The organism is Chitinophaga sp. RAB17, from assembly GCF_052114225.1.
Taxonomy (GTDB): domain Bacteria; phylum Bacteroidota; class Bacteroidia; order Chitinophagales; family Chitinophagaceae; genus Chitinophaga.
Genome location: NZ_JBFREI010000002.1, coordinates 1,095,484 through 1,153,154 on the forward strand (window position 1 = coordinate 1,095,484; position 57,671 = coordinate 1,153,154).

45 protein-coding genes (2 of these 45 only partly in view) are annotated in these 57,671 nt (G+C 44.7%); 26 read left to right on the forward strand and 19 right to left on the reverse strand.

Features of this window, described 5'->3' with window-relative positions:
- Both rsmG and AB4Z08_RS10510 read right to left on the reverse strand, forming a co-directional pair.
- Nucleotides 1-315 carry the 5' portion of a 16S rRNA (guanine(527)-N(7))-methyltransferase RsmG gene (gene rsmG / locus AB4Z08_RS10505; protein WP_441573682.1) on the reverse strand. It extends 315 nt beyond the left edge of the window, so 315 of the gene's 630 nt are visible here — the first part of the coding sequence; its start codon is at nucleotides 313-315; the stop codon falls past the left edge of the window.
- Nucleotides 316-889: 574 nt separating this feature from the next.
- Nucleotides 890-2,029, reverse strand: a complete 1,140-nt coding sequence (locus AB4Z08_RS10510; protein ID WP_441573683.1) for a glycosyltransferase — start codon at nucleotides 2,027-2,029, stop codon at nucleotides 890-892.
- A gap of 218 nt (nucleotides 2,030-2,247) precedes the next feature.
- On the opposite strand from AB4Z08_RS10510, the gene tgt reads away from it, so the two are divergent.
- The 15 genes from tgt (at nucleotide 2,248) to AB4Z08_RS10585 (ending at nucleotide 23,336) form a co-directional block, all read left to right on the forward strand.
- Entirely contained in the window at nucleotides 2,248-3,378 is a 1,131-nt protein-coding gene (gene tgt, locus AB4Z08_RS10515; RefSeq protein ID WP_441573684.1) for a tRNA guanosine(34) transglycosylase Tgt, read from the forward strand.
- 38 nt (nucleotides 3,379-3,416) lie between these two features.
- The gene (locus tag AB4Z08_RS10520; protein WP_441573685.1) at nucleotides 3,417-4,496 is read left to right on the forward strand and encodes an LptF/LptG family permease; all 1,080 of its coding nucleotides are present in this window, start codon (nucleotides 3,417-3,419) and stop codon (nucleotides 4,494-4,496) included.
- Between the two features lie 366 nt (nucleotides 4,497-4,862).
- Complete coding sequence (locus AB4Z08_RS10525; RefSeq protein ID WP_441573686.1) at nucleotides 4,863-6,188, forward strand: citrate (Si)-synthase, eukaryotic; 1,326 nt, start codon at nucleotides 4,863-4,865, stop codon at nucleotides 6,186-6,188.
- A 106-nt stretch (nucleotides 6,189-6,294) separates the two neighbouring features.
- Entirely contained in the window at nucleotides 6,295-8,388 is a 2,094-nt protein-coding gene (recG, locus tag AB4Z08_RS10530; protein ID WP_441573956.1) for an ATP-dependent DNA helicase RecG, read from the forward strand.
- A gap of 194 nt (nucleotides 8,389-8,582) precedes the next feature.
- Nucleotides 8,583-12,281 carry a DUF7948 domain-containing protein gene (locus tag AB4Z08_RS10535; protein WP_441573687.1) on the forward strand — a complete coding sequence of 1,233 codons (3,699 nt, stop codon included), beginning with the start codon at nucleotides 8,583-8,585 and terminating at the stop codon, nucleotides 12,279-12,281.
- Nucleotides 12,282-12,287: 6 nt separating this feature from the next.
- Nucleotides 12,288-13,310: a PorP/SprF family type IX secretion system membrane protein gene (locus AB4Z08_RS10540; protein ID WP_441573688.1), complete on the forward strand. Its 1,023-nt coding sequence runs from the start codon at nucleotides 12,288-12,290 to the stop codon at nucleotides 13,308-13,310.
- A 47-nt stretch (nucleotides 13,311-13,357) separates the two neighbouring features.
- Complete coding sequence (locus AB4Z08_RS10545; RefSeq protein ID WP_441573689.1) at nucleotides 13,358-14,767, forward strand: FAD-binding oxidoreductase; 1,410 nt, start codon at nucleotides 13,358-13,360, stop codon at nucleotides 14,765-14,767.
- A gap of 41 nt (nucleotides 14,768-14,808) precedes the next feature.
- Nucleotides 14,809-15,402 (forward strand): hypothetical protein, encoded by a 594-nt coding sequence (locus AB4Z08_RS10550; RefSeq protein WP_441573690.1) that lies wholly within the window; start codon nucleotides 14,809-14,811, stop codon nucleotides 15,400-15,402.
- 198 nt (nucleotides 15,403-15,600) lie between these two features.
- On the forward strand, nucleotides 15,601-16,278 hold the full coding sequence (locus tag AB4Z08_RS10555; protein ID WP_441573691.1) for a phosphonatase-like hydrolase: 678 nt from the start codon (nucleotides 15,601-15,603) through the stop codon (nucleotides 16,276-16,278).
- Between the two features lie 20 nt (nucleotides 16,279-16,298).
- Nucleotides 16,299-17,426, forward strand: coding sequence for a TIGR03364 family FAD-dependent oxidoreductase (locus tag AB4Z08_RS10560; RefSeq protein WP_441573692.1), 1,128 nt, complete (start codon nucleotides 16,299-16,301; stop codon nucleotides 17,424-17,426).
- A 457-nt stretch (nucleotides 17,427-17,883) separates the two neighbouring features.
- Nucleotides 17,884-18,582 (forward strand): TIGR00730 family Rossman fold protein, encoded by a 699-nt coding sequence (locus AB4Z08_RS10565; protein ID WP_441573693.1) that lies wholly within the window; start codon nucleotides 17,884-17,886, stop codon nucleotides 18,580-18,582.
- A gap of 250 nt (nucleotides 18,583-18,832) precedes the next feature.
- Nucleotides 18,833-19,474 carry an O-methyltransferase gene (locus tag AB4Z08_RS10570; RefSeq protein WP_441573694.1) on the forward strand — a complete coding sequence of 214 codons (642 nt, stop codon included), beginning with the start codon at nucleotides 18,833-18,835 and terminating at the stop codon, nucleotides 19,472-19,474.
- 24 nt (nucleotides 19,475-19,498) lie between these two features.
- Complete coding sequence (locus AB4Z08_RS10575) at nucleotides 19,499-20,947, forward strand: glucosaminidase domain-containing protein (protein ID WP_441573695.1); 1,449 nt, start codon at nucleotides 19,499-19,501, stop codon at nucleotides 20,945-20,947.
- Between the two features lie 52 nt (nucleotides 20,948-20,999).
- Nucleotides 21,000-21,545, forward strand: coding sequence for a hypoxanthine phosphoribosyltransferase (gene hpt, locus AB4Z08_RS10580; protein ID WP_441573696.1), 546 nt, complete (start codon nucleotides 21,000-21,002; stop codon nucleotides 21,543-21,545).
- Between the two features lie 45 nt (nucleotides 21,546-21,590).
- Nucleotides 21,591-23,336 (forward strand): YfbK domain-containing protein, encoded by a 1,746-nt coding sequence (locus AB4Z08_RS10585; protein ID WP_441573697.1) that lies wholly within the window; start codon nucleotides 21,591-21,593, stop codon nucleotides 23,334-23,336.
- Between the two features lie 4 nt (nucleotides 23,337-23,340).
- Here AB4Z08_RS10585 and AB4Z08_RS10590 read toward each other — a convergent pair whose 3' ends face one another.
- The 3 genes from AB4Z08_RS10590 to AB4Z08_RS10600 all read right to left on the reverse strand — a co-directional run bounded on the left by AB4Z08_RS10590 (nucleotide 23,341) and on the right by AB4Z08_RS10600 (nucleotide 26,212).
- Nucleotides 23,341-24,282, reverse strand: coding sequence for a class I SAM-dependent methyltransferase (locus AB4Z08_RS10590; protein WP_441573698.1), 942 nt, complete (start codon nucleotides 24,280-24,282; stop codon nucleotides 23,341-23,343).
- A gap of 71 nt (nucleotides 24,283-24,353) precedes the next feature.
- Nucleotides 24,354-25,526: a molecular chaperone DnaJ gene (gene dnaJ / locus AB4Z08_RS10595; protein ID WP_441573699.1), complete on the reverse strand. Its 1,173-nt coding sequence runs from the start codon at nucleotides 25,524-25,526 to the stop codon at nucleotides 24,354-24,356.
- A 110-nt stretch (nucleotides 25,527-25,636) separates the two neighbouring features.
- Nucleotides 25,637-26,212 (reverse strand): nucleotide exchange factor GrpE, encoded by a 576-nt coding sequence (locus AB4Z08_RS10600; protein WP_441573700.1) that lies wholly within the window; start codon nucleotides 26,210-26,212, stop codon nucleotides 25,637-25,639.
- A gap of 128 nt (nucleotides 26,213-26,340) precedes the next feature.
- Between AB4Z08_RS10600 and AB4Z08_RS10605 the strand changes: the two genes are divergently transcribed.
- Entirely contained in the window at nucleotides 26,341-27,513 is a 1,173-nt protein-coding gene (locus tag AB4Z08_RS10605) for a class I SAM-dependent rRNA methyltransferase (protein WP_441573701.1), read from the forward strand.
- 84 nt (nucleotides 27,514-27,597) lie between these two features.
- Here the strand turns inward: AB4Z08_RS10605 and AB4Z08_RS10610 are convergent, their stop codons facing one another.
- From AB4Z08_RS10610 to AB4Z08_RS10625, 4 genes are all read right to left on the reverse strand, one after another.
- Nucleotides 27,598-27,852, reverse strand: a complete 255-nt coding sequence (locus AB4Z08_RS10610; protein ID WP_441573702.1) for a T9SS type A sorting domain-containing protein — start codon at nucleotides 27,850-27,852, stop codon at nucleotides 27,598-27,600.
- Between the two features lie 298 nt (nucleotides 27,853-28,150).
- Nucleotides 28,151-29,182: a PorP/SprF family type IX secretion system membrane protein gene (locus AB4Z08_RS10615; protein WP_441573703.1), complete on the reverse strand. Its 1,032-nt coding sequence runs from the start codon at nucleotides 29,180-29,182 to the stop codon at nucleotides 28,151-28,153.
- An 18-nt stretch (nucleotides 29,183-29,200) separates the two neighbouring features.
- Nucleotides 29,201-32,053: a PKD domain-containing protein gene (locus AB4Z08_RS10620; RefSeq protein ID WP_441573704.1), complete on the reverse strand. Its 2,853-nt coding sequence runs from the start codon at nucleotides 32,051-32,053 to the stop codon at nucleotides 29,201-29,203.
- Nucleotides 32,054-32,213: 160 nt separating this feature from the next.
- Nucleotides 32,214-37,088, reverse strand: coding sequence for a PKD domain-containing protein (locus tag AB4Z08_RS10625; RefSeq protein ID WP_441573705.1), 4,875 nt, complete (start codon nucleotides 37,086-37,088; stop codon nucleotides 32,214-32,216).
- A 128-nt stretch (nucleotides 37,089-37,216) separates the two neighbouring features.
- Between AB4Z08_RS10625 and AB4Z08_RS10630 the strand changes: the two genes are divergently transcribed.
- Both AB4Z08_RS10630 and AB4Z08_RS10635 read left to right on the forward strand, forming a co-directional pair.
- A complete protein-coding gene (locus tag AB4Z08_RS10630; protein ID WP_441573706.1) occupies nucleotides 37,217-37,816 on the forward strand; it encodes a methyltransferase in 600 nt (199 codons plus the stop codon).
- Entirely contained in the window at nucleotides 37,798-38,490 is a 693-nt protein-coding gene (locus AB4Z08_RS10635) for a rhodanese-like domain-containing protein (protein ID WP_441573707.1), read from the forward strand. The genes AB4Z08_RS10630 and AB4Z08_RS10635 overlap by 19 nt, the downstream gene beginning before the upstream one ends.
- Nucleotides 38,491-38,565: 75 nt before the next feature.
- Here AB4Z08_RS10635 and AB4Z08_RS10640 read toward each other — a convergent pair whose 3' ends face one another.
- Nucleotides 38,566-40,086, reverse strand: coding sequence for a carboxypeptidase M32 (locus tag AB4Z08_RS10640; RefSeq protein WP_441573708.1), 1,521 nt, complete (start codon nucleotides 40,084-40,086; stop codon nucleotides 38,566-38,568).
- Nucleotides 40,087-40,146: 60 nt separating this feature from the next.
- Between AB4Z08_RS10640 and AB4Z08_RS10645 the strand changes: the two genes are divergently transcribed.
- The 5 genes from AB4Z08_RS10645 (at nucleotide 40,147) to AB4Z08_RS10665 (ending at nucleotide 46,519) form a co-directional block, all read left to right on the forward strand.
- Entirely contained in the window at nucleotides 40,147-41,241 is a 1,095-nt protein-coding gene (locus AB4Z08_RS10645) for a Nif3-like dinuclear metal center hexameric protein (protein WP_441573709.1), read from the forward strand.
- A gap of 3 nt (nucleotides 41,242-41,244) precedes the next feature.
- The gene (locus tag AB4Z08_RS10650; protein ID WP_079469314.1) at nucleotides 41,245-41,997 is read left to right on the forward strand and encodes a zinc ribbon domain-containing protein; all 753 of its coding nucleotides are present in this window, start codon (nucleotides 41,245-41,247) and stop codon (nucleotides 41,995-41,997) included.
- Nucleotides 41,998-42,278: 281 nt separating this feature from the next.
- The gene (locus tag AB4Z08_RS10655; RefSeq protein ID WP_441573710.1) at nucleotides 42,279-43,766 is read left to right on the forward strand and encodes a tetratricopeptide repeat protein; all 1,488 of its coding nucleotides are present in this window, start codon (nucleotides 42,279-42,281) and stop codon (nucleotides 43,764-43,766) included.
- Between the two features lie 32 nt (nucleotides 43,767-43,798).
- Entirely contained in the window at nucleotides 43,799-45,457 is a 1,659-nt protein-coding gene (gene recN, locus AB4Z08_RS10660) for a DNA repair protein RecN (RefSeq protein ID WP_441573711.1), read from the forward strand.
- A 249-nt stretch (nucleotides 45,458-45,706) separates the two neighbouring features.
- The gene (locus tag AB4Z08_RS10665) at nucleotides 45,707-46,519 is read left to right on the forward strand and encodes an enoyl-ACP reductase FabI (RefSeq protein ID WP_089893210.1); all 813 of its coding nucleotides are present in this window, start codon (nucleotides 45,707-45,709) and stop codon (nucleotides 46,517-46,519) included.
- Between the two features lie 205 nt (nucleotides 46,520-46,724).
- Here AB4Z08_RS10665 and AB4Z08_RS10670 read toward each other — a convergent pair whose 3' ends face one another.
- Nucleotides 46,725-46,946 carry a DUF2795 domain-containing protein gene (locus AB4Z08_RS10670; protein ID WP_012794455.1) on the reverse strand — a complete coding sequence of 74 codons (222 nt, stop codon included), beginning with the start codon at nucleotides 46,944-46,946 and terminating at the stop codon, nucleotides 46,725-46,727.
- A 100-nt stretch (nucleotides 46,947-47,046) separates the two neighbouring features.
- Between AB4Z08_RS10670 and AB4Z08_RS10675 the strand changes: the two genes are divergently transcribed.
- Nucleotides 47,047-47,697: an ABC transporter ATP-binding protein gene (locus AB4Z08_RS10675; RefSeq protein WP_441573712.1), complete on the forward strand. Its 651-nt coding sequence runs from the start codon at nucleotides 47,047-47,049 to the stop codon at nucleotides 47,695-47,697.
- 35 nt (nucleotides 47,698-47,732) lie between these two features.
- Here the strand turns inward: AB4Z08_RS10675 and AB4Z08_RS10680 are convergent, their stop codons facing one another.
- From AB4Z08_RS10680 to AB4Z08_RS10690, 3 genes are all read right to left on the reverse strand, one after another.
- Complete coding sequence (locus AB4Z08_RS10680; RefSeq protein WP_441573713.1) at nucleotides 47,733-48,635, reverse strand: histone deacetylase family protein; 903 nt, start codon at nucleotides 48,633-48,635, stop codon at nucleotides 47,733-47,735.
- Nucleotides 48,636-48,766: 131 nt separating this feature from the next.
- Nucleotides 48,767-49,414, reverse strand: a complete 648-nt coding sequence (gene pdeM, locus AB4Z08_RS10685) for a ligase-associated DNA damage response endonuclease PdeM (protein ID WP_441573714.1) — start codon at nucleotides 49,412-49,414, stop codon at nucleotides 48,767-48,769.
- Between the two features lie 41 nt (nucleotides 49,415-49,455).
- Nucleotides 49,456-51,906 carry a ligase-associated DNA damage response DEXH box helicase gene (locus AB4Z08_RS10690; protein ID WP_441573715.1) on the reverse strand — a complete coding sequence of 817 codons (2,451 nt, stop codon included), beginning with the start codon at nucleotides 51,904-51,906 and terminating at the stop codon, nucleotides 49,456-49,458.
- 52 nt (nucleotides 51,907-51,958) lie between these two features.
- Between AB4Z08_RS10690 and AB4Z08_RS10695 the strand changes: the two genes are divergently transcribed.
- Nucleotides 51,959-53,284, forward strand: coding sequence for an NCS2 family permease (locus AB4Z08_RS10695; RefSeq protein ID WP_441573716.1), 1,326 nt, complete (start codon nucleotides 51,959-51,961; stop codon nucleotides 53,282-53,284).
- On the opposite strand, the gene AB4Z08_RS10700 is transcribed toward AB4Z08_RS10695, so the two are convergent.
- The 4 genes from AB4Z08_RS10700 to AB4Z08_RS10715 all read right to left on the reverse strand — a co-directional run bounded on the left by AB4Z08_RS10700 (nucleotide 53,285) and on the right by AB4Z08_RS10715 (nucleotide 56,332).
- Nucleotides 53,285-54,316, reverse strand: coding sequence for a S66 peptidase family protein (locus AB4Z08_RS10700; protein ID WP_441573717.1), 1,032 nt, complete (start codon nucleotides 54,314-54,316; stop codon nucleotides 53,285-53,287).
- A 28-nt stretch (nucleotides 54,317-54,344) separates the two neighbouring features.
- The gene (locus tag AB4Z08_RS10705; RefSeq protein ID WP_441573718.1) at nucleotides 54,345-54,743 is read right to left on the reverse strand and encodes an ester cyclase; all 399 of its coding nucleotides are present in this window, start codon (nucleotides 54,741-54,743) and stop codon (nucleotides 54,345-54,347) included.
- A 62-nt stretch (nucleotides 54,744-54,805) separates the two neighbouring features.
- Nucleotides 54,806-55,663 carry a helix-turn-helix domain-containing protein gene (locus AB4Z08_RS10710; RefSeq protein ID WP_441573719.1) on the reverse strand — a complete coding sequence of 286 codons (858 nt, stop codon included), beginning with the start codon at nucleotides 55,661-55,663 and terminating at the stop codon, nucleotides 54,806-54,808.
- 99 nt (nucleotides 55,664-55,762) lie between these two features.
- On the reverse strand, nucleotides 55,763-56,332 hold the full coding sequence (locus AB4Z08_RS10715) for a porin family protein (protein WP_441573720.1): 570 nt from the start codon (nucleotides 56,330-56,332) through the stop codon (nucleotides 55,763-55,765).
- A 197-nt stretch (nucleotides 56,333-56,529) separates the two neighbouring features.
- Here AB4Z08_RS10715 and AB4Z08_RS10720 point away from each other — a divergent pair, with 197 nt between their 5' ends.
- Nucleotides 56,530-57,114 (forward strand): hypothetical protein, encoded by a 585-nt coding sequence (locus AB4Z08_RS10720; RefSeq protein WP_441573721.1) that lies wholly within the window; start codon nucleotides 56,530-56,532, stop codon nucleotides 57,112-57,114.
- A 19-nt stretch (nucleotides 57,115-57,133) separates the two neighbouring features.
- On the opposite strand, the gene AB4Z08_RS10725 is transcribed toward AB4Z08_RS10720, so the two are convergent.
- On the reverse strand, nucleotides 57,134-57,671 hold the 3' portion of the coding sequence (locus AB4Z08_RS10725; protein WP_441573722.1) for a hypothetical protein. The gene runs 110 nt beyond the window's last position; 538 of the gene's 648 nt are visible here — the last part of the coding sequence; the start codon falls outside the window, past its right edge; it ends in the stop codon at nucleotides 57,134-57,136.

Sequence of the window (57,671 nt, forward strand, 5' to 3'; positions counted from 1 at the left end):
GCCCTGTACTACTTTGATCTTTTTGCCAATGGAATCTACCAGGTGGAACTGTACTTCCGGAAAGAAGATGGCCAGCGGAATACCAGGAAATCCACCACCTGTGCCGAGATCCAGGATTTGTGTGCCTGGCTGAAAATCCGCAATAGCGGCTATACTAAGAGAATGTAATACGTGTTTTTCATATAAGGCCTCAATATCTTTACGGGATATCACATTGATCTTTTCATTCCACTCTTCATACAATCCCTTCAGGGCCTCAAACTGCGACAACTGCTCTGGTGTAAAGTCGCTGAAATATTTTAAAATAATTTCCATTGCGCAAAAGTAGGGAGGATTAGCCTGTTTTTTGATGATTAACGCGATTTTTTGTCTTTTCCAGGATTATACTGATTTAGGGATCAAGTTGAAAACCTGGGGAATAGTGTAAATTTTAAGCATAAATTTTAGTCCATCTATAAAGGAAGAATGCTATAGATCCAAACCTGCGCCATCTGCCCGAAAGCCTGCATCACGGATATTTTTAGTAGGAATTTTATCTTCGTTGTCTCTAAATACGCTTTTAAGATATAGTGCATTAAGAACCCCCATCATTATGGTCAACATGACCTCTTCATTATGGTGATGCTGCCGATGCTATGCTTAGCACCCGCTAAGTACCTATAGAAGCACTGCACCAGAGGTGGACTTGATGTGGACTTGAGGTGGACTTGATGCGGGGGTGAGTTAACCAGAATCGGCCATAGTAGCGCTGCTATAGCAGGCTATGCCAAAGCGGCACGATGCTGGGTGGGTAGCAGTCGAAAGTAACCTAACCCGGGGAAGTTTTTTCCCGGGTAGATTGAAAATCATCTAAATCAGTATAATCCTGGAAAAAGACAAAAAATCGCGCTTACCACTTATTGGCCTTCGCCTTGAATAACAGCGCCGGTGTAAAGATGATATAATACAGCACCATAAAAATATCCATCAGCCAGCTGAACTTAAACAAATCACTTTCATCCAATCTGCGCATGGCGGCAAAGGTGATAATGGATTGTACCAGCACTTTCAGACCAAAGATGCCCAGCACGTACCAGAGTACCGGTGGTGGGAAAAACAGTCCAATGATAAAGGCGGGGTAGAAAAGGAAATGTGTCAGTGAAAATAATCCCAGGACAAACTTGTGGCCGAAGCGGTAATGCTTGCCGGTAGACATGTGCCGGGTTTTTTGTCTGAACCAGCTTTTCCAGTTCTGTTTGGGCTCTGAATAGGTAAACGCTTGTTTATCAATAACTACACCTACATTTTTTCTGTTGGCGGCAGTGTTTACAAACAGGTCATCATCGCCACTGGCAATGTGTTGGTGGCTGGTAAAGCCTTTATGTTTGAAAAACAGTTCTCTTTTATAAGCCAGGTTGCGGCCCACGCCCATATAGGGCATGCCGCTCATGGCAAAGGACAGGTGTTGCAGGGCGCTGAAAAAGGTTTCATACCGGATGATCTTATTCAGGAAGCCTGGCTTTTTATAGTAAGCACCATATCCAAGTACAATTTCTTTTTCTCCGGTGAATCCCTGGCTCATGAAAGAAAGCCAGTAAGTGCTGCCGGGTTTGCAGTCAGCATCCGTTAGCAATACCGTTTCATACTGGGCGCCTTTCAGGCCAATAGATAAAGGATATTTTTTGCCGGGAATGAATTTTGCCGCCTGTTTAATTTCTATGTGGCGATAATGTGGATAACCCGGCTCAATAGAACGCAGGTAATATTTGGTATCGTCTTCGGAGTTATCGTTGACCACAATCACCTCATATTCAGGTTTCATGTGATGGTGATACCGTTGTTGGAGTACTCCCGGAAGGTTTTTCTGTAAGTTTAACTCTTCATCCTTTGCGCAGATGATGACTGAAAAGGGCCCGTCCGGTGCGTGGTCCAGGTCAAATTTACGGTTATAAAAAGCAACCCGGGAAAAGACAAAAAGGAAATAAATGATCTGTATCCCCGCAACGGCAGCAAAAAAGTATAAGGCAATTTCACTTAGATGTTCCAGCATAATGCTGGCAAAAATATAATATTTTTATTATCTGTAAAAGAATTGTTTGGGGGAAGCAGAAAGCATAAAGGAGAAAGCAAAAAGCTATCGAAGCGAATGATTGAAGCGTACCCTCGGTATTTGCGGGTAAATTTATCCGTTCGGGTCATTCGTTTCGGGAGCTTTTTGCTTTCTCCTTTATGCTTTCTGCTTATCTTCGCGCCTCAAATACAGGATGAGTGAATTTTGAACTGATAACTACAGATAGTGGCAGTAATGCCAGGGCCGGGAAAATCACCACTGCCCACGGGGAAATAGAAACGCCCATTTTTATGCCGGTTGGTACTGTTGGCAGCGTAAAGGCTGTTACACAGGAGCAATTGAAAGAAGCCGTACAGGCGCAGATTATCCTTGGCAATACCTATCATTTATATTTAAGGCCGGGTCTGGAGGTATTATCTCTGGCAGGTGGATTACATAAATTTAATGGCTGGGATCGTCCTATTCTGACTGATAGTGGCGGGTACCAGGTATTTTCCCTGGCGGCCAACCGCAAGATTAAAGAAGAAGGGGTGGTATTCCAATCACATATTGATGGCTCCCGTCACCTTTTCACACCGGAAAATGTGATGGATATTCAGCGCACTATCGGGGCCGATATTATTATGGCCTTTGATGAATGCCCGCCATACCCGTCTGATTACCGTTATGCGCGTAAGTCAATGGACCTCACTCACCGTTGGCTCGACCGCTGTATTCAGCGCCTTAGTGATACGCAGCCTGCCTACGGTCATGAACAAACGTTGTTCCCGATTGTGCAGGGCAGTACCTATAAGGACCTCCGCAAGGTTTCTGCTGAATTCATTGCCTCCCGTAACTGCGCCGGCAATGCTATTGGTGGCCTCAGTGTAGGAGAACCGGAAAATGAGATGTACGAAATGTGCGGCCTGGTGTGCGAAGTGCTGCCAGTCGACAAGCCCCGCTACCTGATGGGAGTGGGTACCCCCTGGAATATCCTCGAAAATATAGCCCTGGGTGTAGATATGTTTGATTGCGTAATGCCTACCCGTAATGGCCGTAACGGTATGTTGTTTACCTGGAATGGCGTTATTAACATCCGTAATAAAAAATGGGCGACTGACTTTAACCCTATAGATGAGAATAGTCCCTGCTTTGCTACCAGCAAGTATTCCAGGGCTTATCTGCGTCATTTGTTTGTGGCAGGGGAAATTTTAGGCATGACATTGGCCAGTATCCATAACCTTGCGTTTTACCTGGAATTGGTACAGGAAGCCCGTAAACAAATATTGGCCGGTACTTTTGCCACCTGGAAAACCAGTATGGTGAATCAGCTGAAAACACGCCTGTAAAAGTTCGGACTATAAAATAAACTAATATCTTTGGGGTCATGACTAAAATTGACTGGTACATTTTACGCAAGCTCATAGGTACTTTCATTTATTCCCTGATGATATTCCTATTGATTTCTGTAGTGATAGACACGACAGAAAAGGTAGATGACTTTATGAAACATCATCTGTCGCTGCATGAAATTATAGTAGATTATTACTTCGGTTTTATTCCGCATATCCTCGCATTACTGTTTCCACTTTTTATATTCTTATCTGTTATATTTTTTACCTCCAAGATGGCGTATCGCTCCGAGATCATCGCCATCCTGGCGGCGGGCGTGAGTTTTCGCCGTTTTCTCCGTCCTTACTGGATGGGGGCTTTCCTGTTTGGTGGTATCCTGTGGCTGGCTAACTACTGGGTGGTACCCAATGCAAACCGCATCCGTACCGGTTTTGAAAACAAGTACCTCCATAACCATGATGATGAGAAATCGCAATACAACCGTACCACCCGTATCGACAGCTTTACTTATGTGACCTTTGGTACCTACGATCCCAATTATAAGAGTGGGAGTAACTTTACCCTGGCGATCGTAGATAAACAAAACATGTCCTTCAAAATGAAGGCGGATCGCATTACCTGGGATTCCACCACCAAAAAATGGCGACTGGATTATGTGACGATGCGCAGTATGAACGGTTTGAAGGAACAATGGAGCAGTAAACAGGATACCTTGTTAAAACTGGCCCTGCTGCCTAAAGACCTGGTAGATGAAAAGAACCTGCAGGAAGCGATGACAACACCCGACCTCAGAAAGTTCATACAAAGAGAAAGCATCCGTGGATCTGAGGGCCTGAATACCTATTGGGTAGAGTATTACAGGAGAACAGCGGCTGCATTTGCAGTGGTTATTCTTACCCTGATCGGAGGCATTATTGCTGCCAAAAAGGTAAGAGGGGGAAGTGGTTTGCACCTGGCAGTCGGTATTGTGATCAGCGCCAGCTACATTATTTTCCTTCAATTTGCAACGGTATTTTCGGTGAAGGCAGATCTGAACCCTTTGCTGGCCGTATGGATCCCCAATATATTATTTGGCGGGCTGGCCCTCTATTTATATCGCCGCGCACCTAAATGATGCGTTGTGAAAAGATTTTTTGAAGGCGGTATCATGATGGTGATGCCGCCTTTTTATTTTTGATATCCTCACTTTCTTTTGTGTGCAGCATTATTTTTTCGAAGATTTTTCTTTCAATATTTTCAATTCATTCTGAAAATTTTACATTTCTTTAACGTCTGTATAAATATATATTATTATTACTGTTTAATATGTTTTAAATGAGGTGATTATATTGCCTTACTGCAGCCATATTTCCTTATACTTCCCCCGGCAGATCGTTGTTAATTTGGCATTAAATACCACGAAATGGTGGTAACTTCGTTAACAAATCATTACTTTTGACTATTGATCGATTTTGTTTTCATTAATAACAATAGCAGTAAAATGGGGTACATAAAAGAGAAATTCAAGGTTAAAGCAGATGAACTTAACATTGAAGTAAAAGACCTGGTAAAGAATCACGGCACTAAAAAGATTGAAGAAGTAACGCTGGCACAGGTTTACCAGGGTATGCGCGGTATCACCGGCCTGGTAACTGAGACATCCTTGCTGGATGCCAATGAAGGAATTCGTTTTCGCGGATATTCTATTCCGGAATTAAGGGATCATTTGCCTAAAGCGCCAGGTGGTGCAGAGCCGCTGCCGGAAGGTTTATTTTACCTGATGCTGATTGGAGAATTACCTACTGAAGCAGATGTACAATATCTGTCCAGCATGTGGGGTCGCCGTTCTCATGTACCCAACCACGTATTTGATGCTATTGAAGCGTTGCCTATTACTGCTCACCCGATGACCATGTTTAATGTGGGTATCATGGCGTTGCAGACAGAATCTTCTTTTGCACATGCTTATGCAGAAGGGATGAATAAAAAAGATTACTGGAGTCATACTTATGAGGATACCATGAACCTCATTGCCCGCCTGCCACGTATTGCTGCTTATGTATATCGTCGCAAATATAAAGGTGGACAGCACATACAGCCCAATGGCATGCTGGACTGGGCAGGTAACTTTGCACATATGCTGGGTTACTCTGACGAAGGATTCAAAGAACTGATGCGTCTTTATATGGTGATTCACGCTGACCACGAAGGTGGTAACGTGAGCGCACACACTACTCACCTGGTAGGTTCCGCACTGAGCGATGCTTACCTCTCTTTCGCTGCAGGCATGAATGGTCTGGCAGGTCCTTTACACGGACTGGCTAACCAGGAAGTGATCAAGTGGATCCTGCAAATGCGGGAAGAACTGGGCGGTGGCGTACCAACCAAAGAACAAATCGAAGCCTATGTACGCAAAACCTTATCTGATGGTAAAGTAGTACCGGGTTATGGCCACGCTGTTTTACGCAAAACAGATCCCCGCTTCACAGCGCAGATGGAGTTTGCGAAAAAACATCTTCCTAATGATGAACTGGTGAAAATTGTGTGGATGGTATACGAAACTGTTCCTCCAATTCTGCAGGACCTGGGTAAAGTGAAAAACCCATGGCCTAACGTAGACGCACATTCCGGCGCATTGCTGGTACATTATGGTCTGGTAGAATATGAATTCTACACCGTATTGTTTGGTGTTTCACGTGCACTGGGTGTACTGGCATCTCTTTGCTGGGACAGAGCTTTAGGCCTTTCCCTGGAAAGACCAAAATCTGTTACCACAGAGTGGATGAAGCAGTTTGTTGAAGGTAAAGTAGATGCAATAGCCGAATAGTTATAATTGTTTTTTACTAAAAGAGGCAAGTGGTGAATTTTTACCATTTGCCTTTTTTATTTTTGTTCCTCATAAAATCGAAATTGCCATTTCTACTTTTACTGCCATATTATCCAATCCGATAGAATACCTGAAAGGCGTAGGCCCCCAGAAAGGTGAACTGCTGCGCAAAGAAATCAAGGTGTATACCTTTGGCGACCTGCTGCAATACTTCCCTTTCCGTTATGTAGATCGTACCAGGATAGATAAAATCGCGTCCCTGAGCGGTTACGAGGATTTTGTGCAGATCCGCGGTAAGATCATCAATATGGTGGTCATGGGCGAAAACAGGGCTAAGAGACTGGTCGCCACTTTCAAGGACGAAACAGGCACCATTGACCTGGTTTGGTTTCAGGGCTGGCAGTGGATGCAAAAGTCATTGCGTGAAAATGTAGCCTACCTTGTATTTGGCCGTATCTCTGTATTCAATGGCGTAACACAGCTGGCGCACCCTGAACTGGATTTACTCACCGAAGAAATTGCTACCGGGAAACAATTCCTGGAACCGGTATATTATACTACCGAAAAACTGAAAGCCCGCGGACTAACGGCAAAGGCTATAGGAAAATTAACAAAGAACTTACTCGAGCAATTATCTCCCCTGGAGATAAGGGAAAATATTCCACTGGAAGTATTACAGCAGTATCGTCTCATGCCCAGGTCCATGGCCTATTTCAGGATACATCAGCCGGCTAATGAAGATGATGCGCGACTGGCGCAGCGGCGGTTGAAATTTGAAGAACTGTTTATCGCGCAGATACGTATATGCAGGTTAAAGCTGAAAAGACATAAGCAGTCACATGGTTATGTGTTTGGTGCAGTAGGCGAATCATTTAATGAATTCTATAATCACCATCTTCCTTTTTCATTAACGGGTGCACAAAAAAGAGTGCTGAAAGAAATCAGAACAGATACTGTACACGGGCGTCAGATGAATCGTTTGCTGCAGGGAGATGTAGGAAGTGGCAAAACCATGGTGGCATTGTTATCGATGCTACTGGCAAAAGATAATGGTTTTCAGGCTTGCCTGATGGCACCTACAGAAATCCTGTCGCAGCAACATTATAAAGGTATTGCGGAATTACTGGAAAAAATGGATGTAAAGGTGGCATTGCTCACCGGCAGCATCAAAGGCAAAGCAAGGCGAAAGATACTGGAGGAGGCGCTTGACGGCACTATTGATATACTGGTAGGTACGCATGCGCTGTTGGAAAAAGAAGTACAGTTTAAAAACCTGGGGATGGCCATCGTGGATGAGCAACACCGTTTCGGTGTGGCACAACGGGCACGGCTATGGGAAAAAAATAGTATACCACCACATATACTGGTAATGACGGCAACGCCTATACCAAGAACGCTGGCGATGACGATCTACGGAGATCTGGATGTATCTGTTATAGACGAAATGCCGCCCGGACGTAAGCCTATTACCACCGTGCACCGCACTGAGTATCAGCGCCCGCAGGTAATGGATTTTATTAAGGAAGAAGTTAAAAAAGGCCGGCAGGCTTATATTGTTTACCCGCTGATTGAAGATTCAGAGAAGCTGGACTATGAAAATCTGATGAAAGGATATGAAGAGGTGAAAGCTTTTTTCCCCGAACCGCGATACTATATCAGTATGGTACACGGGCGTCAGCCGGCAGAGCAGCGGCAAACCAATATGCAGCGTTTTGTATCCGGAGATACACATATCATGGTAGCCACTACAGTGATTGAAGTAGGTGTAAACGTGCCCAATGCTTCTGTGATGGTCATAGAAAGCACAGAACGCTTTGGCCTGTCACAACTCCATCAGTTGCGCGGCAGGGTAGGGCGAGGGGCTGAACAGTCCTTTTGCATACTCATGACCGGTAATAAGGTGAGTAACGACTCCAAAGAGCGGATTAATGTGATGGTACAAACCAATGATGGCTTTATTATTTCAGAGAAAGATATGGAACTCAGAGGCCCCGGCGATATTGAAGGAACCCGGCAAAGTGGGGTACTGGACTTTAAACTGGCAGACATCATCGCAGATAAGCCCATTCTGGATGCTGCCCGCGCCAGTGCCGAAAAGATACTGGAAGAAGACACCGATTTATTGTTGCCTGAAAATCAGGCATTAAAGGAATTTTTGGCCGCCCAGCGAAGTAAATCTATCTGGAGTAAAATTTCCTGAGGATTTTAACGTTTATTAATTGATGACGTGATAAAGTAAAACAGCTTCTGAGGCAGCCATTTCACCTTGTTTCCCATTTAGCCTATTATTCTTCGCATCAGAAGTTTTGTGTTCTCCCGACCGTAACAATTTGACAGGCTTCTGCGTTTATAGTATTATATTAGTTATTAAGTACAAAAATAAATCTAATCCCGTTGAAATTTACCTTCCCGACTGGTCTTATTGGATGGATGATTTGCTTTTTGTTGCCAGGACGAATCGCCCAGGCACAGCAGCAATCTGCGAATTACACCCCGCTGAATTTTATAGAGAACAAAGGGCAGTGGAACAAGGACGTTATTTATAAAACAGAGCTGGACGGTGCTTCTATCTTCCTGCGGAAAACAAGTTTTACTTTTCTCCTGTATAACAAAGCAGATATGTATGCGCTGGATGAAGCCGTACATGGACACCCTGGTGCCCATGACAGCGTTGCGCTTGTTCCCCGCAATGCCACTGCAGCAAGTGCTATTCCCTCGCATCCTTATCTGGGAGATGGCGGTGTGCCTTCGCCACCAAGACCAGCAGGCTCACTCCCCAACGTGAGAGGGCATGCATACAATGTCAATTTTCTAAACACCTCTCCTGGTTTACAAATCGCTCCTGAAAAAGAACAGGAAGCCATGAGTAACTATATCCTGGGTAATGATCCCAGCAAATGGGCTTCCAATGTGAAAACGTTTCAGGGAGTTACCTATAACGGTATTTACGCAGGTATAGATGCACACATTTACTCCGAAGCATCTCAGTTGAAGTACGACCTGATTGTGCATCCCGGTGCTAATCCGAATGAAATTCAACTGGAGTATGAAGGCGCTACCAGCATGGAACTGAAGAAAGGACAACTCTATGTACATACTTCTGTAGGTGATGCGATTGAACAGTTACCCTATGCTTACCAGTATATTAATAATCAACGTATATCCGTAAAGGTGGCTTATAAGCTGAATGGCAATAAAGTAGGCTTTAAGGTATCAGGAGAATATGATCCGGCGTATACACTTGTGATAGATCCGATTTATGTTTTCTCTACTGTATCCGGCTCCCGTTCAGATAACTGGGGCTTTACCGCTACATATGATGATGCCGGTAATTTTTACGGTGGGGGAATTGTATTTGGAAGCGGTTACCCCGTAACGCCCGGGGCCGTACAAAGTGTTTTCCAGGGACCCGGCGGTGGTAATTCCGCTTTTGATATCGGCATTTCCAAGTTTAATTCGAACGGTACCCGTCTGCTTTATGCTACTTACTTAGGTGGAAATGGCCTGGATCAGCCACATAGTTTGTTTGTAGATCCCCAGGGTAACCTGGTGATTTCCGGCAGAACGACTTCAGCGGACTATCCCAGTACAAAAATTATAGGCGCCGATCACAGGGGAGGATGGGACATTGCCATTACTAAATTAAACGCAACAGGTACTGCGTTGATTGGTTCCCTGATCATAGCAGGTAGTGCAGATGATGGGGTAAATATCAGGGCAGATCGTTTCCAGGGTCCTTCTGTGTTGTTACGCAATTATGGTGATGATGCACGTAGCGAAGTCGTGATAGATGATGCAGGATATATTTACGTAGCCAGCTGTACACGCTCGGGTGACTTTCCGGTAACGCCCGGTGTTTTCCAGGACAAAATCAGTGGTTCTCAGGATGGGGTGATTATGAAAATAAACCCCATGTGCGGAGACCTGGTATGGGCCAGTTACCTGGGAGGTACTAAAGAGGATGCTGCTTACGTAATTGCCTTAAATGGTCTCAATACCTTGTATGTGGCTGGTGGAACCGCCAGCAGCGATTTTCCCATAAAGGGAACTCCGTTGTATAAAGATTATCGTGGTGGTGTATGTGACGGGTTTATAGCGCATATCTCCAATGACGGAAAAACTATTTTGCAAAGTACTTTTCTGGGGTCAGACAATGCATCTGCCGATCAGATATACGGTATCCAGTTGGATAAAAACGGTTTTGTGTATGTAACAGGTACTACAGAAGGCAACTGGCCAATTAAGATACCTGCCGGTTATTACAATGATAACAGCCTTCAGTTTATTTGCAAGCTAAAAGCAGACCTGAGTGAATTCGTATATTCTACCACCTTTGGTCGTAGCAAAACTATGATCAGTGCGCCTAATATTTCACCTACTGCTTTCCTGGTAGATCGTTGTGAAAATGTATACGTATCCGGCTGGGGCGGTGGTATTAATATCAACCTGAGATATCCTAACTCCGGTACCACAGGACTTCGTACTACGCCTGATGCATTGCAACGTACGACTGATGGCATGGACTTTTATTTCTTTGTATTAAAACGTGATGCCACGCAGCAACTGTATGGAAGCTTCTTTGGTGGTAATGGTCTGTTTGAACACGTAGATGGAGGTACCAGCCGGTTTGATAAAAATGGGATCATTTACCAGGGTATCTGCGCCTGGTGTAATGTACAGGGTAATTTCAAACCCAGGTATCCAACCACACCGGGTGCTTACTCCAGTACACCGCCTCCGGGTTGTAACTTCGGCGCATTGAAAATTGCATTTAACCTGGATGGTATAAAGGCAGGGATCAAAACACTGGATCGCCGCGTGAATTATTGCGTACCGGAAACAATTACGTTTGTGGATACTACCCGTCGACCCGGTAAAACATTTGAATGGTTTTTTGATGATGGTTCCCCGCTCCAGACAGGAGGACAGGAACTGGATACTGTGAAACATACGTTTACCAAAGTGGGCATTTACCGTGTAAGACTGGTGAAGATTGATCCCGAAAGCTGTAACGTATCAGATACCGCTTATATCACCGTGAAACTGGGCAATAATAAGGCAGACTTCAACTTTGACGCAAAAAGACAGGATCCTTGTGATAGTCTGAAATACATGTTCACCAATCTGTCTGTTACACCGGCCAACCAGTTCAGAGATAGTTCTTTTATCATGGATTATGGTGATGGTACACCTCCTTTCTACACAGGACTGGATACCTTCCCGCTCTTCCATTATTACAAAGCAGCTGGTATTTATAATGCCACTTTAACACTGATAGATACCAACTTCTGTAATGCCCCGCAAACACAAACAAAGGCATTGCGTGTAGCCATTAACGTGGTAGCAGCATTTACGCTTCCCGATACAGTATGTGTAGGCACAGAATTGCAGATGGATAATACCACACTCGGTGGAGAATCTTTTACCTGGACCTTTGAAGATGACGGCAGCACTTCATCAGACCCTTATCCACTGCATACTTTCAGAAAATCAGGTCGCTGGAAAATTTCCTTGCTGGTGCTGGATCCTAATACCTGCAATAAAAGAGACAGTATCTCCAAATTTATACTGGTGGCGAATCCGCCGGTAGCAGATTTTGAATATTCGCCTACTAAACCAATAGAAAACACACCTGTTCAATTTGTGAATACTTCCTCTGCGGATGCATCTCATTTCCTCTGGAATTTCGGAGATGGAGATACTACTTCAGTGGCAAGCCCTTCACATCAATACCTGAGATCAGGGACCTATAATGTTTGTTTGACCGCCTTTAACAGAGAAGGATGTACTGCTACCACCTGTAAAGAGGTGAGTGCAATAGTAGTACCGTTGTTCGATGTGCCGAATGCATTTGCACCCAGCGGCAAGAACAATATATTTTATGTGAAAGCTTTTGGTGCGACCAAATTCAATCTTAAAATATTTAATCGTTGGGGACAATTGGTTTTTGAAAGTTCTGATCCCCGGATCGGCTGGGATGGCCGGTTTAAAGGAAATGTTCAGCCCATGGATGCTTACGCCTATATTGTAAACCTTGAGTTTACAGATGGCACGAAAGGCAGCAGATCAGGAAGTGTAACCTTGTTAAGATGATGAGCCATGAATCAGATTGTTAAATTATCAACATGCCTGGCAATATTGTTAATTGTTGCTGTGGGAGGTTATGCACAAGACCTTCACTTTTCACAATTTTTCAATTCGCCATTGACAACTAATCCAGCGAATACTGGTTTTATTCCGGATGGAAACTACCGTATTGGTATTAATTACCGTGATCAATGGGCCACTATTCCAGTGCCTTATAAAACCATGTCTGTATATGGCGACTTCCAGTTGTTCCGCGACAGACTTGAATATGGTTGGGTAGGTATTGGCGGGGTACTGCTTCGCGATGTGGCAGGTGCCGGCAATCTTACTTCTACCAAAGGATATGCGTCTATAGCTTACCATCAGTTACTGGGACAAAGCAGTTTATTGTCATTAGGATTTAATGCCGGTTCAGCCGGTAAACGGGTGGATATCACCAAGCTGACATTTGGTGATCAGTGGAATGGAAAATTCTTTGATTCGCAGATTCCTACCGGTGAGCCTATTACGCAAAGCAGTGTGAATTATTTTGATTTACAGGCAGGTATGAACTATGCGTATTTTCCTACGGAGAATATTTATGTAAATGCCGGCTTTTCGGTACAACATATTAACACGCCCCGGGAAACTTTTTATGACGGCAACAATGTGATACCACGTCGTTACATTGGTTTCCTGAATGCCAGTATCAAGATGAGTGATAAAGTGATCCTTAACCCGGCAGCGTATTACGCTACACAGGCGGGGGCAAAGGAATTGATGCTGGGTGCAAATGCTGCCTATAATCTTTCAGGAGATGGGGTACAGCAACTGTTCGGTGGACTTTACTACAGGGCCAATGATGCGGCTATTTTCCTGGTAGGGTACCAGCTGAATGCTATAAAGTTTATGTTTAACTACGATATTACCACGTCTGGATTGTCTGCTGCGAACAATCGCCGTGGTGCTTATGAATTGGGAATTGTATATACAGGTTTGTACACCAACCGCTCTTTCAGCAATGCAAGAAGGTCTACCATCTGTCCCTCTTTTTAATCTGCCGGATATTACCACCAAACCGGCATTATGATTATTTTTGTTTCATGACAACGTTCAATAAAGTAACTGCCGCCCACATAGCGGCATTACGGGAAATAGCCGGAGTGCAATATGTATTGGCCGACGAAGAAAGTATGAGCCGGTACGCGCAGGATGAAACTGAAGACCTGCACTATCTACCCGAAGTGGTGGTGAAGCCGGATACCACAGAACAAGTAAGCCGTATTATGCGTTTATGTAACCAGGAGTTGTTGCCTGTAACGCCTCGTGGTGGCGGGACTGGCCTCAGTGGTGGTGCATTGGCACAGTTTGGCGGCGTCCTTATTTCTATGGAACGGTTTAACCGCATCACCCTGATCGATGAAAGGAATCTGCAGGTCATCACCGAGCCAGGCGTTATCACCGAAGAGCTGCAGAATGCAGTGAAGGAAAAGGGATTGTTTTATCCACCGGATCCCAGCAGCCGGGGTACCTGTTTTATAGGCGGAAATATTGCCGAAAACTCCGGTGGCCCCAAAGCAGTGAAATATGGCGTGGTAAAGGACTATGTACTGAACCTGGAACTGGTACTGCCAAACGGGGAAATTATCTGGACCGGCGCCAATGTCCTGAAAAACGCCACCGGTTATAATCTTACTCAGCTGATAGTGGGTAGCGAAGGCACTCTGGGTATTGTTACCAAAATAGTATTAAGATTGATTCCATTGCCCAAAAACGACTTGTTGATGCTGGTACCTTTCCGTTCTGCCGAAAGTGCCTGTGCAGCAGTAAGTGCTATTTTCCGCGCAGGATATACACCTTCTGCCATGGAGTTTATGGAACGAGATGCCCTGGAATGGGTGACCCAATATGTACAAAGTAGTGCTGTTAAAATCGAAGACGATATACAAGCTCATCTCCTGATAGAAGTAGACGGTAACTATCCTGAAGTACTGATGCAGGAAATGGAAGGAATAGCAGGTGTGGTAGAAAGTTTTGATATCGGTGAAATCCTGTTTGCAGAAGATGCACAGCAGAAAGATGAACTCTGGAAACTGCGCCGCCGGGTAGCAGAAGCAGTGAAAGCAAACTCCGTGTATAAAGAAGAAGATACAGTAGTTCCCCGCGCGGAGTTGCCGGTTTTGCTGAAAGGTGTAAAGGAAATCGGTAGTAAGTATGGATTTCTTTCTGTATGCTATGGGCATGCCGGTGACGGTAATCTGCATGTAAATATTATCAGGGGTACCCTTACGGAAGAACAGTGGAACGGTACCCTCACGGAAGGAATACGGGAAATATTTGAACTGGTAAAACAACTCGGTGGTACCATCTCCGGAGAGCATGGTATTGGGTTGGTGCAGAAGAACTATATGGATATAATTTTTGATCAGACGTCTATGCAGCTCATGAAGCAAATAAAGCAGATCTTTGATCCGAAAAATATATTAAACCGGGGTAAAATTTTTGATTGTTAAACTTTTCTTCCGGGAAATAGTTAAACCTAATAAATCTGAACATGAAACGTTTTCTGATATGTTTTTTCTTACTGGCTGCCGTGCAGCTGGCACATGGCCAATATTATAAAACAGATACGCTCACGCATAAAGGATTTGATCGCTCTAAGCTGATACTGGGAGGCTCTCTGGGAGTGGTGTTTGGAGATTATACCAATGTAGATATTTCTCCGCTGGTGGGTTATCGTTTCTCAGAGTACATCGCGGCCGGTATTAATGTGAATGCACAATACGGACAATACAAGTCCATTGATTATGTTACTGACAGGACCATACAACGCGACAAGTATACCATTTTTGGCGGGGGAGTATGGGGGCGTGTATATCCGCTGCCTATGCTGTTTATACATATTCAGCCGGAGTACAACTTTGTAACACAGTCCTCTACCGTTTATGATACACCGGGAAGAGATGATAAAAGAACCTTTAAAACCAACTATGGTGTGCCGAGTTTGCTGATAGGTGCGGGTTATACACAGAGTGTTGGTGGAAGAGTTGGTATTGGTATTTCAATTTTATATGATGTATTGCAGGACAGCCGGTCTCCCTATAATAATAACCTGATATACAGGGTGGGGGCAGGTTTAGGATTTTAAATAGCCTTCTTTTTACTGATTTTTTCAGGCAGACATATAACTGGAAAGCCGGATCATCTGTTCAACAGATGATCCGGCTTTCTTTTTGGCAGCAGGTATCCTGGCTACAATATTAACCGCATGTTAAATGTTTATAAATGCTAAACTTTATTTTACCGACTGCATATCTTTGCGGAATATTTTAATAATCAGGAAAAGATGGGAATAGCATTAGTTGTTTTTGATATTGCGGGTACTACCCTGCATGATGAGTCCAATGTGGCGAAAGTATTACAGCAAACCGTTCAGCTGGCGGGAGTTTCCGTAACGGTAGAAGAAGTAAATGAGGTAATGGGATATGCGAAGCCGTATGCTATCCGTTACCTGTTGCAGCATAAACAGGATAGCCGTTATAGTGACGAGGCATTTATCAGCCAGTTGCATGATCGTTTCGTGGCCGATATGAAATCATATTATGCTACCCATCCGGCGGTACGTGAAAAAGAAGGTGTATCAGCTGTATTTGCCGCATTAAAAGCAAAGGGAATCAAAGTGGCGCTGGACACAGGTTTTGATCGTGCCATTACTGATGTAATTCTCGAAAGAGTGGGTTGGCAGAAAAACGGATTGATTGATGCCGTTGCTACCAGTGATGAAGTACCTTTTGGTCGTCCTTATCCGTACATGATATATCGTATTATGGAAGAATTGGAAATCCGCAGTATACAGTCGGTAGCTAAAACCGGCGATACCATTTCTGATCTGGAAGAAGGTACCAATGCAGGCTGCCGTTATGTGATAGGTGTTACCACCGGCGCATATACCCGTGAAGAGCTGGAGAAGGGACCGCATACACATTTAGTGGCTACACTGGATGAACTGCTCTCCATTTTTTAATACTATTCATTTCTTATAACATGCAACAACAACAGGCAGATGTGGCTGTAATAGGCGCTGGTATTGTAGGTTTAGCGATGGCGTACCACCTGGCGGCCAAAGGGAAAAAAGTTGTTTTATTTGAACGGAACAGTAAAGCGATCAGTGCTTCCATCCGTAATTTCGGTCTGGTATGGCCGGTGGGTCAAACCGCCGGAAAAATGCATGACCGTGCCATGCGTAGCAGGGCTACCTGGAAGGAGCTGGCAGCCGCCACCGGCCTGCAGTGCCAGGAAACAGGATCCTTGCACCTGGCATATGAAAAAGATGAACTGGCCGTGCTGGAAGAATTTGCGCAGGCAGCTCCCGGCAATGGATATGACGTTGAATTACTGACGCCATCACAGGTAGGAAAATATACGCAGGCCATTAAAACCAGCGGACTAAAAGGTGCCATGTGGAGTGCCACTGAAATGACCGTAAACCCGCGTCAGGCCAGTGCTTCCATCGCAAAGTATCTCGAAGAAAAAATGAATGTCACCGTTCGTTTTGGTACGGCTGTAAATGGTATCAACATGCCTTACATTGAAACCAGGGCAGAAAAGTGGAAAGTGGATGAAGTGTTTGTATGTAGCGGAGCCGACTTCGAAACGCTTTATCCTGCTGAGTTTACGGCTGCACCACTGAAAAAGTGCAAACTGCAGATGATGCGTACAATTCCGCAGCCAGGGAACTGGCAGCTGGGACCTGCGCTGTGTGCAGGTTTAACACTGGCACATTATTCAGCGTTTGATAGCTGTGAAGCGCTGGTACCTTTGAAACAACGCTTTGCGGCGGAGATGCCGGAGTATGTGAAGTGGGGCATTCATTTGCTCATTTCTCAAAATGGTGCCGGTGAACTCACCATCGGGGATTCACATGAATATGGTCCGGACTTCGAACCATTTGATAAGGCATTTATCAATGACCTGATCCTGAAATATATGCATACCTTCCTGGAGGCACCGGACTATACAATACAGGAACAATGGCATGGCATCTATCCAAAGCTCACCAATGGTGAAACGGACCTGGTGTTTTCACCAGAAAAAAATGTAACGATTGTAAATGGAATGGGCGGCGCCGGAATGACATTGTCGTTTGGCCTGGCACAGGAGATAACAGCATAGCGCATAAGGCAAAAAGCTATTATAGCGAATGATAGGAGCCAATACCTGCTTAACTCATTCGCTATAATAGCTTTTTGCTTTATGCGCTATGCCTTCCGCTTTATAAAAGATACTTTGCGTAATCTCGATAAATTTAAATTAGGTTATTGCTCAAATAATTGATAAATTAAATTCAGATTAAGCGTTATGAAAACACCTGTTGAATAAAACGATAGTTAACTTTCGAATCATTTTCAACAATATTTATTTTTAATTGCCAGCATTAGCAACGTTTCTGCAGCGATGTTTTTTTAACATCGCTGCACGTTCATAACGTGTTAAATGTAAAGCAGGTTTCTCTATAGTTACCTGCTTTTTTGTTTTTAATGCAGTGTCTGTAAGCTAATTATTATATAAATTACAGTATTCCACGTGCATGCAGGTGGAAGGTGTTTTATGTATAATAAAAAGTAATCGCATGAACAGCAGTATAAAGAATCTTAAGGAAAGAGACTGGACGGAGACAAGAGCGCATTCCAGCTGGCAGATATTCAAAATTATGGCGGAGTTTGTTGAAGGCTTTGAGAAGCTGGCAAAAATCGGCCCCTGTATATCTATATTTGGCTCGGCACGTACAAAACCGGGCAACCATTATTATGATCTGGCCCAGGAAATAGCCACCAAACTGGCGGAAGAGGGATTCGGTATCATTACCGGTGGTGGCCCCGGTGTAATGGAAGCTGCCAACAAAGGCGCGCAGGCTGCACATGGTAAATCTGTGGGCGCCAATATTTCCCTCCCACATGAGCAACATCCCAATGTGTTTATTGATCCGGAAAACAGCCTGAATTTTGACTATTTCTTTGTCCGCAAAGTGATGTTCACCAAATATTCCCAGGGATTTGTGATGATGCCGGGTGGTTTTGGTACCATGGATGAATTTTTCGAAGTTGCTACTCTGATTCAAACCAAGAAAATGGAGGAAACCCCCATGGTATTGGTAGGTCGTGAGTACTGGAGTGGCCTGCTGGATTGGATCCGCAACGTGATGATGGAAAAAGAGAGCAACATTAATCCACAGGACCTTGATCTGCTGCAGTTGTTTGATACCGCAGAAGAAGTAGTGGAATATTTCCGTGTTTTCTATACCACCAATAAATTAAGACCTAACTTCTAACAGGAGCGCTTAAGGCGAAAAGCAGAAATCAAAAAGCTATTGCAGGGGATGATTAACGTTTATGGTTATCCGCGGCAATAGCTTTTTGATTTCTGCTTTCAGCTTTCGCCAGAATAAAATGCCTATAAATAACGTTTACGTATATATCAGGTGGGCATCCCGGTCATCATCCGCTATAATAGCTTTTACCTTTTTGCTTTCTGCCTTCTGCTTTTTCCTTAGCTTTGCAGAAATTCTAATATTTTAATATATGGAGCTCATACCGGCAGCAGTAGAGGCCTATTCAGAAAAATACACCAGTGCAGAAAGTGAACTGATGCATCAGTTGAACCGGGAAACACATCTGAAAGTAGAGCTGCCGCATATGTTAAGCGGTCAGGTACAGGGGAAATTTTTAAGCATGGTGAGTCATATGATTCATCCACGCCGTATCCTGGAACTGGGCACTTATACAGGATATTCTGCTATTTGCCTGGCTGCAGGTCTTACTACAGACGGCATTTTGCATACCGTAGATATCAATGAAGAACTGGAAACCCTTTGTCATCGCTATTTTGAGGCAAGCGGACAAGCAGATAAAATTAAAATGCACATAGGCAAAGCTGCAGATATCATTGAACAACTGGACGAAGTATTTGACCTGGTATTCATTGATGCAGACAAATCAGGCTATGAGCAATATTACGACCAGGTGTGGGATAAATTACGTCCTGGTGGATTTATCCTGGCAGATAATGTACTGTATCACGGACAGGTGCTGGCACCTGAAAATGAGCAGGGCCGCCAGGCGAAGGCAATGATCAGTTTTTGTGAGAAGGTGTTGGCGGACGATCGTGCCGAACAGGTTTTACTCACCATCCGTGATGGTGTCCTGATGATCAGGAAGAAATAATACGCCCATTAAATCCGAAAATACATGCAAGTAAGAAAATTCTTATTGGTTGTCAGTTTTCTTATTGGCTTCGTTTCCGTGCTGCAGGCTCAGTCTATGACCACCCCGCAGTATATTGCTACCTATAAAAACTTAGCCATTGAGGAAATGCGCCGTTCCGGCGTGCCTGCCGCCATCAAACTGGCGCAGGGTATTATCGAAACACAATCCGGCAACGGTACTTTGTGTTTGCAGTCGAATAACCACTTTGGTATTAAATGTAAGAATACCTGGACCGGCAAAACCATTAAATACGATGATGATGCTGCCCAGGAGTGCTTCCGGGTGTATGAAACCGCGCGTGATTCCTATCGGGACCATTCCGATTTTCTGCATAATAACCCTCGTTATGCCTTTCTTTTCCAATTTGACGGAGATGATTATAAATCCTGGGCCTTCGGATTAAAACAGGCCGGATACGCCACTAACAAAACCTACCCGCAGCAGTTGATCAAGGTGATAGAAGACTATAACCTGCAACAATATACGATGATTGCCATGGGAAAGGCTGCGCCAGGCAGTGCTACAGAGATCGATAATACACTGTATGCTGAGGTAACACCCAAGCAGGAAGGGAAAGCATCTTCCGGAAAAAGTAATCATAACTACAATAAACCCGTAGCCGGTAATTATCCGAAAGGCATATTTGAAATCAATGGCCGTAAAGCCGTTTATGTAAAGGCTGGTACATCCCTGATCCAGGTAGCCGATCAGCGCAATATGCGCCTGCGCAAACTGGTACGCTTCAATGACCTCGAAAATGATAATCCTCCCGCAAAAGATATGATCATCTTCTTACAAAAGAAAAGTAAGCGGGGTAATAAAGAATTTCATCCGGTAGCCAATGGCGAAACCATGCATGACGTGGCCCAGGCAGAAGGGGTGCAGCTCAGATGGTTGCGCCGCCGCAATAAAATGAATGAAGGTGAGGAGCCTGCAGCCGGACAGCGCTTAACACTGGACGGTTTTGCCAACAGCGCTCCCCGGTTAGCTAAAAATACCCGGGTACTGAAGGAAGAAGACCAGGAACCGCCGGAAGATTTCTCTCCTCGTAAAGCCCTGGAAGGCATGAAGGAAGAAGTGGCAAAAAATGTTTCCGGACCCACCGCAGTGCCGGAAACCAAACCTGCCCAACAGCCAAAGGGTGGTATACCTGTTGCCATGATTGAAGACCTGAAGAAAGCAGGGGAGGTGACTACTTCTGGTAGCACCACTACGCCAAAGGCTTCCATGCCGCAGCCAGCACCAGCTCCTGCAACGCCAAAACCAGCGCCGGTGCAGAAAGCCGGGGCACAGTACCACGATGTGCAACCCAAGGAAACACTGTATGGCATTGCTAAAATGTACAATAAGTCTGTTACGCAGATACAGGAATGGAATAATTTGCAGGGCTTCGATATAAAAATCGGTCAGCGCCTGCTGGTGAATAAATAAGCTGCGATCTTTTTGCGCTTATAATTGTTAAATAAGGAAATGTAGAAGTATTATGTCGGTAATCAAAGTGCATGACAAGCAGTTCCAGCCCTACATCAGTGCTATAGAATTGCAGCAGCGAATTAAGGAAATGGCGGAACAAATTAATAAAGATCTGGAGGGAGAGCGCCCTTTGTTCATTGCCATTCTGAATGGCTCATTTATGTTTGCCGCAGATATGTTTAAGTACCTCACTATAGAGGCGGAGATTTCCTTCATTAAACTGGCTTCCTATAAAGGGACTAAATCAACCGGCAATGTAGTACAGGCCATAGGTTTGGATGAAGACCTCTTTGGCCGTACCGTGGTAATCCTGGAAGATATTGTGGATACCGGTAAAACCATGAGCCAGTTTCTCCCTCAGCTGGAACATCAGCAGCCGAAAAAACTGATCGTTGCCTCCCTGCTCACCAAGCCTGATGCAATGGTACATCCCATTAAAATTGACTACCTCGGTTTTTCCGTACCTGATAAATTCCTGTTAGGATATGGACTTGACTATGATGGCCTGGGCCGGAATTTACCCGCTATTTACCAGCTGGTAGAATCTGCAGAATAATTATTTTTTCCGGGCAAGTGCCCGGAAAAAATCTTATCTTAATACATGCAGAAATTCCTTTTACTCTTATTGTTTTGGGGTGGAGGGCTGCAAGCGCAAACAATCTGGGTATCGGGAGCGGTCGAAGACAGTATATCACATCGCCCCGTTTCCGGCGTACAGGTGAAGGTGATGGATGACACAGCTAATGTGGTCACAAACGCTTTCGGTCTTTTTAGAATTGTAATCCCCAGGGCTACCGCCAAACTATTGCTCACACAAAACGGTTATCTACCCAAAGAGATAACGGTGAGTAAATCCGACAGACTGCTAGTAACGTTATCGCCTGTACGAAAAGATACTGACCCTATTGCCATGGCCAAAGCCAGATCTAAAATGCTGCATAGTAGCAATCCGAACTATGGTAATACCAGTATGGGTATTCATTCCTTTTACAATGAAACTTACGGCGCCATCTACGAAAATAAATTTGTGCGTACAGACAGCCATCCTTTGTCTTCCTTCGCCATTGACGTAGATAGAGCCGCCTACAGTAATATCCGCCGCTTTCTGCGCCTCAAAGAGCCCGTACCGGTGGATGCCGTAAGAATTGAGGAGATGATCAATTACTTTCATTACGATTACCCGTTGCCGTTAGCGGGTCAAAGTATGGCCCTGTATAGTAACTATACTAGCTGTCCCTGGGAAACCAGCCACCGTCTCCTTCAGATTGCTATCAGGGCCCGTGCACTGGAAACAGACAGTTTTCCCGCCAGCAACCTCGTTTTCCTCATAGATGTTTCGGGTTCTATGGGGACACCTAATAAATTGCCTTTACTACAGGCTGCATTTCGTATCCTGGTCAATAACCTCCGTCCGACAGATAAAGTAGCCATCGTAGCTTATGCCGGTGAACCTGGTGTGATGCTGCCAGCTACCCCCGGTGATCAGAAAGCCAAAATTCTAAATGCCATCGACAATCTGAATGCCGGAGGATCTACCGCCGGCGAAGCCGCTATAAAAATGGCTTACCGCATTGCAGCAGAACAATATATTCCAGACGGCAATAACCGCGTAATACTGGCTACCGATGGTGATTTCAACGTGGGCCTCAGCAGCGATGAGGAAATGGAACAGCTGATTCTACAGCAGAAAGAAAGCGGTGTACTGTTGACCTGCTTAGGATTTGGGATGAAGAATTATAAGGACTCCAAGCTGCAATCCTTGTCCAGCAAAGGGAATGGTAACTTTGCGTATATAGATGATCTGGAAGAAGCCAATAAAATATTTGCCCGTGAATTCGGCAGCACCCTGTTTACGATTGCCCGCGATGTGCAGTCGGAAGTATGGTTTAATCCTGCCCTGGTAAAATCGTATAGACTTATTGGTTATGAAAATAAAATCCTGCCGGCAGATACTACGATGAAAAGTGAATACAACGGAGGAGTGATAGGCAGCGGGCATTGCTCTGTGGCGTTATATGAAATAATACCTGCAACAGCAGCACCAGTAGAGGATACGCTGCTTGCTCATGTAAGAATAACCTATCGCGATCCGCAGGACACCACAGTAAAGTACTTACCCGGTATTATTCCTGCAGCGCTGAAAAATTTTGACAAAGCATCGGATGATTGCCGTTTTGCAACAGCAGTAGCATTGTTTGGTATGGTATTGCGAAAATCGTCTTATTGCGGTACCGGCAATACAGACATGGTGATACAAATAGCACGTCATGCTCTCGGCGATGACAATGGTCATTACCGGCAGGAGTTTCTAAAGATGGTAAAAATGATGCGTAAAGGAAAGCATTAGGCACCTATTTTATCAGGCGATAGCACTTCCTGATTAACTTCTGCTGAAAATCAAAAGGGAGGGTTTGATTGGTAATATCCTTTATACTGGCAGCATTGATCTTTTCCGTTTCCATCACAAACCTGCGATAGTTATTACTGAAATACACCACGCCGTCTTTTTTCGTAGCCAGTAATACTTTGTTGAGCATATCTGCGTGATCCCGCTGTACATCCAGGAAATCCTTCATCCGTTTACTGTTGGAAAATGTTGGAGGGTCTATGATAACCAGGTCGTAGGTATTCAGTTTCAATGTATCGAGGTACTGTAGTACATCGGCATGTACAAAAGTATGTTTGGGACTATCAAATCCATTGAGCCGCATATTTTCTTCTGCCCACGAGAGGTAGGTTTTAGAAAGATCTACAGAAGTGACTTCTGCTGCACCACCTGCGGCGGCATACACGGAGAATGATCCGGTATAGCAGAAAAGGTTGAGTACCTTTTTATCTTTTACTTCTTCCCTTATCATGCCGCGCGTAATGCGATGGTCAAGGAATAAGCCGGTATCGAGGTAATCGGAGAGGTTTACTTTAAATTGGAGCCCGGCTTCATAGGCAGTCATGATATGACTTTCCAGGCTGAGTTTTTCATACTGGCTTTTTCTGTTTTCCTTACGTTGCCGTTGTTTCACCCAAATTTTGTTGGGGGCTACTTCTAATACTTTACTGATCAGTTCCAGGCAGGTATCGAGCCACTCTTCGTGGGCATCTTCTTCCATGCCATGTTTACGGTTGTATTCTGCGATGTACACATGATCTTCATACATTTCAATGCTGAAGGGGAATTCAGGGATATCGTCATCATATACCCGGTAACAGGTAATAYTTTGCCGTCTGGCCAGTTTGGAAATATGCCGGAATACTTTCGTGAGCCGGTTTTCGAACATCTGCAGTTTAGAATCCATGTGTACTTTTTATTAAAGCAGAGGGGAAGGCTTTTCGGCCTTCCCCTCCGTTTCAAACTATCTTTTTATCCTCAGCTAAAAATATCTCTTACTTTCTCAAAAAATCCTTTTTCAGATTTTTCGGGATTAGGTTTAAAGTTATCGGAGGACTGTAATTTATCGAGCATTTCTTTTTCTTCTGAGGTCACCGTTTGTGGTGTCCATACATTCACATGAATCAGCTGATCGCCTTTTTCGTAGGAATTAACAGAAGGGAATCCTTTGCCTTTCAGGCGGAATATTTTACCGCTTTGAGTACCGGCAGGGATTTTTATTTTGGCTTTACCGTCAATGGTAGGCACTTCCAGGGAGGTGCCGTACACTGCATCCGGGAAAGAGATGTGCAGATCGTAAGCTACATTGAGTCCATCGCGTTGCAGTTCTGCATGTGGTTCTTCCTCGATGAGGATCAGCAGATCGCCGGGGGCGCCGCCTCTTTCACCTGCATTACCTTTGCCGCTCATGCTCAGTTGCATGCCTTCCTGTACGCCTGCCGGGATGTCGATGCTAACCATTTCTTCACCATACATGCGACCTTCACCTTTACAGTGACCACATTTGCTGGTGATGATCTGGCCTTCACCATGACAGGTAGGGCAAGTGGTAACGGTTTGCATTTGTCCGAGGAAAGTTTGTGTTACTTTCCTTACCTGGCCGGAACCGCCGCAGGTATTACATGACTGGAATGCATTTTTATCTTTAGCACCCAGGCCTCCACAATGTTGGCAGGGTACATATTTTTTTACTTTTATTTTTTTGTTGGCGCCTTTAGCGATCTCTTCATAGGTGAGACGGATTTTTACCCGGAGATTCGAACCACGTGTACCACGTCCACGGCGGTTTCCACCACCACGGGCGCCACCACCGCCAAAAAAGCTTCCGAAAATATCATCGCTACCAAAGATGTCACCGAAGTTGGAGAAGATGTCATCCATGTTCATTCCACCACCACCATATCCACCGCCGCCACGGTTACCATTCATGCCTGCATGGCCAAAGCGGTCGTATTGCGCCCTTTTATCAGGATCGCTTAATACTTCATAAGCTTCAGCTGCTTCTTTGAATTTATCTTCCGCCTCTTTGTTGTTTGGGTTGCGGTCAGGGTGAAACTGCATGGCTACCTTACGGTAAGCCTTTTTAATCTCATCCTGGGAGGCCGATTTGGTAACAACCAGTATTTCGTAATAATCTCTCTTGGTAGACATTATAAAAATCACTTAATGCTGGTGCAGGCACCAGCTTTTGTTTCGGTAAAAAAATTGTTTTACGTCAGCTTTGTACAGGCAATCATTAGAGATTATGCCACATCGTCATTTTATTTGCCCACAATCACCTTAGCATGACGTATTAATTTGTCACTCAGGTAATAACCAGGTTGCAATACGTCTACTACCTTTCCAACCAGTTCTGGTGTGGGAGCAGGTATTTCTGTAATCGCTTCCTGTAAATCGGGATCAAACGAGGTGTGGATACTCTCCATTGGCTTCAGTCCTTTTGCTTGCAGGGTAGCTTTCAATTTATTAAACACCAGCAGGATACCGTCTTTAACGGCTTCAAAGTCAGTAGCGTTTTCTAATTGTTTGGAAGCCCTGTCGCTATCGTCCAATACATCCAGCAAAGATATGATAACTTCTTTACTGGCTGTTTGCATAAGTTCTATACGTTCCCTGGCAGTACGTTTACGATAGTTGTCAAATTCTGCCTGCAGTCTGAGATATTTATCGCGTATTTCGTTTACTTCCTGTTCTTTCTTCTCCAGCTCCGTCACTTCATCTGACTCATTATTCGTATTTGAACTATCGCTTATATTTTCTTCTGGCATGCTTTTCTCGTTTTCGCTACCAGTGTTAGCCTGTCCGTTTGTCTGCATGTCTTTTTCGTTTTCTGTCATAATAAGTAATAATTGTCTGCGGGGTAACCAGTCAATTTCTTTGCCAACAGCGGTTTAGGCGACAAAAAGGCAGAATTGCAGCTATGCTAAGTGCTAAATAGCTACCTTTGCACCTCGAAATACAATAAATGACTAAAGTTTTTTTAAAGAAGCAGATACAAAACAGGGTATTACAAGGGCATCCCTGGATTTTTGGCAACGAAGTAGCCGAAATAAAAGGAGATGTAAATGCCGGTGATATTGTAGATGTATATACGCATAAAGGTTTTTTCCTGGGTCGTGGTTATATCAATCCTCAATCCCAGATACTGGTTCGCCTGCTGACCCGTGATAAGAACGAAGAAATAAATCCGGAGTTCTTTTACCGCCGCCTGTTGAAATGCTGGGAATACCGGCAGAAGCTGGGTTATGTGGAAAACTGCCGCCTGGTATATGGTGAAGCAGACGACATGCCTGCGCTGGTAATCGATAAGTTCAATGATTACTTTGTTATTCAGACACTGGCCCTGGGTATGGAAAAATGGAAAGATGCCATCGTAGATGCTATCAACCGCATTTTTTCACCGAAAGGTATTTACGAAAGGAATGACGTACCAGTAAGGGAATTGGAAGGAATGACCCAGCAAAAGGGCTTCCTCAGCGCGCCTTTTGATACCAATCTTATTATTAATGAAAACGGACTCCGGTTTCATGTGGATATCGTAAATGGCCAGAAGACCGGCTATTTCCTGGATCAGCAGGATAACCGCCGTGAGATTAAGCATATCGTTAAAGGTGCAGATGTAATGGAAGCATTCTGTTATACTGGTACCTTCTCCTGTCATGCGGGATTTTATGGCGCTAAAAGCGTACTGGGACTGGATATTTCGGAAACAGCAGTAGCTACCGCACGCAAAAATGCGGAACTCAATAATCTGCAGGATATTTGTCAGTTCCAGGCGGTCAACGCATTTGATCAGCTGAAACAATGGACCAGGGAAGAAAAGAAATTTGATGTAGTGATCCTGGATCCGCCGGCTTTCACCAAAAGCCGTGAGAATATCCAGAAAGCAGTAACTGGATATAAAGAAATTAATCTGCGTGGAATGAAGCTGCTGAAGCCTGGTGGATTCCTGGTAACAGCTTCCTGTACCAACCTGGTATCACCTGATCTGTTCCTGCAGACTATTGATGCAGCTGCCAAAGATGCGAAGAAGAGATTGCGCCAGGTAACTTTCCAGACACAGGCACAGGATCACCCTATTTTAAGAAACATAGAGAACACTACGTACCTGAAGTTCCTGATCGTGGAAGTATCCTGATCAGCTTACAGCATCAAAATAAAAAAGGAAAAGTCACGATGTAAATCGTGACTTTTCCTTTTTTATTTTGATGCCAGATGTAAACTATTTGACGACGTTGAATTTTCCGGATTCAATCAGATTGCCTCTTTGATCACGTAACTGGAATATGTAAATACCATTATAGTAATTATCCAGATTCATAGTAGTGCGTGCACCAACGCCTTTCAACTGATCTATTTTCTTTCCCAGAAAATTATATACAATAAGATCATACACCTGATCGTTATTGTGTTGTTGAATGACAAAGTTAATATTGGTAGTAGCAGGATTAGGGTACAACTTCACTATTTTGCTCACGTTTTTAACACCCCCGTCCTGACCTGGTTGGGATTTATCGCTTTGAGCCTTGCCAACTAATGAGAGCAAGCTGAAAACCGTTATGAGAATAAGGGTAGAGGTTTTCCACATAGTATTATAAAAATAAAGTTTTTTTCAAATATTTCCTAATTTTTGTTTGATAAATTCAGCTCATCTAAGTGCCATTGTTTCCACATAAAAATAACAAACCACCTGCCATTTTGTTAGCGATTCTCCCTTTTTTATGTAAATTTTAACGCTTGATAACATTTTTTATAAACAATTGATTATCATTCATTTAAAACCGAGGACAGTTGACACTTTCCAGGGTTGAGTTCCGGCTGTTCAGGAATCCCTTGAAAACCAACGATATTTCAAAGCCTCCGAATGTCTGACTGGCGGTTCTCAGTTTCGAAATATTAGTGTCGTAACTCATTCCTATTTCATATTTATCCATATCTATCTTAATAGTAGGAATAATGGCATCATTCCATCTAAGGAAGAGACCGCCATAAATAGCCCGGGTTGACTCCAGTCCCTGATTCATGAGACCATATCCAATCAAAGCACCTCCAATGTATTCCGAATAGGTGCCCTGATGCAACTGATTGTAGTGTGCAATCACTTTTACTCTTTCATCCACTGGTATGGTAATACCCGCATTAAATGTCAGCTTCGGCTGCAATTCAATATTCTGGTCATGGTAGAAAGAAATTTTAGCCCGGTTAAAATGGAAATAGCCGGCTCCGATAAAGTAATTCACGTCTTCTCCTATCACACTGTTATAACTTATACCCACACCAGCATCCAGGTAGCTGTAGCCTTTGAATGCCAGCTTGCCTTCTTCGCCGGTAGGCGCCGCCGGATCAAACCGGCCGCTGGTATATTGGTTATTGAAGGTCATGTTGGTAGGATCAAACTGACGCTGCACAAAACCACCCATAAAACCCAAAGACAGGAAACTGCTTTTATCTTCATTGAGTGATTTATGATAGTTGATGGCTGGAAAGATTTGTGTAGACTGTAATTTGGAGGTCCCCGCCCGGTCGTAGGTGAGTTGCAAACCCGTAGTGACGTAGTCGTTACTACGACCTACAGGGAATTTTATTTCACCACTCACGGTGCCTGTCTGATAGGGAACAGTAACACTGTTCCATTGATTACGGTAAACAGCCTGCACACGCACATCTCCGTTGAAAATGCCTATCAGCGCAGGATTGCGGAGTATAGGTGTTTCATAGAACTGTGAGAGGTGTATATCCTGTGCATACAATTGTGTTGCACCTGTTATGCAAACTATCGCCAGTAATATGCGGTATACGGTTTTCATGGTTGCCAGGTTAAATAATTATCTTAGTAATGTTACATTGCCTTTCAGCTGGAAAAATTCGTTGGTATCGCAATATGCTTCGATGAAATAAATATATACATCGGAGGCCTGCGGTTTACCATTGAAGGAGCCGTTCCATCCTGCGCTGATATCGTCTATATTGATTCGTTCCCGATGGAATACTTCCTGTCCCCAACGATTGAAAATGCGAAAGGATTTAATAAAGTTGATACCTTTTCCACGGGGATAGAAAATATCATTCTGTCCATCGCCGTTAGGACTGAAGGTATTGGGTATAAACACCACATCTGTATTGCAGATCAAGTCCACATTCATCACATCTGTTTTCCTGCAACCATACTGGTTTGTTCCGGTAATACTGTAAGATATAGGCTTGCGTATGGCAGCGGTTACATAAGGAGAAGTGGTATTATCCAGGTAATCTTCCGGACTCCATTTCCAGCTTATGATATCTGCACTTCCGCTGGCCATCAGCTTTACCACATCGCCTACCATCACCGTTTGATCTTTGCCTGCACTGACCTCTGGTACCGGTTTAACCGCTATTTTAACAGAAAGCGGTGCACTCATCGGGCACAGCGCATCGTTTGTCCCGGTTACCTGGTAGGTAATGTCCGTAGACGGCGTTGCAAAAGGATCAGCAATGGTATTATTGGTTAAGCCGGTCACCGGTGTCCAGTTATAGATGGCAGCCCCGGTAGCTCTTATTTGTATGGAAGAACCATAACAAACGAGGGTATCCTTGCTCACGGTGAGATTGACTTTTGGAACGACTGCCACATCGGTGGAATCAAATACCGTACACCCGTACACGTTAGATGCCTGTACCAGGTAGCGGGTATTAATCACAGGAGTAGCCACGGGATCGGTACAGAAAACGCAGCTCAGAGTACTGGCAGAAAGCCATTGCACGGTGCCGTCAGACAATGCGTTGAGGTCAACACTATTACCTTCACATATTTTAGGTTGTTTGGCAGTTGCTTTCACAAAAGGAGTGGGATGAATAGTAATAGTTTTACTCACCGAGTCCATACAGTTGCGTGCATCTGTTACGACCAGTTTAATCGCCTGTCCGCCGGAAGCAGTATACTTTGTGCCAGGAGGTGTTTGCGAAGTAGATTTTTGTCCGTTACCCAGGTCCCAGCTCCAGTTGGTGATGGGGATATTGGGAGAGGTAATGGTGTTGTTAATAAAAGATACCGGTTGACCTGCGCAGGTAGCGGGACCTGTTGTAAAATCGGCTTGTGGTGCCAGTATATTAATATCGTTTGGCTTTGTGACAATGTCATCGCAATACGCGGCATCCTTATAATGAATCGTTAGCTGATTACTATAGGAGCCTTTTGCTACCCATGTTTTTACGTACGTTTGGTTAGTAGTGGTATATACTTCTCCATCTCCAAACTGCCAGGTATAACTCGATACCAGTCCCAGTGGTACATTCAGCACTTCATAGGTCGCTTTGCTGCCACGACAGATAGAACTGACACCGGCAGTGAAATCTGCCCTGAAATAATAGATGCTCCGAAAGCTGCTATGGTGACAGTTATTGCCGTTCTCTCCGATAGTAAGACGAACCGTATAATTGCCAGGAGTGGTATAATTATGTACTGCATCTTTGGTATTCAGCAAAGGAGTGTTATCCCCGAAGTCCCACTCATAGGTGGTGTTAGCATTAATGCCGATGGAGTTATTGGTAAAGATGAATTTGCTTTTGTCGGTACAGTCGCGTACCACATTGAATTGTGATACCGGGCCGGTTACTACTACCTGGGCAGGCGTTGCAGCGGTGAAACAGCCATTGCTGCCAGCTTTCATTTTAACGGTCAGTGTACCGTTGGCATTGAATGAATGCCTGATGTCATTATTACTGCCCTCATCTGTAGTACCATCACCAAAATCCCAGCTATAGGTATCTGCGTAATTAGCGTTGGCCAGCAGTCTTACCGGATCTCCCACACAGGTACTGGTGGGTGATACGCTGAAACTTACATTGGTGGGCGGGTTGCCGGTGTGTACGTATTTATCGAATGATTTGGTGATAACACATTGATTTTGCGTAGTAACGGTAACGCCTATATTATAAGTGCCGGTTTGTGTAAAAATGTGATTTACATTGCCGTTAGTAGTTGTTTGTGTATTTCCATCTCCGAAGTTCCACGTCCATGAAGTAACCGGATCATTGACACTATTGGCGGAGGTGGCGGTAAAGGCTGCCGTATAAGGTACACAGCCCGACAGCGGTGAAGAAAGTGTGATATCAGGTAGTGAGATATCGATATAGGCTGGCTTTTTTAATGTGGCCGTACAGCCGTTGCTGTTAGTAACGGAAAGGGTGACATCAAATTTGCCGGCGCGCGTATAATTATGTGATATATAGGCATTGCTGGTGGTAATAACGGTGCCATCACCAAAATCCCAGGTGCGGCTGGTAGCATCCAGTGTGGCGTCAGTAAAATTAGCGCTGAATACTTTGCAGCTTTTGGTAACATCCGCAGAAAAAGATACCTGAGGGGTACTGCCTATTACCATTGTGCGATAATAAGTGCTGGTAGCTACACCACCGATTACCTGGTATTTCGCTTCCAGTGTAATTTTTATAGGCCCGCCGGTGGTGTAAGTCACCTGTGGATCAACATCATGCGATGTTCTGCCATCGCCAAAATCCCAATTATAGGTAAGTGGAGTGCCGGTGCTGGTATTTTTTATAGTAATAGTAACGGGTGTACATAGGTTGCCCGGTGCAGCTGTATAGGTAAAGTCCGCTTTCTGCGCCAATAAGTTGTTTGCCTGCAATAGAGATATCAGGAGCAGCAATGTACATAAACACTTTGCCTGTAGGTATTTCATAGGGTACACAGGTTTTCCATTAACTGAATAGCTCCACAAATTAACAAAAATTACATATATAAATTTTTTGATTTTCAAATTTTTTGATATTGGAGGTGTTTTATACCCTTTTAGAGGCATAAAACACCTTTCAGGTGCCGAAAAATGTGAAAATCTGTTGTTATCTGATAAGGGTAACGTTGCCTTTCAATAAATTCACTGCACCCTTATCGCAGACGATTTCTACGTAGTAAACAAATACATCAGGATTCAATATGACTCCTTTATACCGGCCATCCCAACCTTTGGTAGGGTCATTTGAATTAACACCGGTACGCTCAAACACTACTTGTCCCCAACGGTTGAATATTCTGAAAACGCGGATGGTCTGCATTCCCTGTCCACGCACATAAAAAACATCATTCTGGCCATCTCCGTTAGGGGAGAAGCTATTGGGAATGAAGATGCTGCCTTCATCACATACCAGTTTCAATGCAATATCATCTGTGCTCACACAACCAAACTGATTCGTCACCTTTACATGATAGGTAATATCATCTGTAGGGGTAGCAGTAGGCGACAGGCAATCGTAACAGTTGAGTCCCTTCATCGGCGTCCATTCTATTTTAATAATGTCCGTGCTGCCTTTCACCGGCAATGGTATCACGGAACCAGTAGCCGTTACGATATCCGGGCCGGCATTTATTACCGGGGCATCACGTACATATATTCTGGCGAGTGCGGTATCCGTGAAACAAGTGCTGTTATTATATCCTACTACCTGGTAAGTAATATTGCCGTCCGGTGTAGCTACCGGATCCGGGATATCTGGCCGGTTCAGGCCCCGCGCTGGAATCCACTGGTAGCGTAGTGCTCCGCCTGCATTCATTTTTACGCTTTCGCCTGCGCATATTTCCTGGTCCTGTGCATAAATACGAAAAGGCTGCGTCACCTTCACTGGTATTTCTCCCTGATTCGTACAACCATATTCGTTAGTAGCTGTAATGTGATACACGGTATCTATATCTGGTTTTACCTGTGGAGAAACATTGGTGGCATCAGAAATATTATAATTTGTCCATTGTACCTGAACATTGGCAGTGGTATTAGCCTGTAGTTGAAGTACCGCTCCACGGCAGATTTCTGCACTGCCAGGTGAAGGATTCAGAATCGGTGAAGGGTTTACCACCATACTGGCATTGGTAGTGGCTGGACAGGAACCATCGCTGTTGGTGATTGTTAACACTACCGGCACCGTACCCGTACTGTTCAACGTGATTTCAGGAGGCACCTGCTGATTAAATGTTTTATCGGTACCTACCTGCCATAGCCATTTTGTACCCGGTATGTTTTTAGTATCACTGCCGGACAATTGTATTTTACCAGATACGCATAATGGTAAAATAGGTGCTATCACTGCTACCGGCTGTGGAGGAATAACTACCGGCAGTGTTTTTTCATCTGTACATCCGTACGCGCTTGTTACTACAAGTTTTACATTCGTTGTTCCCGGCTGTGGATAGGTGAATTTTCCGTCTGTAGTGCTGGCAGTGTTATCAGGATTGCCCGGTACCCCGAAATTCCACGCATTAGCGAAATCAAGTGCCAGCGAGTCTTTTGTCAGCGTTTTACTTTTATTGGTAAATGTTACCAGGCCGCCGCCACAAGCCTGGAAATCATTTGTTGTAAAATCAGCTGTTGCTTTATCCACAATGATTTTATCATTTCCTTCTGCTTTCACCACGCATCCCTGGTTATCCAGCAGTGATACGCGGGGATAATAAATGCCAGGTTTTACGTAGGTATGTGGTGGAGACACTGCGGTGGTGGAAGTCAATACTGTACCATCATCAAAGTCCCACATATAACTATCTGTTTTAACAGAGGTGGCACTGATACTAACGCCCAGCGGCACACAACCTTGTGTGGGAGTGGTTTTCATGGTGCCATCAGGGCCTTTGATGGTGATAGGAAGTGTTGCAGTACTGGAGCAACCGCCTTCCGAGTATACCGTGAGAGTCACATTGTATGTTCTGACGCGTGCGTAAATATGTACGTCAGGATTGTTTTTGGTGGAAGTACCATTATCCCCGAAATCCCAGGCGGCATTTTTATAATCTGTGGAGGTATTGGTAAATAATACTTTTACCGGTGGACATAAATCCAGGTCATCAGGAATGGTGAATGATGCTTTGGGGTCAGGTACAGTGATCACATTTGTTTTGGTGATTTCATCTGTACAGCCGGCTGTGGTGGTTACTTTTAATACCACGTTGTACTTACCCGGTGCGTTGTATATTTTTACCGGTTTGTTTCCGGTACCGGTAGTGTTGTCACCAAAATCCCAGGCATACGTTTGTACGTTGCCCTGTGACTGATCTACGAAAGTAAATGATTTGCCCAGGCAGGCAATGTTCGATGGCACCATGAAATCGGCTTTTACCCGATCAAACTGGATTACTTTCTGCACTTTTGATATGCAGCTGAATTTATCTGTTACCGTTAATGAAACCGTATAATCGTTGGCGTTAGTATAGGTATGTTTAATACCCACCGGTTGTGTGGGATAGCTTTCTTTATTGCTACCATCACCAAAATCCCATTCCCAGTTGAGTATCTGGTTGCCGGTGTTGGTAGTTGATTTATCGGTGAATGTAAAAATTTCGTCCTTGCATCTTTTGCCGGTATAGTCAAAATCAGGATCGCTGCCATTTACATCTATGGATACAGCAGGCGCATCTTTTGTACAACCATTTTTATCTGTAATGGTTAGTTTAATGGTGAAGGTGCCGGTTTTATTGTACTGATGGGAAATACCTTTGGTCGGATCAAAATTAAACGCCGGAACGGCTTGTATTGGACTACCATCTCCCCAATCCCATTTGTATTCATTGATATTATCGTTATTCAGTGGCCCAAGACTGATATTTATTTTTTCGGTTTTACAGATTCTCGGTTTGTCGGGTGTAATGACAGGTTTCTCATCTATGATATTCACGGATGAAGAATAGGTACTGGTACAGATGCCATTATCAATGGTGAGTTTTACCTGCTTGATACCTGTGGTCTGGTATTGGAAGTCAGGGTTTTGATCCGTGGATGTAGCACCGTTTTCGCCAAATTCCCACAGCCATGTTTTGACAGGTGTAGGAATAGGACCAAAGGTGGAGTTATCCGTAAACTTACGATGATATGGATCAATACAATCCGGTGTGGTAGCAAAACGGGCTATTGGTGGAATGATCTGGATATAATTTCTTTTAATTAATTGTACCCGGCAGCCGTTATTGTTTACTTCCAGGATAACATCATGACTACCAATTTCATTGAACTGATGATTGGGGTTTTCCTGCGTACTGGTGCTGTTATCCTGTACAAATGTCCAGATCCAGGAAGTACCACGGGGGACAGACAGATTGGTAAACTGCACAGGATCTTTTGCACAGGATTTCAATGGCGTGGCGCTGAAATCAACTACTGGCTTGGCACCTGCTGTTATGATTGTTTGACCCGTTGCAATACAACCGCCAGCAGTTGTTACTTTTAAATTGACGAAGAAGATGCCTTCTTTAGTAAAAATATGTGTAGGTTTTGCTGCGGTGGAAGTAGTACCATCGCCGAAATCCCACTCATAGCTGACAATGGGATCCGGTATATTTACTTCTGCATAAAAATCTACAGACAAAGGAATACAACCTTCCGCAACACTGCGATAAATGGAAAGATCTGGCTTTATGATTTTAATGTAATTCGGTTTGCTGACTGTTTTACTGCACCCCAATGTGTTAGTAGCGGTCAGACTGATGGAATAGATTCCTTCTTTGGTATATGTGTGCGAAGGGTTTTCTGCAATAGAAGTAGTACCATCACCGAAGTTCCAGCTCCATGCCGTGGCATTGGAAGATTGTGCACTGAATTGCGTGGTAAAGGGTGTATTACAGGCATTTACCGGTGTGGCTACCGGGTCTATATCCGGTGCCGGATTTACGTGAATGGTTTGTTGTACTTCTTCCATACAGCTTCCCAATGTGGCCTGCATCTTCACAATGTAATCACCTGGTGCGGTAAATTGTTTTACCGCGTCAGTGGTTGTTTGGGTGGTACCATCCGGAAACGCCCAGGTTACCTGATCTGGTGTTGGCTGAGTGGTATTTTTAAAGGTAATACTCTGTCCTGCGCAAAGTGCCGAAAAAGTGAATGCTGGTTTTACTTTAGCGATAACAATATAGTCTGTTTTGGTTAGTGGAGCAGAACAGTTGCCGCTGGTGGTAGCGGTTAGTTTTACTGTAAACTTTCCTTCTTTCGTATAGGTGTGCTGGTTACTTGTTCCGGTGGTACCGTCGCCATAATCCCAGGTATAGGTGACCGGATCCGGAGAGTTATTAACGGTGTTATTAAAAAAGTTTACGGTAAAAGGAGTGGTACAGCTTTGTGTTCTGTCGGCTGTAAATACCGGAGCAGGAGCGCTTTGTACTTTTACGGATACAGGGCCGCCGGTGCTGGAACATCCCATGCTGTTGGTAACAGCACTGATGACATTATAGGTTCCGGCTTGCGTATAGGTATGAGGAACATTTACTCCTACAGCGCCGCCGCCATCGCCGAAATCCCATGTGATGTCTGTAATGGAGCCATCGCCGGGAGTTGACTGATCCTGAAAGGTAGCCATGTATGGTGCGCATCCGTTAATACTGCTGGTCGTAAATTTGGCGGCTGGTTTGTTATACACCTGTATATCAAGCTGTTTGACGATTATATTTGCAGGTCCATATGTAGCCGTCATTTTTACGTGATAAATACCGGGGTTCTGGAATGTTTTTGAAGGGGTAAGATCGTTGGTAACATTTGCACCTAATCCAAAATCCCATTCAATGCTCTGATAGCCGGCATCCAGCGTGGCGGTGAAGTTAACCAGGAACGGTGGGCATGCTGCCAGTTTATCCGCTTTAATGGATACTGATTGCGCATGGGCAGAAAAAGCCACAGCCATTACAGGCAGCAGACTACAAAAAAAATGTCTTATGACAATCCGTAAATAATAGAGTAGGCTTTTCATGGCATAGGTTGGCGTTAAGGCCGGTCATAGGTATATTCAAAGTATAAAAATAACAATAATGTTTGTAAAAGCGATGGTTTTATGTATGTGGCTGAATGGCCGTAACTTAGCATAAAAGAATTCAGGATATGGATAGTCAGTACTGGAATAACAGGTATATTAACGGAGATACCAGTTGGGATATGGGAGCTGTGTCGCCTCCGTTGAAAGAGTATATTGACCAGGTGCATAACCGGGATGTTCGTATACTCGTTCCCGGTGGAGGGAATAGCTATGAAGCCGCCTACCTGGTGGGACAGGCTTTCAGTGATGTTACCGTACTGGATATTGCTCCGGTGCTGGTAGAGCAACTGCAAAAATCGTTTGCCCGTACCCGTGTGAAGATATTGGAAGAAGATTTTTTTGAACATACCGGTAGTTATGATCTTATTTTGGAGCAAACATTTTTCTGTGCCATACCGCCTTCACGCAGAGCAGATTATGTGAAACATATGCATTCACTGTTAAAGCCTGGTGGTCATCTTGCAGGCGTATTATTTAACAGAAGCTTTACACAGGAAGGTCCGCCTTTTGGTGGTTCTGAAGCAGAATACCGGGAATTGTTTGCACCGTATTTTGATTTTAAAACCTTATATCCCTGTTACAATTCGCATCCGGCCAGACAGGGCTGTGAGTTGTTTATTAACTTTATACCGAAACTAAAAAAATTATGCGCAGATTCTTATTAGTAGTCATGGTATTGCTGGCAGGAAGTTCACTAAGGGCACAGCAGAAACAATCTGAAGATGCAGCTGCATTTGATAAGGATATTCAACAATCTGGCATCCAGGTCTTTGATGTACGTACTGCCGGTGAATTTAACACCGGGCATTTACCAAATGCGTTACAGGCAGATTATACAAAGAAAGCGGAATTCAAAGACAGGGTGCAATACCTGGACAAGAAAAAGCCGGTATACATCTATTGTTTGAGTGGTGGCCGTAGTAGTGCTGCTGCCAAATGGATGCGGGAAAACGGATTTGACCAGGTAGTAGAACTGGAAGGGGGTATTAATGCCTGGAAGCAGGCGGGCAAGCCTTTAGATGGTGTGGCAGATAAACAACCGCAGCTTACAATCGCAGACTATAATAAATCGGTACTTGCAAAAGGATGGGTGCTGACAGATGTAGGCGCCGCCTGGTGCCCACCCTGTAAGCAGATGGAGCCGGTGCTGGAAAAATTCTTCCGGAAACATACCCAGGTAAAAAAAGTATTTGTAGATGGCGGTAAGGACCAGGATGTTATGAAAGCGATTAACGCCAGCAGCTTACCGACTTTTATTTTTTATAAAGATGGAAAAGAAGTGGGGAGAAAGGAAGGAGTAATAACGCTGGAAGAACTTGATAAAGCTTTTAGCTTCTAGCAGTTAGCTTTTAGTAAATGCAGCGAAGGATTGTATTAATCTCCGCTGCATTTACTAAAAGCTAAAAGCTAACTGCTAAAAGCTATTAATGCTGTATATCCCGCCGTATTTCTTCTTTGCATATTCCAGGAAATCCCCGAATACCAATTGTTTCCCTGTTACTTTTTCACATAATTCATTAGAGGTGTAAAATCTGCCGAAAGGATGGATGTTATGACGTAACCATTCCAGCAATGGCTGGTAATTACCAGTGGCGATGCTGCTATCTAATCCGGGTACCTGTTTTTGTGCCGCAGTAAAGAATTGTGCGGCGTAGAAACTACCGAGGGAGTAGGTGGGAAAGTAGCCGAAGCTTCCGTGGGACCAGTGAATATCCTGTAATACGCCTTGTACATCATCCGGTACTTCTACGTGCAGGTATTGACGGTAGTATTCATTCCAGGTATGTTTCAGGTCTTTTACATCAATACTGCCGTCTATCAATCCCTTTTCAATTTCGTAGCGGATCATGATATGGAAATGATAAGTCAGTTCATCTGCTTCCGTGCGGATAAGTGAGGGCTGCACTTTATTGATGGCTTTATAGAAATCATCCAGTGATACCTGGCCCAGGTTTTCCGGGAAAAGTTGTTGCAGACGGGGATAATGATGTTGCCAGAAAATAAGGCTGCGGCCTACATTGTTTTCCCAGAGGCGTGACTGTGATTCGTGGATACCTAAGCTGGTGGCTTCGCCACAAGGCAGTCCATATTGTTCTGTGGGTAGTCCCTGTTCGTACAGTGCATGTCCGCCTTCATGGATGCAGCTCCAGGTCATGTTCCCGAAATCATTTTCATCGATACGGGTGGTTACCCTTACATCCTGTGGATTAAAGCTGGTGGTAAACGGGTGTTCAGAAATATCCTGACGTCCGGCCTGCATATCATAGCCCATGTTTTCCAGGAGAGAGAGCCCGAATTTCCACTGTGCATCGCGGTTATAATGGAGATGAAGAAAATCTTTGTTAACAGTGGGTTGTTGTTCTATTTGTGTGAGCAGCGGAGATAGGGCAGTCTTCACTTCATTGAAGATAGTGTCCAGCATTTGGGTGTTGGCGCCTTTCTCATATTCATTCAGCAGGGCATTATAGGGGTGGCCTTCATAACCAAGGATATCGGCTTCCTGTTTTTTCAGAGCGATCATCCTGGAGAGGGCGGGGGCAAAGATGTTGTAATCGTTGGCTTTGCGAGCTTTTATCCAGGCATGATAACTTTCATTGGTGACAGTAGACATTTCCGCAACGAAAGCCGCCGGGTATTTTTTATTTTTTTCAAAATCTTCTGTAGAGAGCAGTATATTTTTCTGTTCTACGGCATCGGTAGTGGTATTGCCTTTGAGGGCGAGCAATACGGCATCCAGTTCCGGGGCAGTGAATAATTCATGGGCGATGGAGCTGAGGGTTGTGATTTGCTGACCGCGGAATCCGGCTCCTTTTTCAGGGAGATAAGTTTCCTGATCCCAGCCCAGTACTGCCAGGGCATTTCTTACGTCTGCAATTTTTTGCATTTTTATTTTGTAATCCGCATATAGTTCTGCTGTAGATTTGCTTCCGGGCATAAAACTTATTTTTTTGCAAATTTAGTTGATGCCGGGAATGAACCATTAATTTTTGCAGATATGAAAATAAAAGAGATCATACAGGTGATTGAGCAGTTTGCTCCTTTGCAGTACCAGGAGAGTTATGATAATGCGGGGCTTATTTTTGGTCAGGCCGACCGGGAGGTAACGAATGTGTTGTTGACCCTGGATGCAACCGAGGCAGTGATAGATGAGGCGATAGCGCGTGGTTGTAACCTGGTGATTGCCCACCATCCGATTGTTTTTGGGGGGCTGAAGAAGATTAATGGGAATAATTACGTGGAAAGGGTGGCTATTAAGGCCATTAAAAATGATATAGCGGTGTATGCTGCGCATACCAACCTGGATAATGTGCGGAACGGAGTCTGTGCGCAGATGGCGGCTATGCTGGGACTGGAGGAGTGCCGGGTGTTGCAGCCGAAGCGGGGATTGCTGAAAAAGTTATACACATTTGTGCCTGAGGCGGATATAGAGAAGGTAAGGGGCGCCCTGTTTGCGGCAGGGGCCGGGAATATTGGCAATTATAGTGAGTGCAGCTTTAATGGGGCAGGTCAGGGAACTTTCAAAGGAGCGGAAGGGACGAATCCATATGTCGGGACGCCCGGAAAAAGACATTTTGAGGCAGAAATAAAGTTGGAAGTAATTTTTCCGGTATATTTGGAAGGTAAAATTTTGCAGGCCTTGCAGAGTAGCCACCCTTATGAAGAAGTGGCATATGACATAGTAAGTCTGGATAATGCTTATCAGCAGGTGGGTTCGGGATTGGTAGGTATTTTACCGGAGGCCATGGAAGAAATGCAATTTTTACAATATGTGAAGCAGCAGTTCCAGACAGGTTGTGTGAAGTATACCCCTTTGCGGGGTCGGTCCGTTAAAAAGGTAGCGTTGTGTGGAGGGGCAGGGAGTTTCCTGTTAAAGCAGGCGATAGCGGCCGGAGCGGATGCTTACATATCATCGGATTTTAAATACCATGAATTTTTTGACGCTGATAATCAATTAATTATAGCAGATATTGGACATTTTGAGAGTGAGCAGTTTACAGTAGAATTATTTTATCATATATTGACTGAAAAATTCCGTAATTTTGCGCCTCTTAAATCTACGATTAAAACAAACCCGGTAAATTATTTATAATACATGGCAACCGTAAAAGAATACTCCGTTGAAGAAAAATTAGCGTCTGTACTCAGATTACAGAAGATTGATTCCAAGCTGGATGGAATCCAGGTGCTGAAAGGGGAGTTGCCGATGGAGGTAAAAGACCTGGAAGACGAGATCGAAGGATTGAACACCCGCCAGTCTCATATTGAGAATGAGATGAAAGGTATACAGGACTTCGTTGCCAGCAAGAAAAACGCCATCAAAGAGGCTGAAGCGCTGATCAAGAAGTACGAGAAGCAGCAGGATAATGTGAAGAACAACCGTGAGTTTGAAGCCATCACCAAAGAAATGGAGATGCAGGCGCTGGAAATCAAGCTGGCTGAAAAGCATATCAAGGATGCCAACGAAGAGATTAAAGAGAAGAGCCGTGTCCTGGAAGTAGCTAAGAAAGCAGTAGCGGATAAAGAAGCGAACCTGAAGCATAAGAAAGGTGAACTGGAAAAGATCATTGGCGAAACAGATAAAGAAGAGAAAGCTTTCCGTAAAGAAAGTGAAGATGCTAAAACCAAGGTAGATCCACGTTTACTGCAGGCTTACGAGAAAATCCGTAAGAACTACCGTAACGGTCTGGCTGTGGTAACAGTAGAGCGTGATTCCTGTGGTGGTTGCTTCAATGCAATTCCTCCTCAGCGTCAGGCAGAAATCCGTCAGCACAAAAAGATTATCGTTTGTGAGCATTGCGGCCGTATCCTGGTAGACAACGACCTGGAAGCAACCGTGACTATCTAATCAGGCGAAAGTCATTATAAGAAATAAAAGGGCATCTTAGGATGCCCTTTTTTCGTGTAGGCATGGGGGTAAAAAAATATACTAATTTATTTAGTTTTGTTTTACTAATTATATTAGCTTTGTGTCCGGTGCCGTTACGCAGGTACCTTGCGTAGTAGTTCTTTTATTTTATGGCAGGGAATTGGATGGGGCAATGCAACTTTAAAAAATGTGAATTGTTATTTGGGATTTGGAAGATGATATGTGAGATTTGGCCTTTAATTTCTGGAATTTTTCCCCGTATGCGTATTATTTTTTCGTTGTTGCTTTTGTTGAGTGTAGGGTTGAATGTTAGTGCCAGGCAGAAAGTATTTGATTTTAATACCCGTTGTGAGCAGGCGTATGATGCGATTATGCAATTGCGCCTTACTACGGGAAAGGCTTTACTGGAAGCAGAGAAAAAAGAGCATCCGGATAACCTGGCGCCTTATTTTCTGGATAACTATGCAGATTTTTTCCCGCTCTTCTTTAATGAAGATCCGGCAGAATATTCCAGGAAAAGGAGTCTGCGTTCTTTCCGGCTGAATAAGATGGCAGAAGGATCCGAAGATTCTCCTTATTATCTGTATACGCAGGCGGCTATCAAATTCCAGTGGGCGCTGATCAAGATAAAGTTTGATGAAAAGTGGGATGCCACCTGGGAGATCCGGAAAGCATATATCATGCTGAAAGACAATCAGCAGCGTTTTCCCAATTTTGTACCCAACAACCTTTTACTGGGGGCTATGCAAACAGTATTTGGCACCATACCCGAAGGCTATAAGTGGATTACCAATATTCTCGGTCTTAAAGGAAGCATGAAGGATGGGATGGCCAATGTGAATAAGTTCATTGAGAGCAATGCACCGGAAGCAAAAATGTTCAGGGAAGAATCCTATTACTATTATTGCTACCTGATGTTGTTTATTGTGAATAAACCGGAAGAAACGTGGGAATTTCTGCAACGTAAGCAGCTGGACACCAAAAATAATTACCTGTTTGCGCTGATGGTGGCTAATTTATCGCTTAACAATCAGAAGGCGGCAGTAGGGTTAAAGGTGCTGGAGGACCGGAATGATACCGCAGAGTATGCGGATATTCAATATTACAATTATGTAATGGGGTTACTGAAACTAACAAAACTTGACCCCGATGCGCATATTTACCTGGAGCGGTTTGTTAATAACTTCAAAGGCAAGTTTTATGTGAAGGAATGTTTACAGCGACTGAGCTGGTACTATTACCTGGAAGGGAATCAGGCTGCAGCCGATAAGTACCGGGCCATGATTATGACGAAAGGTGGACTTGAAACGGATGCGGACAAACAGGCGCTGAAGGAAGCGAAAGCGGGTAAGTGGCCCAATCCTTTTTTACTGCGGGTGCGGTTGCTGAGTGATGGCGGGTATTTCCCCAAGGCACTGAGCATGCTGCAGACAAAAAAAGCAGCCGATTTCCCTGCAATGGAAGATAAACTGGAATATGCTTATCGTTTGGGACGTATTTTCGATGAAAGCGGACAGGACGACCAGGCAATTGCCATGTACGATGTAACGGTGAAAGTGGGCAGCAACAGACCGGAATATTATGCCGCCAGGGCTTCCCTCCAAATGGGTTACATTTACGAAAAGAGAAACGAAAAAGCCAAAGCTCTGGAATGTTACCAGCGTTGTCTGGGCATGAAAGGGCATGATTATAAGAATTCCCTTGACCAGCGTGCCAAAGCAGGCATTCAGCGGGTGAATGGAACCTAAGCTTTCAACATCATAAAGGAATTTCCTTACTTATGTTACAGCGATTAACCATCAAGAATTACGCAATTATCGATCACCTGGAAGTTGACTTTTCAGGGAACCTGAATGTGATTACCGGAGAAACCGGTGCAGGTAAATCCATATTATTAGGCGCCATTTCCCTGATCCTGGGAGAAAGGGCCGACCCAGGTGTATTGTTCGATAAAACAGGTAAGTGCATTATTGAGGGATTTTTTAAAGTAAAGAAATCCCAGGTAGCTGCCTTTTTTCAGCAGCATGAACTGGACCTGGAAGACCAACTGATCATCCGGAGAGAAGTAAGTGCTACCGGCAAATCAAGGGCTTTTGTAAATGATACGCCTGTAAACAACTCCCAGCTAACGGAATTAAGCGGTTACCTGGTAGACCTGCACCAGCAGTTTGATACCCTGGCACTTGGTAACGCGGATTTTCAGCGGGAAGTAATTGATGCTTTGGTGAATAAGCCCACCGCATTACAACAATACCACCAGGTATATGTTCAGTATGTGCAGGTGCAGAAAAAATATAAACAGCTATTTGATAACCGCGACAGTGCCAACAAGGAACTGGACTATAACCGCTTCCTGCTGGACGAGTTATCTGATGCGGGTTTCAGTCCAAATGAAATAGAAGACCTGGAAATTGAACTGCAAACCCTGAGCCATGCGGAAGAAATAAAGAACACGCTGAACCGTGTTTACTTCCAGCTAAAAGAAGATGAGCAGCCTATTTTACAGCAATTAAAACAATTACAGTCTTCCCTGCAGGGACTAGCCGCTTTTCATAAGGCGATGCCAGCTGTATCTGAGCGTTTATTATCCACCTACCTCGAACTGCAGGATATTGCAGGAGAAGTAGAGAGTATTAACGACCAGGTGCAATATGATGCACAGCGGATAGAAGTAGTGAATGAGCGGATGGCACTCGGCTATCGCCTGTTCAAAAAGCATGGAGTACATACCACCGATGAGTTGTTGGCCATCAAAGATGCGCTGGCAGTGAAAGTAGAAGATGTACTGAATCTGGATGAACAACTGGCTGCCCTGGAACAGGAACAAACACGCCTGAAAGAAAGCCTGCAGCAAAGCGCTGCTGTGATTACTGCACAAAGACAGGAACAGTCCACTCCTTTCGAAAAACATGTGAATACGTTACTGGCGCAGGTAGGCATGCCAAATGCCCGGTTGAAAGTAGATATTCTTACAGGAGAACTGAATCCTTATGGACAGGATACCATTGAATTTTTATTTGACGCCAATAAGAGCAATCAGTTTGCTCCGGTAGGTAAAGTGGCTTCCGGGGGTGAACTGAGTCGTTTGATGCTTTGTATCAAATCCCTGGTAGCACAATCTGTTGCGTTACCTACGCTGATCTTTGATGAAATAGATACGGGTATTTCGGGCGAAGCAGCCCGCCAGGTGGGTGTGATCCTGAAAGACCTGGCCAAATCCCATCAGATCATCTGTATTACACATCAGCCGCAAATAGCTGGTAAAGCAGATGCCCATTATTTTGTATATAAAGATGCCAAAGCTGATAAAGTAACGACCAGCGTACGTTTGTTGTCGGAAGATGAACGGGTGAATAAGATTGCGCAGATGCTGAGTGGGGAGAAGCCAACCGCAGCTGCCCTGGAGAATGCCCGGGAAATGCTGGCGGTCACTATTTGAGAAGCTTTTAGCTATTAGCATTAGCTGTTAGCTTGTGTAGTATGGGATTTCCTTATAAAGAGAAATATAAGCTTTAATACCGCACTCACACCCTTTTATCAGCAAGGAGGTGCCCACAGATATTCAGCTGTTAGCCTTCAGTGATAAGCCATTCGTCTGTGATAAACAGGCTAAAAGCTCATCGCTGACAGCTAACAGCTTTTTTTTTCAACTATAACGACTATTTTTGCCGAAATTAATTTTGACCAAATGGCTCATAACTTATTAAAAGGGAAGAAAGGTATCATCTTCGGCGCACTGGACGAAAAGTCTATTGCATGGAGAACTGCACTGCGTTGTGTGGAAGAAGGCGCTGAAATTGTGCTTACCAACGCCCCTATTGCCCTGCGTATGGGTGAGATCAACAAACTGGCGGAAACCTGTAAAGCACCTGTAATTCCGGCAGATGTAACCAATATGGATGATCTGGCCAACCTGTTCAACAAATCCATGGAGCACTTTGGTGGTAAGATCGACTTCGTTCTTCACTCCGTGGCAATGGGTATGAATATTCGTAAAGGCAGAAGCTATACTGATCTGGATTACGATTTTAATCACAAAACATTTGATATCTCTGCGATGTCACTGCACCGCGTATTGCAAACAGCTTACAAACTGGATGCGTTGAACGAATGGGCATCTGTAATTGCATTGTCTTATATCGCGTCACAGCGGGTATTCCCTGACTACGGCGAAATGGCGGATGCCAAAGCCCTGCTGGAATCAATTGCGCGCAGCTTTGGTTACCATTACGGTACCGCCAAAAAAGTACGTGTTAATACTATCTCCCAGTCTCCTGTTAAAACAACTGCAGGTGGTGGTGTAAAAGGTTTCGATGGCTTCATGACTTATGCAGATGCTATGAGTCCGCTTGGTAATGCCACCGCAGACGAATGTGCTAACTACGCAGTAGCCATGTTCTCTGACCTTACCAAGATGGTGACCATGCAGAACCTGTTCCATGATGGTGGTTTCTCCTTTACAGGGGTATCCAAACCAGTTATTGACCAGATGGAGAAATAAGCTCAAAGCTAAAGACATAAAGCAAAAAGCTATTGTAGCGAATGAACTCAGCGAATATTAAAATCCGCTTTGGGCATTCGCTACAATAGCTTTTTGCTTTATGCTTTTGGCCTTCAGCACCATAAAAAAAGCCGCATCCTTCTCAGGAGCGGCTTAAATGTTATTGGTCGTAGCAGGAACGGGAGCGTGCGGTCAGCGACGCTGGCTAATATTCATCCTCATTAAAGAAGAAGTCGTCTTGCGACGGATAATCAGACCAGATATCTTCAATCCCCTCATAAATTTCTCCCTCATCCTCCAGCTCCTGAAGGTTCTCGATTACTTCGATCGGTGCACCGGAACGAATGGCGTAGTCGATAAGTTCGTCTTTAGTAGCTGGCCATGGAGCGTCCTCCAGGTATGAAGCTAATTCTAATGTCCAGTACATCTTATTAAAATTTTTACTTTTTAATTTTTCGCAAAAGTATTATTTAATTTGAAATAAACAACTTTTACTATTTTATCGGTTAATTACTTTTCTTTGGGTTATGCTAACCGCCCGCAATGTTACCAAAAATTATTCCAATTTACCCATATTGAAAGGGGTAGACATTACTGTCAGTAAGGGAGAGATTGTGACCATCGTAGGATCCTCTGGCGCCGGCAAGAGTACCTTGCTGCATATCCTGGGAACACTGGATATGCCCACTGCCGGCGAAGTATGGCTTAATAATGTCAATCTGACGGGTTTAAAGGGGAATGCCCTGGCCGATTTCAGGAACCGTCATATTGGCTTTATTTTTCAGTTTCATCACCTCTTGCCTGAATTCACTGCACTCGAAAATGTTTGCATACCCGGTTATATTGCCGGTACCCGGAAGGCAGCCGTCAGAGAGAAAGCGCTCTTTCTGCTGGAAACCCTGGGGCTGAAAGACCGGCTTGAACACAAACCCAATGCACTCTCCGGCGGAGAGCAACAGCGGGTGGCCGTGGCACGTGCCCTCATCAACGATCCGGATGTGGTCATGGCAGACGAACCGACGGGTAACCTCGATTCCCGTAACGCCCGCGAACTCCATAACCTGTTTCTCGAGCTCCGGGATAAATTGCAGCAAACCTTTATTATCGTTACCCACAACGAAGAACTGGCGCCTATGAGCGACCGGCAGCTGGTGATGCGGGATGGGAAGATTATTTAAACCGGAAGGTGCTATTGATATAAGTCAGGCGGGACTCAATAACCGTAAATACTGATCCCTGCCTTAAACGTATTACAATGTGCATTCACGATATCGCGGATATGCGTGGAGTAACCGCCTCCCATCGCAACTGCACAGGGGATATGGTGCTTTTTGAGCTCACGGAAAACCATTTCGTCCCGTTCCTGGCAGCCCTGTTGGGTTACTTTCAGTTTCCCGAATTTATCGGTGGACAGGATATCTACTCCTGACAGGTAAAAAACAATATCGGGTTTCACCCGGTTAATCAGCGCCGGCAAGGCATCTTCCAGCAACCGGAGGTAAGTAGCTGTATCCATGCCATCGGCCAGGGGAATGTCCCAGTCTGATACTTCTTTATGGAAAGGATAGTTATGCGCTCCGTGCATGCTGAACGTGTATACATGGGCGTTATTGGCAAACAGGGCGGCGGTACCGTTGCCCTGGTGTACATCCAGGTCTATAACGAGCGCCTGTTTAATATGCTGTTGATGCAGCAGGTAGTTGGCAGCTACCGCAAAGTCGTTCAACAGGCAAAATCCTTCTCCATGATCCGCAAAGGCATGATGCGTGCCGCCGGCCACATTGAAGCCGATGCCATGCTCCAGTGCATGCAGTGCGATGTCTATGGTACCCTGTGCAATCACCATCTCTCTTAGCGTGAGTGCCGGGGATTGTGGGAAACCAATTTTTCGCTGTTCCCGGGGGGAAAGGGTCTGATCTGTGAGTTGCTGCCAGTATGCAGCGGTATGTGTTAAGAGAATGGTGTCCGCAGTGGCCGGTGCCGGCAAAAACAACTGCCCGGCAGTGATGACGCCTTCCCGTAATAGCTGGGCTGGTATCAGTTCGTATTTGAGCATCGGGAAGCGGTGATCTTCCGGCAAAGGATGCGTGTATATGTCGTGATAAGCAATCTTCATAAACTATTCGCTGCAGGCTGTTGTGAAAAATCCATATCCGGTATATTCCTGAAAATATCTGCTGCTATCTTTCCCTGGTAATCCGGTCGGTCATCTCCCAAAATATCCGCTGATATCATCTCCCTGAATAATCACTGTGCCCGGATAATCGATTTTCCGGCGATTACAAACACCGGATCCTTTCCGCCGGGGTCAAGGCTGGCCGAGCCGGTAAAGTGCCCAAAAGCGGGTAAAATGCCGCAATGCTGCCCAAAATAGAAGCAGGGTAAACGCAGCCGCTGCCTGCCGGCACCATACATGACAAAGGCAGGGTGTAAATGCCCGGAAAAGGTGTATTGATAGCCGTTGTTATCTTCACAAGGCTCATGGATAAAGTGAATGTTGCGGAGCGTAAGGGTTTCATGTACCTGAATCTGCAACTGCTCATATATCGTATCCGGCATAATGTCGTGATTGCCTTTAACCAGGTCAACGGTGATATGGGAAAATTGCTGTCTCCATATCCTGAAATATTGCACTTCATTATTTTCACTGCTGTGGAACATATCTCCCACAATAATGATCCGCACGGGCAGATATTGTGTGATCAGCTGTTGCAAACGAAAAAGATCTTCCTGTACAATGCCCGCAGGGACTGCAATACCGGCTTTACGAAAATGAGCCGCCTTCCCCAGATGCAGATCTGAAAGGATCAGCGCTTTTTCTTCTTCCCAAAAAATTGCCCGCTGGGGCAATAAGTGCCAATGTTGTTGCTGAAAGTGAAATATTTCCCCGACCACTGAATCAACTGTTTTTTAATGCCCTGCAAATTATTGAATTCTTAACCGTTCGTGATCAATTTTTTGATGCGGTCTTCCAGTTTCTCACTGGTCATGGTATCACGCAGACTGTCCACCTTAATAGGAAAGCAGAAAGGAGTTAACCGCTGAGGAAAAGTGATGACGATTTTGCTCACGGCAATACGCTCCAGTGTTTCACGAAGGCGGGCTTCTTCCATCTGGTAAAAGAAAGCTTCGTTGAAAGCCTGTTTCAGCAGTAGGTTTTGTGGGTCATAATCTCCAAACACATTGAACAGCAGGGAGGCAGATGATTGCAGGTGCCGGTTGGCTTTGTGTTTCCCGGGATAACCCTGAAATATGAGACCAGCGATGACTGCGATGTCGCGGAACTTACGCCTGGCCATTTCTGTGGCGTTAACGCTGGTTTGTAATTCTGTGAGCAGGTTATCGGTGGAGAAAAGCTGCTTCGCATTGGCATGGGTAAGTGGGATGGGCTGGTCCGACAGCAGCTCAAAACCGTAATCGTTCATGGCAATGGAAAAAGTGATCGGTTGTATACGGCTGATCCTGTAGGCCAGCAGTGCCGCCATTACTTCATGTACCAGCCGTCCTTCAAAAGGATATACAAAGAGATGATAACCATCTTTGGTTTGTATTTGCTCGATCAGTAGTTCGTTGGCTTTAGGAATATGCGATAGTTCTTCCTGCAGGTTGAACAGCGGTTGTAAGGCAATCAGCTCCGGATCTTTGGTATTGCGTGACAGCGCTTCATTGAATTTTTCCCGCAGCATGCGGCCCAGGTTGGAAGAAAGCGGAATCCGTCCGCCCTGGTAGCTGGGTACGATAGATTTTTTCGAATTCGATTTGCGTACCAGCACCGTCATATCTTTTATCAGCACGTATTCCAGGTTACGGCCTGCCAGCGTAAAGGAGTCGCCCACCTGCAGGCGGGAAATGAATCCTTCTTCAATGACGCCGATGTAGCCGCCGGTCATGAACTTTACTTTCAGCATGGCATCGCTGACAATAGTGCCAATGTGTAAACGGTGGCGCATCGCCATCATGCGGCTGCGGCAGATATAGAAATCGCCTTCGCGTTCTATTTTTTTGAATTCATCGTAGCTGGCTAAGGCATCGCCGCCGGTAGTGAGGAAGGAGAGCAGCCATTGCCAGTCTTCTTCTGTAATATGCTGATAACAGAAAGTATGTCGTACCTCCTCCCATATTTCGGACGCATAAAAGCCATCAGATACTGCCAGCGTCATGAGATACTGGAGTAGTACATCGTAGGCTAGTATAACGGGCATTTTACTTTCAATCAGATCCTGTTCCATGGCAGCTTTCAGTGCAGCTGCTTCTACCAGTTCCAGCGCATGTGTGGGCAGGAAAAATATTTTGCTCACGGCGCCGGGCTGATGTCCGCTACGGCCGGCCCTTTGCAGGAACCGCGCCACTCCTTTGGGACTGCCTACCTGGATGACACTGTCTACCGGCCGGAAATCCACTCCCAGGTCCAGGCTGGCGGTACATACCACTGCTTTCAGGATACCGTTGTGAAGGGCTTCTTCCACCCATATGCGCAATTCCATGTCTATAGAGCCATGATGTAATGCCAGCGCGCCGGCCAGCATGGGATCTTCTACCAACAACGACTGGTACCACCGCTCCGATTGAGAGCGGGTGTTGGTAAATATGAGGGTTGTCTGGCTTTCATGAATGATGGGCAATGCCTGTGGTAACATTTTGAGTCCGAGATGACCAGCCCAGGGATAGTTTTCTATTTCATGGGGGATCACACTTTTGAGGGCAATTTTCTTTTTTAGTTTAGCCCTGATAATGATGCCATCGCTGTGAGTGCCGCCCAGCAATACTTCCAGCGCTTCATCCAGGTTGCCGATGGTAGCAGAGATGCCCCATACTTTCAGCTGTTCACCGCGCAGGCCTTTGAGCCGACTGAGTGCCAGTTCTACCATGACGCCCCGTTTGCTGCCGATCAGTTCATGCCACTCGTCTACCACCACGGTATGCATATGGCTGAATACTTTGGGATATTCTTTCTGGCCCAGCAAGAGGTGTAAACTTTCCGGCGTAATGATGAGCACTTCCGGCATCTGTTTTTTTTGTGCAGCACGTAGTGCTACGGAGGTATCACCGCTGCGGATCCCCACCTGCCAGGGTACATTCAGTTCCTGCAAGGCGCTTTCCATGGCCCTGCCGAGGTCTTTGGCCAGTGCGCGCAAAGGTGTTACCCATAGTAGCTGTAAGCCATTTTTTGTTTTATGGGTATAGTCTTTCGGATGGGCATCTATCCAGGCGATAACGGCTCCGAGGAACAGGGAAAAGGTTTTTCCGAAGCCGGTAGGAGCGTTTACAATGCCGGACTTGCCCTGCAGATAAGCCTTCCAGGCATCTTCCTGGAATTTAAAGGGCTTCAGTTCTTTGTCGCCCAACCATTTGTTGATCACTTTCCATCCACCCGAACGTTGTTGCATGGGAATGAAATTAGCATAAAATGATAAATCATGAAACGCTTATTTTTGCAGCATGCTCGCAAAATTTTTCCGGCTCTCCGAACATAACACAACTGTTAAGAAAGAAGTACTGGCAGGGTTAACTACCTTTTCCACGATGGCGTATATACTGGCGGTGAATCCCAGTATCCTTTCCCGTACCGGGATGGACTTTAATGCCCTGATAACGGCTACCGCACTGGCGGCAGCTATTGGTACACTGGTGATGGCGCTATATGCCAAACTACCTATTGGCGTGGCACCGGGGATGGGGTTAAACGCTTTTTTTGCCTATACCATTGTGTCTTCCATGGGATACACCTGGCAGTTTGCGCTGACCGCCGTTTTCCTGGAAGGGATCATTTTTATTTTCCTTTCTATGTTCCGGATACGGGAAGCTATTATCAACAGTATCCCGGAAAATCTGAAGCATGCTATTTCCGTGGGAATAGGATTGCTGATAGCATTGATAGGGATGGCCAATGCCGGTATCATAGAAACAGGTATGCATCATGTAGGAGAAGGTAGGCTGGACGGGGTGATCCTGAAGATGGGCGACGTCACCAGCATAGGGCCACTCATTGCGCTGATCGGGTTGATTGTAAGCGCAGTGCTGATGTATAAGAATATAAATGCTGCTTTGCTGATAGGTATCCTGGCCGCTACGGTCATTGGAATCCCTTTGGGGATTACCCATTTCCCTGCAAACGGGCACCTGGTGAGTTTGCCACCATCACTGGCGCCGGTGGCTTTTAAGCTGCAATTCGATAAAATATTTACCCTGGATATGGTGATGATCCTGTTTACGCTGCTGATGGTGAATCTTTTTGATACCGTAGGTACGTTGATAGGACTATGTAATAAGGCAGGACTGCTGGATGAAAATGGTCGTTTGCCACGCGCCAAGCAGGCACTGATGGCCGATGCAGTAGGAACCACTGCAGCAGGTTTGTTAGGTACCAGTGTTGTTACTGCTTATGTAGAAAGCGCGAGCGGTATTGCTGCCGGTGGTAAAACAGGTTTGACTTCTTTTACTGTTGCCATCATGTTTTTGCTGTCGCTGTTTTTTGCGCCTGTTTTTGCCATGATTCCGCAAGCGGCTACAGCACCTGCTTTGATCATTGTAGGTATGTTGATGATGGGGGCTGTTACAAAAATTGATTTCAATGATGTAACAGAAGCCATCCCGGCTTTCCTTGCCATCGTAATGATGCCGTATACCTACAGTATTGCAGAGGGAATTGTATTTGGTATGTTGTCTTATGTGTTACTGAAAGTATTAACCGGACAGTACAAAAGTATCAGTCCCGTGATGTATGTATTGGCGGTATTATTTATCATTACTTTCCTGGTGAAGTAATTATTCCTTCAGGGTAACGGTGTCGTCACCTACACTCAGGGTGTGCATCATGCCACATTTGAGGGCGTAGTTGTTTTTCTGGTGTCCTACGGGAAAGTTAAAGCACACCGGGTATTTGAAGTCTTTTACTTTTTCGAGTACCATATCATAAATTGTTCTGCCGAATTCTTCGCCGGGATCATCCGGTTTGATCCGGTTAAACCCGCCGATGATAAGGCCGGCGAGGTTATCCAGTTTATGGGATCGCTGAAGTGTTCCCAACATACGGTCAAGGCTATACGGATATTCACCCACTTCTTCCAGGAATAATATTTTGCCGTTGGTATCTATTTCTGAATCGGTGGCAGACATGCTTTGAATGATGGAAAGGTTCCCGCCGGTAAGTATGCCCCTGGCTTTCCCCTTACGGTTGTTACTATCCGGTGTAGTGCTGTATTGCATTTTTTTACCGGTGAGTGCCTGGTAAATAGACATGATGGTGTCCTGTACAATGGGCTCTGCTTTCCTGAAGTCATCCGGGAAGCTATTACACATTTTGGAATGGAGAGAAGCTATCCCGAAGTGGCGACCGATATGACAATGTAATACCGTGGCATCACTGAAGCCGATGACCCATTTGGGCTTCCGTTGGAAGCGGGAAAAGTCGAGCTGGTCAACGATGCGTGCGGTACCATAACCCCCGCGGCCACACATGATCGCTTTAATATCGTCATCATTGAGCATCGCCTGCAGGTCTGCCAGTCTTTCTGCATCAGTGCCGCCAAAGCTAAAGTCGCGGGCGCCTACGGTTTTGCCTATACGAATATTGAATCCCCAGCTTTCCATAATGCGGATAGCGGGTTGTATCTCTTCTCTTTTGATGTATCCGGCGGGACAGGTAATGCCAATGATATCACCGGGTTTCAGATAAGAAGGGACCAATGGTTCCTTCTTATCTGAAATAGCAGGTAATCCAATGCCGGCAAGTGTTTGCAGTGCAGGTAATCCGGCACCGGCAGTAACAAGAGCAGACAGAAAATGTTTGCGGTTCATACGCTTAAAATAAGCATAATTTGGCAAATCATCCTACAGTTGTTATTTCCCGTATTGACCAGTGGGCTATATATTTTCCATCTTTTAACTGTACAATATCTATAATGCGAAGGGTGGCTTTTTTCCCGGTAGGCTGTTGTCCCAGGAAGGGGGCGCTGAAGGTGCCCGTAAAGGCTTTGTGGGTAACTACTTTGTCGTTTTCCGCTATCATATCAAGAATTTCCAGTTGAATATCGGGGAATGCCGGCCGTAGTAATTTGATGATAAAATCACGGGTGGCAGTGGCGTCATTATTACCAACAGGCCCGGTGTGGTTAATGAAATCAGGTGCTACTATTTCCTCAAATGCCTGGAGATCTCCTTTAATGATAAATGCTTCGTTGAAACGTTTCACCACTGCTTTGTTCTTTTCCTGTATTGTTTGCATGCTATTGTTTTTATAGATGCAAAATTACAGGGAGAATAGCAGTTGCCGGTAACGCGAATAGCTCAGATAATAGCCTTTTTAGCTCTTTCGCTATTAGGGGTGATGCCGTAGGTTTGTTTAAAGATGCGGATAAAATGGGACGTGCTTTCAAATCCGCATTCCATGGCTATTTCAGCCACCTGTTTGGAGGTGGTTTGCAGCAGCGTTTGTGCGTAGGATAATCTTTGTTCATTGATCCAGCGTTTGGGAGCGACGTGGTATTGTTGCTGAAAATCGCGTTTGAAGGAAGCCAGACTGCGCCCGGATAACCTGGCGAGCTCAGGTAATGTGAGGGGTTGGAATAGATGTTGTTTTACTACAAATGCAATGTCGGATGGCTGCGCATATACAATTTGTTGCATGAATGCCAGTACGGATGACTGTTGTGGAGTGGCCAGCAGTAACAGGAATATCTCATATAATTTTACAGATAATAAAGCAGCCAGCGTATCGGGAGCTTGTGTAAAATAAGAAAGATACTGTTGCCGGAATGCTTCCAGGAGTGGGTTTAAAGGGAGGGTGAGATGATCTCCCCCGGATGTTTTTGCGGGTGTGGTATAATTGAATTTATGTAGAAATCTGCGTAGTTGTTCATCTGAAAAATAAATCAGCAGGCTTTCGAAATTAAGTCCATCTTCCACAAAATCAGACATGACGTAAAAGCCACGTTTCATCAATAGAAGGGAACCTGCTTCTACTTTAACGGTGTTACGATCAAAGTGTAATAATTTATGTCCGGACAGTACAAATATCATCACGTTTTCATTCAGGAAAATAGTACGTTTATCCGCCATGCTGCGTTTTTTCAGCATCGCGAAGTGGGTGTTGCCGGCTTTCAGTATTTGTTGTCCGTCCTGATCTTTTGGGAATTTGAGTAACATGATACCAAAATTAAAGTATTCCACTTTATTCCGGGAGTATAAAAAAAGCCCCTCCGGCCTGTGACCGAAGGGACGTTACAATCAATGGATGTGGCCAGCTTATTTTTTTCTATGGAAGGTATAGTTAGCACCAACCTGTAAGTTGCTGGTATAGTAACTTCCTGATTGTGATTTGTTACTTACACCAAACATGTACCTGGTGGATATGCCCAAACCCCAAGGTAATTTATAGCCGATACCTGCGCCGGCAGAGAGGTTTGTGCGTCTGTAATACTGCGTAAGATCCCTTCTGTCGCGGTCGGTCTCCTCTTTTGCCTGAAGGAGTATGTTCAGTTCCGGACCTACTTCTAAATACAAGTTAGGTATGATGTAATATTTCAGCATCACTGGAATATTGAGGTAATTATGTTTGTCTTTACTGAATGAACCCTTGTGATCTGTATAATATTCCCCGGATTGAGAGTACAGTAATTCAGACTGCACGCCCCAATGCTTGCTAAATTTAAGTTCGGCAAAACCGCCCGCGTAAAATGAGGGAAAGTAGCGTTCAAATCTGGTGATGTCATTGGATAGATTGAGGCCTCCTTTTATACCATAGTCCATTTTTTGAGCATGGGTAGTCAGGGCCGCTGCCGTAAAGGGCAACAGAAGCAATAATGCTTTTTTCATTTTTTGAGTTGTTGGATAATTAAAGTTACAGTTATTAATAGGTACTATAGTAAGGCCTTACAAGCGTAAATTTAGAGGTGTAAGTGTTAAGGAAATCCTTACATGATTTTTTTCGCATCCTTTTAACTTTTATATATAATAAAATTATCTTGTGATAGTGGCAGTATTTTTGTCAAGATTATTCAAATGGCTATTTTATGCGTTACATGATTACAGGGTTGTTTATGTTGTTGTTATCATCTGCTGGCTACGCTCAAAAGGCAGCCTGGCTGATTGTTCCGGGCAAATCTATCGGGCAGATAACATTGGAAACACCGTCTCAGCGTCTCGCTGTATTAGGTAAGCCGGATGGAGGTGATGCTGCGATGATGAAAGCATGGCGTATCTGGTATAGTCGTAAAAAAGATAAGGGCATTGATTCTTCACATATGGTAGCAGTATTTACTGCTATGCGTACGCAGGATACCCAGTATGTAAAACAGATCCGTGTAAATTCGCCCCGGTTTAAAACGGCGAAGGGAGTAGGCGCAGGCAGTAGTATGGCGGCAATTAAGAAAGCTTATCCCGGTGTACAATTAAAACAAACTTATGAGTCCGCGAACAAAGCAATACGTATTGCCGTATACGAGGATACTAAATTGGGTATTGCTTTTGAATCGACTAATGCACGCAGTAAAAAACCTGTTTGTTCTATGGTGGTAGTATTTGATCCGGGCGAATCTGCTGCCGGATACCTTGATTTTCATGCAGGCTTTGATATGATGAATCCGGTGGAGAAATAATTTTTTCGGGAGATAACACTCACTGTGTTTTTTTCTTTCTTTTTGTTTCGTAAAACAGGTCCTGCTTTTTCTTCTTTTCTTCTCTTTTCTGGCGGGCGAGTTCCCGGTAATATTCACGGTCTTTATAGCGACGCCCATCCGGTTTGTGAATGTGATAACCAAACGTATACTGCAGAGAGATACTGTTGATGGCATTTATATCCGGGTTCATTTTGGCGAAATTAAACATATATGAAGCATGTAAACTCCAGGAGGAATTGCCCACCGGGAAGTTAATTTTAGCATCGCATATCAGTCCATTTGCGTGTATGGTAGTGGTATCAACGCCAGGTCCTGCATCTATCCGTCGGCTGGCAGCATGCCAGGCATACCCTACTCCTATGGAGTAGCCCATGTATTTGTAGGCACGTGGTGTTGCGCCATTACCGAATGTATAATTAAGGGTAACGGGCATATTGACCATATATCCAATTTCAGGGAGATTAATTAATTTTCGTTTCTTGTTTTTTGTGCGGAAATCATTGGGACCGGTAGGTCCTACACCAAGGCTGGAGCCA

What these genes read in the sequence shown, in the direction of transcription:
- AB4Z08_RS10510 (WP_441573683.1), bottom strand. Translation starts at nt 2,029, where the DNA reads ATGCTGGAACATCTAAGTGAAATTGCCTTATACTTTTTTGCTGCCGTT.
- AB4Z08_RS10520 (WP_441573685.1), top strand. Translation starts at nt 3,417, where the DNA reads ATGACTAAAATTGACTGGTACATTTTACGCAAGCTCATAGGTACTTTC.
- AB4Z08_RS10525 (WP_441573686.1), top strand. Translation starts at nt 4,863, where the DNA reads ATGGGGTACATAAAAGAGAAATTCAAGGTTAAAGCAGATGAACTTAAC.
- AB4Z08_RS10540 (WP_441573688.1), top strand. Translation starts at nt 12,288, where the DNA reads ATGAATCAGATTGTTAAATTATCAACATGCCTGGCAATATTGTTAATT.
- AB4Z08_RS10545 (WP_441573689.1), top strand. Translation starts at nt 13,358, where the DNA reads ATGACAACGTTCAATAAAGTAACTGCCGCCCACATAGCGGCATTACGG.
- AB4Z08_RS10550 (WP_441573690.1), top strand. Translation starts at nt 14,809, where the DNA reads ATGAAACGTTTTCTGATATGTTTTTTCTTACTGGCTGCCGTGCAGCTG.
- AB4Z08_RS10555 (WP_441573691.1), top strand. Translation starts at nt 15,601, where the DNA reads ATGGGAATAGCATTAGTTGTTTTTGATATTGCGGGTACTACCCTGCAT.
- AB4Z08_RS10560 (WP_441573692.1), top strand. Translation starts at nt 16,299, where the DNA reads ATGCAACAACAACAGGCAGATGTGGCTGTAATAGGCGCTGGTATTGTA.
- AB4Z08_RS10565 (WP_441573693.1), top strand. Translation starts at nt 17,884, where the DNA reads ATGAACAGCAGTATAAAGAATCTTAAGGAAAGAGACTGGACGGAGACA.
- AB4Z08_RS10570 (WP_441573694.1), top strand. Translation starts at nt 18,833, where the DNA reads ATGGAGCTCATACCGGCAGCAGTAGAGGCCTATTCAGAAAAATACACC.
- AB4Z08_RS10575 (WP_441573695.1), top strand. Translation starts at nt 19,499, where the DNA reads ATGCAAGTAAGAAAATTCTTATTGGTTGTCAGTTTTCTTATTGGCTTC.
- hpt (WP_441573696.1), top strand. Translation starts at nt 21,000, where the DNA reads ATGTCGGTAATCAAAGTGCATGACAAGCAGTTCCAGCCCTACATCAGT.
- AB4Z08_RS10585 (WP_441573697.1), top strand. Translation starts at nt 21,591, where the DNA reads ATGCAGAAATTCCTTTTACTCTTATTGTTTTGGGGTGGAGGGCTGCAA.
- dnaJ (WP_441573699.1), bottom strand. Translation starts at nt 25,526, where the DNA reads ATGTCTACCAAGAGAGATTATTACGAAATACTGGTTGTTACCAAATCG.
- AB4Z08_RS10600 (WP_441573700.1), bottom strand. Translation starts at nt 26,212, where the DNA reads ATGACAGAAAACGAAAAAGACATGCAGACAAACGGACAGGCTAACACT.
- AB4Z08_RS10605 (WP_441573701.1), top strand. Translation starts at nt 26,341, where the DNA reads ATGACTAAAGTTTTTTTAAAGAAGCAGATACAAAACAGGGTATTACAA.
- AB4Z08_RS10615 (WP_441573703.1), bottom strand. Translation starts at nt 29,182, where the DNA reads ATGAAAACCGTATACCGCATATTACTGGCGATAGTTTGCATAACAGGT.
- AB4Z08_RS10620 (WP_441573704.1), bottom strand. Translation starts at nt 32,053, where the DNA reads ATGAAATACCTACAGGCAAAGTGTTTATGTACATTGCTGCTCCTGATA.
- AB4Z08_RS10625 (WP_441573705.1), bottom strand. Translation starts at nt 37,088, where the DNA reads ATGAAAAGCCTACTCTATTATTTACGGATTGTCATAAGACATTTTTTT.
- AB4Z08_RS10630 (WP_441573706.1), top strand. Translation starts at nt 37,217, where the DNA reads ATGGATAGTCAGTACTGGAATAACAGGTATATTAACGGAGATACCAGT.
- AB4Z08_RS10635 (WP_441573707.1), top strand. Translation starts at nt 37,798, where the DNA reads ATGCGCAGATTCTTATTAGTAGTCATGGTATTGCTGGCAGGAAGTTCA.
- AB4Z08_RS10640 (WP_441573708.1), bottom strand. Translation starts at nt 40,086, where the DNA reads ATGCCCGGAAGCAAATCTACAGCAGAACTATATGCGGATTACAAAATA.
- AB4Z08_RS10645 (WP_441573709.1), top strand. Translation starts at nt 40,147, where the DNA reads ATGAAAATAAAAGAGATCATACAGGTGATTGAGCAGTTTGCTCCTTTG.
- AB4Z08_RS10650 (WP_079469314.1), top strand. Translation starts at nt 41,245, where the DNA reads ATGGCAACCGTAAAAGAATACTCCGTTGAAGAAAAATTAGCGTCTGTA.
- AB4Z08_RS10655 (WP_441573710.1), top strand. Translation starts at nt 42,279, where the DNA reads ATGCGTATTATTTTTTCGTTGTTGCTTTTGTTGAGTGTAGGGTTGAAT.
- recN (WP_441573711.1), top strand. Translation starts at nt 43,799, where the DNA reads ATGTTACAGCGATTAACCATCAAGAATTACGCAATTATCGATCACCTG.
- AB4Z08_RS10665 (WP_089893210.1), top strand. Translation starts at nt 45,707, where the DNA reads ATGGCTCATAACTTATTAAAAGGGAAGAAAGGTATCATCTTCGGCGCA.
- AB4Z08_RS10670 (WP_012794455.1), bottom strand. Translation starts at nt 46,946, where the DNA reads ATGTACTGGACATTAGAATTAGCTTCATACCTGGAGGACGCTCCATGG.
- AB4Z08_RS10675 (WP_441573712.1), top strand. Translation starts at nt 47,047, where the DNA reads ATGCTAACCGCCCGCAATGTTACCAAAAATTATTCCAATTTACCCATA.
- AB4Z08_RS10680 (WP_441573713.1), bottom strand. Translation starts at nt 48,635, where the DNA reads ATGAAGATTGCTTATCACGACATATACACGCATCCTTTGCCGGAAGAT.
- AB4Z08_RS10690 (WP_441573715.1), bottom strand. Translation starts at nt 51,906, where the DNA reads ATGCAACAACGTTCGGGTGGATGGAAAGTGATCAACAAATGGTTGGGC.
- AB4Z08_RS10695 (WP_441573716.1), top strand. Translation starts at nt 51,959, where the DNA reads ATGCTCGCAAAATTTTTCCGGCTCTCCGAACATAACACAACTGTTAAG.
- AB4Z08_RS10700 (WP_441573717.1), bottom strand. Translation starts at nt 54,316, where the DNA reads ATGAACCGCAAACATTTTCTGTCTGCTCTTGTTACTGCCGGTGCCGGA.
- AB4Z08_RS10705 (WP_441573718.1), bottom strand. Translation starts at nt 54,743, where the DNA reads ATGCAAACAATACAGGAAAAGAACAAAGCAGTGGTGAAACGTTTCAAC.
- AB4Z08_RS10710 (WP_441573719.1), bottom strand. Translation starts at nt 55,663, where the DNA reads ATGTTACTCAAATTCCCAAAAGATCAGGACGGACAACAAATACTGAAA.
- AB4Z08_RS10715 (WP_441573720.1), bottom strand. Translation starts at nt 56,332, where the DNA reads ATGAAAAAAGCATTATTGCTTCTGTTGCCCTTTACGGCAGCGGCCCTG.
- AB4Z08_RS10720 (WP_441573721.1), top strand. Translation starts at nt 56,530, where the DNA reads ATGCGTTACATGATTACAGGGTTGTTTATGTTGTTGTTATCATCTGCT.